Annotated in this window: 51 protein-coding genes, 1 tRNA gene and 1 pseudogene (2 of these 53 only partly in view); 13 read left to right on the forward strand and 40 right to left on the reverse strand. The window is 52.6% G+C overall.

Annotated elements, in window-relative coordinates:
- From O3C79_RS18330 to O3C79_RS18350, 5 genes are all read right to left on the reverse strand, one after another.
- Window positions 1–94 carry the 5' portion of a sigma-54 dependent transcriptional regulator gene (locus O3C79_RS18330; RefSeq protein ID WP_494384253.1) on the reverse strand. The gene continues 1,385 nt to the left of window position 1, outside the view, so only the first 94 of its 1,479 coding nucleotides appear in the window; its start codon is at window positions 92–94; its stop codon lies beyond the left edge, outside the window.
- 140 nt (window positions 95–234) lie between these two features.
- Window positions 235–645 carry a flagellar export chaperone FliS gene (fliS, locus tag O3C79_RS18335; RefSeq protein ID WP_417534275.1) on the reverse strand — a complete coding sequence of 137 codons (411 nt, stop codon included), beginning with the start codon at window positions 643–645 and terminating at the stop codon, window positions 235–237.
- 23 nt (window positions 646–668) lie between these two features.
- Window positions 669–2,741 carry a flagellar filament capping protein FliD gene (gene fliD / locus O3C79_RS18340; RefSeq protein WP_494384254.1) on the reverse strand — a complete coding sequence of 691 codons (2,073 nt, stop codon included), beginning with the start codon at window positions 2,739–2,741 and terminating at the stop codon, window positions 669–671.
- A gap of 28 nt (window positions 2,742–2,769) precedes the next feature.
- A complete protein-coding gene (locus O3C79_RS18345; RefSeq protein ID WP_417534277.1) occupies window positions 2,770–3,180 on the reverse strand; it encodes a flagellar protein FlaG in 411 nt (136 codons plus the stop codon).
- 78 nt (window positions 3,181–3,258) lie between these two features.
- A complete protein-coding gene (locus tag O3C79_RS18350) occupies window positions 3,259–5,025 on the reverse strand; it encodes a flagellin N-terminal helical domain-containing protein (protein WP_494384255.1) in 1,767 nt (588 codons plus the stop codon).
- Window positions 5,026–5,241: 216 nt separating this feature from the next.
- On the opposite strand from O3C79_RS18350, the gene O3C79_RS18355 reads away from it, so the two are divergent.
- Window positions 5,242–8,733, forward strand: a complete 3,492-nt coding sequence (locus tag O3C79_RS18355) for an O-linked N-acetylglucosamine transferase, SPINDLY family protein (protein WP_494384256.1) — start codon at window positions 5,242–5,244, stop codon at window positions 8,731–8,733.
- Window positions 8,734–8,748: 15 nt separating this feature from the next.
- Window positions 8,749–9,069, forward strand: coding sequence for a flagellar protein FliT (locus tag O3C79_RS18360; protein ID WP_494384257.1), 321 nt, complete (start codon window positions 8,749–8,751; stop codon window positions 9,067–9,069).
- 38 nt (window positions 9,070–9,107) lie between these two features.
- Here O3C79_RS18360 and flgL read toward each other — a convergent pair whose 3' ends face one another.
- From flgL to O3C79_RS18425, 13 genes are all read right to left on the reverse strand, one after another.
- Complete coding sequence (gene flgL, locus O3C79_RS18365; RefSeq protein WP_494384258.1) at window positions 9,108–10,352, reverse strand: flagellar hook-associated protein FlgL; 1,245 nt, start codon at window positions 10,350–10,352, stop codon at window positions 9,108–9,110.
- 11 nt (window positions 10,353–10,363) lie between these two features.
- Window positions 10,364–12,436, reverse strand: coding sequence for a flagellar hook-associated protein FlgK (gene flgK, locus O3C79_RS18370; protein WP_494384259.1), 2,073 nt, complete (start codon window positions 12,434–12,436; stop codon window positions 10,364–10,366).
- 57 nt (window positions 12,437–12,493) lie between these two features.
- Window positions 12,494–13,558 (reverse strand): flagellar assembly peptidoglycan hydrolase FlgJ, encoded by a 1,065-nt coding sequence (flgJ, locus tag O3C79_RS18375; protein ID WP_494384260.1) that lies wholly within the window; start codon window positions 13,556–13,558, stop codon window positions 12,494–12,496.
- Entirely contained in the window at window positions 13,558–14,658 is a 1,101-nt protein-coding gene (locus O3C79_RS18380) for a flagellar basal body P-ring protein FlgI (RefSeq protein WP_494384261.1), read from the reverse strand. Before O3C79_RS18380 ends, flgJ begins: the two co-directional genes overlap by 1 nt.
- 10 nt (window positions 14,659–14,668) lie before the next feature.
- Complete coding sequence (gene flgH, locus O3C79_RS18385) at window positions 14,669–15,346, reverse strand: flagellar basal body L-ring protein FlgH (RefSeq protein WP_494384262.1); 678 nt, start codon at window positions 15,344–15,346, stop codon at window positions 14,669–14,671.
- Window positions 15,347–15,370: 24 nt separating this feature from the next.
- Window positions 15,371–16,156, reverse strand: coding sequence for a flagellar basal-body rod protein FlgG (flgG, locus tag O3C79_RS18390; protein ID WP_494384263.1), 786 nt, complete (start codon window positions 16,154–16,156; stop codon window positions 15,371–15,373).
- A 15-nt stretch (window positions 16,157–16,171) separates the two neighbouring features.
- A complete protein-coding gene (flgF, locus tag O3C79_RS18395; protein WP_494384264.1) occupies window positions 16,172–16,915 on the reverse strand; it encodes a flagellar basal-body rod protein FlgF in 744 nt (247 codons plus the stop codon).
- Window positions 16,916–17,033: 118 nt separating this feature from the next.
- Complete coding sequence (locus O3C79_RS18400) at window positions 17,034–18,995, reverse strand: flagellar hook protein FlgE (RefSeq protein ID WP_494384265.1); 1,962 nt, start codon at window positions 18,993–18,995, stop codon at window positions 17,034–17,036.
- 14 nt (window positions 18,996–19,009) lie between these two features.
- Complete coding sequence (locus O3C79_RS18405) at window positions 19,010–19,693, reverse strand: flagellar hook assembly protein FlgD (RefSeq protein WP_494384266.1); 684 nt, start codon at window positions 19,691–19,693, stop codon at window positions 19,010–19,012.
- 20 nt (window positions 19,694–19,713) lie between these two features.
- The gene (flgC, locus tag O3C79_RS18410; protein WP_010325252.1) at window positions 19,714–20,148 is read right to left on the reverse strand and encodes a flagellar basal body rod protein FlgC; all 435 of its coding nucleotides are present in this window, start codon (window positions 20,146–20,148) and stop codon (window positions 19,714–19,716) included.
- 2 nt (window positions 20,149–20,150) lie between these two features.
- Window positions 20,151–20,549, reverse strand: coding sequence for a flagellar basal body rod protein FlgB (flgB, locus tag O3C79_RS18415; RefSeq protein ID WP_494384267.1), 399 nt, complete (start codon window positions 20,547–20,549; stop codon window positions 20,151–20,153).
- A 192-nt stretch (window positions 20,550–20,741) separates the two neighbouring features.
- The gene (locus O3C79_RS18420) at window positions 20,742–21,581 is read right to left on the reverse strand and encodes a CheR family methyltransferase (RefSeq protein WP_494384268.1); all 840 of its coding nucleotides are present in this window, start codon (window positions 21,579–21,581) and stop codon (window positions 20,742–20,744) included.
- A 21-nt stretch (window positions 21,582–21,602) separates the two neighbouring features.
- On the reverse strand, window positions 21,603–22,544 hold the full coding sequence (locus tag O3C79_RS18425) for a chemotaxis protein CheV (RefSeq protein ID WP_494384269.1): 942 nt from the start codon (window positions 22,542–22,544) through the stop codon (window positions 21,603–21,605).
- A 177-nt stretch (window positions 22,545–22,721) separates the two neighbouring features.
- On the opposite strand from O3C79_RS18425, the gene flgA reads away from it, so the two are divergent.
- The 5 genes from flgA to O3C79_RS18450 all read left to right on the forward strand — a co-directional run bounded on the left by flgA (window position 22,722) and on the right by O3C79_RS18450 (window position 25,524).
- Window positions 22,722–23,315 carry a flagellar basal body P-ring formation chaperone FlgA gene (gene flgA, locus O3C79_RS18430; protein WP_494384270.1) on the forward strand — a complete coding sequence of 198 codons (594 nt, stop codon included), beginning with the start codon at window positions 22,722–22,724 and terminating at the stop codon, window positions 23,313–23,315.
- A 149-nt stretch (window positions 23,316–23,464) separates the two neighbouring features.
- Window positions 23,465–23,788 (forward strand): flagellar biosynthesis anti-sigma factor FlgM, encoded by a 324-nt coding sequence (flgM, locus tag O3C79_RS18435; RefSeq protein WP_076465900.1) that lies wholly within the window; start codon window positions 23,465–23,467, stop codon window positions 23,786–23,788.
- 5 nt (window positions 23,789–23,793) lie between these two features.
- Window positions 23,794–24,294, forward strand: a complete 501-nt coding sequence (gene flgN, locus O3C79_RS18440) for a flagellar export chaperone FlgN (protein WP_494384271.1) — start codon at window positions 23,794–23,796, stop codon at window positions 24,292–24,294.
- 35 nt (window positions 24,295–24,329) lie between these two features.
- Window positions 24,330–24,406, forward strand: a tRNA-Arg gene (locus O3C79_RS18445).
- A 1,007-nt stretch (window positions 24,407–25,413) separates the two neighbouring features.
- The gene (locus O3C79_RS18450) at window positions 25,414–25,524 is read left to right on the forward strand and encodes a hypothetical protein (RefSeq protein ID WP_494385809.1); all 111 of its coding nucleotides are present in this window, start codon (window positions 25,414–25,416) and stop codon (window positions 25,522–25,524) included.
- A gap of 173 nt (window positions 25,525–25,697) precedes the next feature.
- Here the strand turns inward: O3C79_RS18450 and O3C79_RS18455 are convergent, their stop codons facing one another.
- Window positions 25,698–27,203 carry a malonate--CoA ligase gene (locus O3C79_RS18455; RefSeq protein ID WP_494384272.1) on the reverse strand — a complete coding sequence of 502 codons (1,506 nt, stop codon included), beginning with the start codon at window positions 27,201–27,203 and terminating at the stop codon, window positions 25,698–25,700.
- Between the two features lie 88 nt (window positions 27,204–27,291).
- On the opposite strand from O3C79_RS18455, the gene O3C79_RS18460 reads away from it, so the two are divergent.
- The 4 genes from O3C79_RS18460 (at window position 27,292) to O3C79_RS18475 (ending at window position 31,118) form a co-directional block, all read left to right on the forward strand.
- On the forward strand, window positions 27,292–27,975 hold the full coding sequence (locus tag O3C79_RS18460) for a GntR family transcriptional regulator (RefSeq protein WP_494384273.1): 684 nt from the start codon (window positions 27,292–27,294) through the stop codon (window positions 27,973–27,975).
- Window positions 27,950–29,317, forward strand: a complete 1,368-nt coding sequence (locus O3C79_RS18465) for a malonyl-CoA decarboxylase domain-containing protein (RefSeq protein ID WP_494384274.1) — start codon at window positions 27,950–27,952, stop codon at window positions 29,315–29,317. Before O3C79_RS18460 ends, O3C79_RS18465 begins: the two co-directional genes overlap by 26 nt.
- Window positions 29,304–30,344, forward strand: coding sequence for a hypothetical protein (locus O3C79_RS18470; protein ID WP_494384275.1), 1,041 nt, complete (start codon window positions 29,304–29,306; stop codon window positions 30,342–30,344). Before O3C79_RS18465 ends, O3C79_RS18470 begins: the two co-directional genes overlap by 14 nt.
- 231 nt (window positions 30,345–30,575) lie before the next feature.
- The gene (locus O3C79_RS18475) at window positions 30,576–31,118 is read left to right on the forward strand and encodes a winged helix DNA-binding protein (RefSeq protein WP_494384276.1); all 543 of its coding nucleotides are present in this window, start codon (window positions 30,576–30,578) and stop codon (window positions 31,116–31,118) included.
- On the opposite strand, the gene O3C79_RS18480 is transcribed toward O3C79_RS18475, so the two are convergent.
- From O3C79_RS18480 to O3C79_RS18555, 16 genes and pseudogenes are all read right to left on the reverse strand, one after another.
- Complete coding sequence (locus tag O3C79_RS18480) at window positions 31,119–31,730, reverse strand: FMN-dependent NADH-azoreductase (RefSeq protein WP_494384277.1); 612 nt, start codon at window positions 31,728–31,730, stop codon at window positions 31,119–31,121.
- A gap of 18 nt (window positions 31,731–31,748) precedes the next feature.
- Window positions 31,749–32,495 carry an SDR family NAD(P)-dependent oxidoreductase gene (locus O3C79_RS18485; RefSeq protein WP_494384278.1) on the reverse strand — a complete coding sequence of 249 codons (747 nt, stop codon included), beginning with the start codon at window positions 32,493–32,495 and terminating at the stop codon, window positions 31,749–31,751.
- Between the two features lie 37 nt (window positions 32,496–32,532).
- Window positions 32,533–33,561 (reverse strand): 4-hydroxy-2-oxovalerate aldolase, encoded by a 1,029-nt coding sequence (gene dmpG, locus O3C79_RS18490; RefSeq protein ID WP_494384279.1) that lies wholly within the window; start codon window positions 33,559–33,561, stop codon window positions 32,533–32,535.
- 14 nt (window positions 33,562–33,575) lie between these two features.
- The gene (locus O3C79_RS18495; protein WP_494384280.1) at window positions 33,576–34,487 is read right to left on the reverse strand and encodes an acetaldehyde dehydrogenase (acetylating); all 912 of its coding nucleotides are present in this window, start codon (window positions 34,485–34,487) and stop codon (window positions 33,576–33,578) included.
- A 24-nt stretch (window positions 34,488–34,511) separates the two neighbouring features.
- Entirely contained in the window at window positions 34,512–35,303 is a 792-nt protein-coding gene (locus tag O3C79_RS18500; RefSeq protein WP_494384281.1) for a fumarylacetoacetate hydrolase family protein, read from the reverse strand.
- A 59-nt stretch (window positions 35,304–35,362) separates the two neighbouring features.
- On the reverse strand, window positions 35,363–36,241 hold the full coding sequence (locus O3C79_RS18505) for a VOC family protein (RefSeq protein WP_494384282.1): 879 nt from the start codon (window positions 36,239–36,241) through the stop codon (window positions 35,363–35,365).
- Window positions 36,242–36,301: 60 nt separating this feature from the next.
- Window positions 36,302–37,354: a 2Fe-2S iron-sulfur cluster binding domain-containing protein gene (locus O3C79_RS18510; protein WP_494384283.1), complete on the reverse strand. Its 1,053-nt coding sequence runs from the start codon at window positions 37,352–37,354 to the stop codon at window positions 36,302–36,304.
- Window positions 37,355–37,439: 85 nt separating this feature from the next.
- Window positions 37,440–38,348: an SRPBCC family protein gene (locus tag O3C79_RS18515; RefSeq protein WP_494385810.1), complete on the reverse strand. Its 909-nt coding sequence runs from the start codon at window positions 38,346–38,348 to the stop codon at window positions 37,440–37,442.
- A 78-nt stretch (window positions 38,349–38,426) separates the two neighbouring features.
- Window positions 38,427–38,750: pseudogene (locus O3C79_RS18520) on the reverse strand (Rieske 2Fe-2S domain-containing protein); the annotation flags it as partial.
- Between the two features lie 118 nt (window positions 38,751–38,868).
- Window positions 38,869–39,423, reverse strand: coding sequence for a NifU family protein (locus O3C79_RS18525; RefSeq protein WP_494384284.1), 555 nt, complete (start codon window positions 39,421–39,423; stop codon window positions 38,869–38,871).
- A gap of 19 nt (window positions 39,424–39,442) precedes the next feature.
- Window positions 39,443–40,273, reverse strand: coding sequence for an alpha/beta fold hydrolase (locus O3C79_RS18530; RefSeq protein ID WP_494384285.1), 831 nt, complete (start codon window positions 40,271–40,273; stop codon window positions 39,443–39,445).
- Between the two features lie 4 nt (window positions 40,274–40,277).
- Window positions 40,278–41,123 (reverse strand): alpha/beta fold hydrolase, encoded by an 846-nt coding sequence (locus O3C79_RS18535; RefSeq protein ID WP_494384286.1) that lies wholly within the window; start codon window positions 41,121–41,123, stop codon window positions 40,278–40,280.
- 62 nt (window positions 41,124–41,185) lie between these two features.
- Complete coding sequence (locus O3C79_RS18540; RefSeq protein ID WP_494384287.1) at window positions 41,186–42,451, reverse strand: DUF1329 domain-containing protein; 1,266 nt, start codon at window positions 42,449–42,451, stop codon at window positions 41,186–41,188.
- Between the two features lie 14 nt (window positions 42,452–42,465).
- Window positions 42,466–44,016: a DUF1302 family protein gene (locus O3C79_RS18545; protein WP_494384288.1), complete on the reverse strand. Its 1,551-nt coding sequence runs from the start codon at window positions 44,014–44,016 to the stop codon at window positions 42,466–42,468.
- Window positions 43,997–46,381 (reverse strand): efflux RND transporter permease subunit, encoded by a 2,385-nt coding sequence (locus O3C79_RS18550; RefSeq protein ID WP_010325227.1) that lies wholly within the window; start codon window positions 46,379–46,381, stop codon window positions 43,997–43,999. The genes O3C79_RS18545 and O3C79_RS18550 overlap by 20 nt, the downstream gene beginning before the upstream one ends.
- 36 nt (window positions 46,382–46,417) lie before the next feature.
- Window positions 46,418–47,476 carry a WD40/YVTN/BNR-like repeat-containing protein gene (locus O3C79_RS18555; RefSeq protein WP_010325226.1) on the reverse strand — a complete coding sequence of 353 codons (1,059 nt, stop codon included), beginning with the start codon at window positions 47,474–47,476 and terminating at the stop codon, window positions 46,418–46,420.
- A 331-nt stretch (window positions 47,477–47,807) separates the two neighbouring features.
- On the opposite strand from O3C79_RS18555, the gene O3C79_RS18560 reads away from it, so the two are divergent.
- Together O3C79_RS18560 and O3C79_RS18565 are read left to right on the forward strand one after the other, a co-directional pair.
- A complete protein-coding gene (locus O3C79_RS18560) occupies window positions 47,808–49,076 on the forward strand; it encodes an amidase (RefSeq protein WP_494384289.1) in 1,269 nt (422 codons plus the stop codon).
- 1 nt (window position 49,077) lies between these two features.
- A complete protein-coding gene (locus O3C79_RS18565; protein WP_010325224.1) occupies window positions 49,078–50,403 on the forward strand; it encodes a M20 family metallopeptidase in 1,326 nt (441 codons plus the stop codon).
- Between the two features lie 265 nt (window positions 50,404–50,668).
- Here the strand turns inward: O3C79_RS18565 and O3C79_RS18570 are convergent, their stop codons facing one another.
- The 5 genes in view from O3C79_RS18570 to O3C79_RS18590 are tightly spaced (at most 49 nt apart) and all read right to left on the reverse strand, a layout consistent with a single transcriptional unit that may run on beyond the window.
- The gene (locus O3C79_RS18570) at window positions 50,669–51,559 is read right to left on the reverse strand and encodes a LysR family transcriptional regulator (RefSeq protein ID WP_494384290.1); all 891 of its coding nucleotides are present in this window, start codon (window positions 51,557–51,559) and stop codon (window positions 50,669–50,671) included.
- A gap of 7 nt (window positions 51,560–51,566) precedes the next feature.
- On the reverse strand, window positions 51,567–53,264 hold the full coding sequence (locus O3C79_RS18575; RefSeq protein ID WP_010325222.1) for a dipeptide ABC transporter ATP-binding protein: 1,698 nt from the start codon (window positions 53,262–53,264) through the stop codon (window positions 51,567–51,569).
- On the reverse strand, window positions 53,261–54,502 hold the full coding sequence (locus tag O3C79_RS18580) for an ABC transporter permease (protein WP_494384291.1): 1,242 nt from the start codon (window positions 54,500–54,502) through the stop codon (window positions 53,261–53,263). Before O3C79_RS18580 ends, O3C79_RS18575 begins: the two co-directional genes overlap by 4 nt.
- 1 nt (window position 54,503) lies before the next feature.
- Window positions 54,504–55,694, reverse strand: coding sequence for an ABC transporter permease (locus O3C79_RS18585; RefSeq protein WP_494384292.1), 1,191 nt, complete (start codon window positions 55,692–55,694; stop codon window positions 54,504–54,506).
- Between the two features lie 49 nt (window positions 55,695–55,743).
- Window positions 55,744–57,671, reverse strand: partial view of an ABC transporter substrate-binding protein gene (locus O3C79_RS18590; RefSeq protein WP_494384293.1) — the 3' portion only. Its footprint extends 115 nt past the window's final position; only the last 1,928 of its 2,043 coding nucleotides appear in the window; its start codon lies beyond the right edge, outside the window; its stop codon occupies window positions 55,744–55,746.

Below are 57,671 nucleotides of genomic sequence, written 5' to 3' on the forward strand. Positions count from 1 at the left end.
GCAACTCGAACACAGCCCTGAGGCTGTCACGTCGCTTGGCGTCATCATCCAGAATAATAATATCTAAGGCGGTAGGCCGGCCCTGTCCATGCATGGTCGAATCCGAGACTTGTCAGGATTCTGTCAAGTTACCCGAAGCAGCAGCCATGTCAATAGATTGACATCTGTGGAAAGCAGACAAAAGAAAGCCGGGGCATGCCCGGCTTGATGTGTAGTTAACTGGCTGAGCGGATATCAGCCTTCCTTGTAGGAAGTGGTCTGATGCTCTTCTGCCGGAATCTGTGACCAGCCTTCAGAGATGGTAACGATCAGCTCGCTGACTTCCTTCACCTTGGCAACATCATTTTTGCTGTTTGCTTCCATCAAAGCACCCAGCATGTAGCTGTAGAGGTTATCCAGGTTAGTTGCAATTTCTTCGCCCTGCTCAAAGTTCAAGCTACCTTTAAGCGCAACAATGATTTCACAGGCCTTGTTGATTTGACGAGCACGCTCCTGAACTTCATTACGCTCAATATGGCCCGTTGCTTTAGCCAAGGACTCCAAAGCACCTCGAAATAACATGCTGATCAACTGATGAGGGCTGGCAGCTTCTACCGCCGTATTCAGGTCAACACTCTTGTACTGGTTAAGCGCTTTGTTAATCATTCAACTTCTCTCAAAACGAAACATTATTTTTGCGCGGTAAACGGCAAGCGATCCATCAAACCATCAAGGGAATCCCCTGTTGCATTGAGGCTACCGATAATTCTTTCCATCGCCAAGAACTCAGCACTCAGACGTGCTTCATATTTCTCCATTCGGCGATCCAACTCCTCACGGTCTTCATCCAAACCTTCAAGGCGATTGGTCATGTTTTCTTCCCGCAGGGCGATTGTCCCTTCATTGGAGAGAAAACGGCTCATGAGGTTATCCAGCTTGCCAGCTACACCTCTGGAGTAGTTGATCTCAAACGCCCCACTTCCGGCAGCTCCGGGGTTCACCGTCAGGTTAAGGCCATAAGCATCAGATGCCAGGTCTGGGAGCAAAACATTTCCTGCACCAAAACCAGCTACCCCGTTAATGGTCCCTTTCACGTCCAGGCCTTGCTCTTGGGTCATCACGGAAGCAGCACCCAAACCGATATTCGCCATATCAGCACCCTGTAGACTCAAGGTTACTTTGGAATTTTTACCGAACTCACGTGACTCCAAAGTAAACTGGCCGCTCACATCATCATAAATGACATCAATTGCGGCATTAACACCTTTGATTTTGGAGTCGCCGTTAATCTGGGACTGCAAATCACTGCGCAGCTCTTCCACATTGGCGTAGGTGCCACTCAGTTCGATGATGTTGGAGATAGTTCCGTTCACGTTAACACGGAAGCTGTAATCACCTGCACTGGCATCGATATCACCGCCACTGAATAGCGCAGCGGCATCGAAGGCTTCACCGGTCAGGTACCCTTTGGCAGCATCCTGAGTAATCTCAACGTCATAGCTACCCGGCTGCGCCGCACCGATACGCGTACCCATGCCAACTTCAACATAACCATTCTCAGATGAAGCCTTGCGGGCAAGAAGGTCCGCAACTTCATCAAAGTTATTATTGATAGCTGAACTGAACTCGCTTTCCTCAATGGACAGAGAACCATCACGTTCAGTACGAATTCCCAAGTTGGTCAGCGCAGTGAAGCCAGACTCAATACCCTCTACCTCAGAGCTGATTGAACTGCGCAGCTGGCTGATCAAGGATTTTGCAGAGCTATCGGAAGCCAAATCCCCTCGAACGGGCATATTGTTCTCGTCGCGGCTGTACCCGGTCAGAGTTTCGGCTACTTCCTGAAACGCATTGTAGGCATCTACAAAATCCCGAATTGCCTGCTCTGCAACGGACGAATCGGCATCAATGGAGAAATTGATTTTTTCGCCTGCGGCGGCCTTGTTCACCGTGAACTCAAAACCTTCAATCACATCAGTCATCTGATTGCTTTCGCGGCGAATTTCCAACCCGTTCACGGTCAATACTGCATCACTGGCCTGCTGGGTTTCAGTGACGCCCGCTGACTGAGATGACTGATTGAAGTTGAAGCCCTGTAACAGCGCTGGTGCCGTCCCGGTGCCATCATCATTACCTGTGATAGACAGGGCATTGGCCTCGCCGGAAGGAGAGGTGACCATCAGCTGGTACTGATCACCCACGCGCATAACACTGGCCTGAATCCCGGAGTCAGTGTCGTTGATTTTCTCGGCGATATCTTTCAGAGAGTCCGAAGCTTCAATATCAATACTGAGGGCAGGCTCGTCCGCATTGGCAGCAAAGGTGTCTGGAGTCGTTCCCGCATAGGTCCAGGTGCCAAATTGAATATCCAGTGTGCCACTGCCACCCAGAGCAGCATTTTCGTCATTATTACTGCCCATCACCAGCGTCTGCGCACTGGCAACGTCATTGACCTCTATCTGGTAGCTACCGGTCTGAGCACCAGGTTTAAGAGCCTCGGGCGAAATCAGATCTGTTTCGGGAAAAGCCGCCGAACGGGCATTAAAGGTATCCGGGCTAGCCAGTGGAGACAGCATACCCTGGAAATCAGACAGCGCGCTTTTCAAGGTACCGTAGGCAGAAATTTGCGCCTGCAGTTCCTCTTGCTTGCGCTCGATGCGCTGGTCCTGAGGTGCCCGCTCCGCTTGCACCAGTGAAGATACCAGGTTGCTGGTATCAATGCCGGAACCACCTCCCAGAGAGGAAATGATGTTATTGGCCATGCGGGACCTCCTTCAATGCCTTTTAAAGTCAGGCACGTTCGTCAAATATAAGGCCGACCATACCTTCGAGAAACTCGGAAAATTTGAGCTGCTCTTCAGTAGGGATCTGGCGGACAACTTCATCCGTGTCGATATCCACAACCTTAACAACCATTTCATCCGTTGTATCATCCACGGAGAAACGTAAAGCACGGTTGCTGCTATCCATCAGTTTGTTCATCTTTTCGACAGCTGCCTGCAACTCCTGCGCCGACGGACCAGGACGCTCAGCCGCTTCGTTCTGCTGTACTGCATCAGTCGTTGCATTCAGCGTTCTAACCGGTGACAGCCCTTGTTTAGGCAGATCGGCATTTTCAGGCAGCTGGCGGGAAGATGAATTACTCGACTGCTGCAAAAGCTGAGTATTGTTACTGTTGAAACCGGAGGAATCGATACTCATCACTTTTACCTCTTGATTCAGAAAGGCCACCCCCATTCGGGAGCAGCCTTCGTTACATCAAAGTATAGACTCTGATGATTACTGGAGCAGTGACAGGACCTGCTGCGGTGCAGCGTTGGCCTGGGCCAGCATTGAAGTACCTGCCTGCTGCAGCACCTGCGCACGAGACAGGTTGGCAGATTCTTTAGCGAAGTCCGCATCTTCGATTCGTGAACGGGCCGCTGCCTGGTTCTCGGAGATATTGGACAAGTTGCTCATAGTAGAGTCAAGACGGTTACTCACCGCACCGAGGTCACCACGGATGGAGCTGACCTGCTCAAGGGCATCATCTAGTATTCCGATCGCTTTTTGTGCGCCGTTCACAGTCGAGATGTCTATATCGGCGACCGAGCTCCCTGCTGTTTCAGAGCTGTTTGTTTCCAAGAAACCAATAGCTTTTACGCTAGCTTCCGCAGTGCTCGCTGGGCCGTAAGACACACTAATTTCATCACCGCTGACTGAGTTCAGGGTAATCGATTCATCAGCTGCCACAGATGCAACCACCCCGGTTTCAGCCGACTTGGCATTGATTGCAGCAACGTTGTTGGCCGCAATTGTAGAAACACCAGTTCCACTTTCAGCAGCGCCGATTGCTACACCGTTGATCACCAACTCCTGATCCAACAAGAGCTCGGCGCCACCTGTTGAGAAACCGGTAATATCTGATCCATCGCGATTCTGAATACCGATCCCCGCGCCAAGTGTGGCTGCTGATACCGGTCCTGTACCAACTTCGATGTTAACATTTTCAATATTTGAATCAGTGATATTGAAAGTCAGCTGCGCGTTTTGGGTTACGTTACCAGACCCATCTGTCAGGCCTGCAGCTTGGGCAGCGGCATCGTCAGTAACGGTAATCTGTGCGCCTGTTTCACTAGCAAGTACCAGCGCGCCTTCATCATTCAGGCTCGCTTGAACCATCCCTGCTCCCTGCTCATTAATTTTATCAACCAAGTCATCCATACTGGTTGTATCAGTAATCTGCAGGCTGTTATTTTCAGCGCCAGGGCCAACAAGAGTCAGCTTCAGAGTATCACCGTCTGCAATCACACCTGTCGCTGTATCAGCGAACTGGCCTTCAAGTTCAGTGAAAGCACCGACTTCGACACCGGAAATTTTGGAATTAATCGCATCCAGTTTGTCCTGAAGGGTAGAGCCAACGTCTCCATTTGTAAGACCACCAACTTCTTGGCCGTTAATTTTCAGAATATCGGTTCCGCCACCAGTAATCGCTGCCAAACCTGCAGCCAGAGTTGTAGCACCTGTATCAGTGCCAATGACATCAGCAGAGCTTCCGCCCAACCCTTTAGCATCCAGCTTGCCGATTTCGGTAGAGATAGTCTGGTTAGCTTCGGAGCCGACCTGCAGTACCAACTCACCCAAGCTGCCATCCAGCAGGTTCTGGCCGTTAAAGCTGGTAGTTTCTGCGATACGGGTCAACTCATCCTGCAACTGCACCACTTCAGCGTTTAGCGTTGAGCGGTTACCAGAATCGTAAGTACCGTTTGCTGACTGAATAGAAAGCTCACGCATACGCTGCAGGATATTGGTGGTTTCATCCAGCGCACCTTCTGCTGTCTGAATCAACGCCTGACCATCGTTGGCGTTACGTACGGCTTGGTCGAGGCCACGAATCTGAGAGGTCATGCGGTTGGCTATAGCCAAACCTGCAGCATCATCTGCAGCCGAGTTTATGCGCTTACCGCTGGTCAAACGCTCCATGGATGTATTCAGATCGTTCTGACTTTTAGTCAGCTGGTTCTGCGCGTTGAGCGACATGATGTTGGAATTGATTACCATTGCCATGAGTCTATCTCCTCAATACGTGGTCACTCTGACCATCTGTAAGCAAATCTGTGTCGAATATTCTATGCGGCTAGCCGCCTGTACTACTTTTATCGTCCTCGTTCAGAAAAGCTTGAGTATTTTTTACTGACAATGTGCTGCCGGGCTATCAGTGACAAGCCCGCAAGGGAGCTTTAGGATGACACTTATATTTGTTACAACAGGATGTTCGCCGATATGAGCAAGCGCCGCACCCGAAAAAGTCAATCCTCGCCCGCTAAAACAATCGCTCAGACAAGCGAGCGAGAGAATCAGCCCGATCGTTTTTCGGCTTTCCTGGAGCAATTACGCAACCTTTTCAAGGCCAATAATTTCGCTGCCGCTGATGAGCTAGTCAAAGAGCATGCGTCGCTACTCAATAGCCAGCGAGACTTAACCTTGGAGCTAATGCTGGCACAGCTGTCATTGAACCTGGGACGTTACAAGGCAACATTGATCCATACTACCAAAGCCTTAATGCTCTGCGATGACAGCGAGGTGGCACATTATTACGCCTCACATGCCCATTTCGCGCTCAAACAGCCAGAGTCAGCGTTGGAAGAAATTGAACGCGCATTGGCACTCAATCCGGTGGATCAGTACTACCGTTTTCACAAGGCGACTATTTTGGTCGAGCTATTTCGCCATTCAGAGGCTATCCCTATCTACGACCAATTACTGAAGCAATTCCCCAACAACCCCAAGGTACTTAACAATGCCGGCAACTTATACAGGGACTTGGGTAACCTTAAGCGAGCTCAAGCACTGTACAAACAGGCAATACCGCTGGCGGGCAATGATAGCCTTCCCTATTCCAACTATTTGACCTGCCTACACTACGACCCTGATGCCAAAGCAGATTTTATTTTCCAGGCGTGCCAAGAATGGGAGCATTACTTTCCTTTCAAGCGCGAAAAGGCTCGCCCTGCTCCCTGTTCCACTGTGTTCGCATCCAAACGCTTGCGCGTTGGCATGATTTCCAGTGGTTTTAACGGGCACCCTGTAGGCCGTATGGTGACATCGGCACTCGAGAAACTCCCACCTCATGCATTCGAGCTGTTCTTCTACAGTGGCAACAGCAAATCAGATGAAATAAACCAGCGCTTTCAAGAAATGGGGCATTACTCTTTGGTCACCCACTTGTCAGACGAAGAGCTTGAGCTGCGTATACGGCAGGATCAGATAGACATCCTGATTGACCTGGCTGGCCATAACAGCGGTAACCGCATGCGAGTAATGGCCATGACCCCCTCCCCTATACAGGTCAAGTGGGTGGGAGGTCTGATTAATACAACAGGTTTGAACAGCATCGACTATCTAATCAGTGACAACATTGAAACACCTGAAGGTGTAGATTCGATGTACTGTGAGAAACTAATACGAATGCCGGCTGACTATATCTGCTATGAGATGCCCGATTACATGCCAGACGTTGCATCATTACCGGCAAATCGCAACGGATATATCACTCTCGGTTGCTTTAACAACCCAACCAAGACGAACCCTACTGTCCTAGAGCAGTGGGCGAAGTTAATGCATACGCTGCCTGATTCTCGCCTCTACCTTAAAGGTCACTACTATACATCCGATGAATTGCGCCGGCGTATTCTTGAACAACTGCAGGGATACGGTATTGAATCCGAACGTGTTTTAATCGAAGGCCCTTCAGTTCACCAGGAGCTTCTGTCCTGTTACAACCAGGTCGATATCGCACTGGATCCTTGGCCCTATTCCGGCGGCCTAACCACCTGCGAGGCTTTCGCCATGGGTGTCCCTGTGGTCACCATGCCCGGCCCTACTTTTGCCGGTCGCCACTCGGCAACACACCTTGTCAACGCTGGCATGCCGGAACTGGTCACCCATAGCTGGGATGAGTACCGCGAACGGGTCATCGAGCTGGCCTCGGACCTTGATAGCCTGGCCACGATTCGCTCACACCTTCGCACTATCCTCCTGCAGTCGCCTGTATGTGATGCCGAGACTTTCGCCGGTCACCTGAATAATGCATTACGGGCAATCTGGCAGCGATACACCGAAGGAAAAGAGCCGGCCGCATTAAGTTTCACTAAACAAGGAGAGGTACTCTTTGAAGGCGACTCTGCTCCCATGCAGCTGCAACATCCAGAGGCTCCTGCTGCAGCGGAAGACGAAACCTTCAAGTGGGAGTTTGAAGGCAAGGTTATAGCGATTGATCATGGCGCCCAGCTATTTGATGTGCCGGTCATCAAACAAATGCTTGAGCAGGGTACCCTTGAACTCATTGCTTTTGACCCAGCCAGTAATAGATTAAAACACCCTTTAAGACATGCTGGGGGAGTTCATTATTATCCAAATATTCTCTTGGGCAACGGGCAGGAAAATACTCTCTATGCTTGCCAAGACCCTAAGCTCAGCGGAACACTCAAACCACTGGATGAAGAATATTTCACACAAAAATTGCAACAGGGGCTTTCTCCCCTGGCCGAGTTACCCGTCAACTCTCTTGCACTGGACAAAGTCAGCGAGCTACCAAGCATTGACTGGCTCATACTGGATAACCTGAACAATAGCGTCGATGTACTTGAACATGGCTCTGAGGCCCTTAAAGATACCCTTCTGATCCATGCTGATATTGCTTTCCAGCCAACTCATGAGCGTCAGCCAAACTTTGCTGAAGTTTCACATTGGGCCGCTCGGCACGGCTTCAGGTTCTACTGTTTTTGCAGTGAAGAAAACCGGACACAAGTGCCACAAACGGTTATTGGTGCCAACCATTATGCAAACGAGCTTACCAACGCAACAGCCATCTTCATTCCTACCCATGAGCGACTCAAAGAGTTCAGTGCCGGTCAGCGCCGAAAGCTAGCCTTTATTGCAGATACAGCATACTCGTTGGAAGGACTATGTTTTGAAGTACTCGAACATAATCCGGATAAAGAAGCCGAACACTATATTCAGTACAAAACAAATAAAAGGGTTGCTGATCAACAACCTCACGTGCCCACAACTGGTATACGCACCAAGCCCAGAGTACTAGAAACTCACAGCCGTCAACCGGATCTTTCACAAACAGATACAGATACAGATACAGATACAGATACAAAGAGGATTTCAAAACCGGAAATAACACTTCCGGATAACGTGGCCCAACACCTGAAAAGAGTATACAAGGATTCAGCTGTCATTCTTGAATATGGTAGCGGAGGCTCCACAGTGCTGGCTTCTGAGCTTCAAGGTAAACAGGTATTCACCGTAGAGAATGACCTGAGCTGGGCGGATAATATTATCAGTTATATCAGCCAAGCTGACTTACCATCGCCCGCAGTAATCCATACTGTTAATATCGGAAAGACGGGGCCCTGGGCACGTCCTATTAATGATGCCAATTGGCGTAGTTTCCACCAGTACCCTCTAAGCGTCTGGGACAGAAACGATTTTGTTCATCCTGATGTCATTCTCATCGATGGTCGATTTCGAGTCGCATGTTTTGTCGCGGCCGCAATGAGAATAACCAAACCCACCATCGTTCTGTTCGACGACTATGGCGACCGGGATTATTATCATGAGGTGGAGCGTTTGGCCAAACCGGTCAAGATGATAGGACGAATGGCACATTTTGAACTAAAGCCTGGAGACATTCCGGCAGATGAACTGACTTGGATGATTGCCAGCTTTAATCAAGTCACCTACGCAAATAACACCCGACGATAAAGGGAGCACAACCTCATGTTAAAGCTCACCGGACTTGCACTGGAACTGTTGCAAACAACCCAGCTCCTCCACGACAAGGCACAAGCCGGTGAGCTGGAGGCCATCGCGGAACTTCAACAGCAACGCGCTACGATTGTCTCAGAGCTTGATCAAGCCAGCCGGCAGGAATGGCCTGCCGACGTTAAAGCTGAGTGCCGTAAACTGTTGGAGCAATCACGTAAGCTTGAGAATGAGGTAGTCAAAATTCTCAATGAGAAGCGCGACGCCATTAGCCAGGAACATCAACAGCTCAAACGGGGCCGCAGCGCCGCCAAAGCGTATGGCAAATTCGGCTAGATTATCGAGCTAATCCGGGCCTTGGCCCGCCTGCCCTGCTAGCGAATATAATTAAACAGGCTAAGTTCTTTTATCTGCGAAAAGCTCTGATATGCCGCCTGCAGCACTGTTTGCTGCAGTGCGAAGCGGCTCAGACCTTCTGCATAGTCCAGATCTTCGAACGAAGAAAGGGCTTCCTTGGTAAACAATTGGTAGTCGGTGTTAACCGACTCCTGCTGATCCAGAGCGTTCATTCGTGCCCCTAGCGATGTACGGCCGCGAATATTGCTTTCTTCTGCCTGTTTCAAGCTATCCAGAGTGCCGGCGATTAGTTGCTTGAATTCCTCTTTTTGCTCAGGATCATTCAGATCCAGCTCTTTCAGGCCTTTGCTAAGGTTCAATGCTACATTCAAGGGGTTTGTCTTCTCAGCGCGCATATCAACTTCGGCATTGTAGGTGCCATCATTGGCTGTCGTGGCAGGGTTTACTTCAACACTGATACCCCAGGTTGTTTCAAGATCAGCAGCGGTTCCGGTAAAGCTCATTGGCGGAGTACCAGAATCGGTTACGTTTAATGATACCGTTGCGGGAGGGGTTGCAGCCCCTGAAACAGTCACTTCAAACGCTAACGGCATGGTGCCCTTCTCACCTAATTCTTCTTCAAACAGTGCCAAGTCAGTAATTTCAGCCCCCAGCAGCACACCATCAGGATTGTTGCTCACAAAAGGCTGCTCCGGCCCATCGATCTGCTCAAATAGCATTTCACCGGAGTCGGTAGAGGCGATGCGGTTATCGGCGCCGATCTGGATCATGCGCTGGCCGCTATCACCCTGATAAACATATTGCTGTGCATCCTCATCATAGCTGTAGGCTGCACTGTCGCCCTGAAAACCAGCAAACAGGTATTCTCCCTGAGCATCTTTGGTATTCATGAGCCCCAGCATCTGCTGGGTCATTTCATCGACTTCAGCAGCAAGGGTTTCACGGTCAGCAGCACCCAACGTGGTACTACCGGCCTGAATACTGATTTCACGCAGACGAATATTGATGTTGTTGAGCTGCCCGAGGGCAATCTCTTCCAGCTCCAAGCGACGTCGTGACACATCAATGTTGCCCTGGAACTGGTCGTTACGCGCCACTTCCTTTTTCAACTTGATGATCTGAGCGGCCGCAAGAGGGTCATCCGAGGGCTGAAGGACTTTTTTGCCAGTCGATAACTGCTGCTGGGTCTTAAACAGATCTGCGTTGGTGCGGCTCAGGTTATCCAAATTGGATAGAAAGACCTGTGATGTTGAGATGCGCATAAGTCCCTCCGTTAAACCGCACCGATCAGTGCGTCAAAAATGGTTTGGGATGCCCGGATCAACTGCGCGGAAGCCGAGTAGGCCTGCTGAAACTGAATCAGCTTGGTGGCTTCCTCATCCAGGTTAACGCCGCTGACACTGTCACGTGCATTCAGGTTGCTGTCGAGTACAGACTTACTGGCCTGGGCGTTGATTTGTGCGACCGCCGTCTGGGTCCCCACACGCTCGATCAGTTGACCGTAGCGATCCTGATAGGAGGCGTTATCCACCGTCGATTTATCAAACTGAAGGTCTGACATAGCCAAGGCATTTCGGTTGTCTGAAACGCCGCCTTCATTGAATGTCACATCGAAGGTATCTCCGGGTGCGGGCTGGTTCTTGATGATAACTTCGTAGCCATAGGAATCGCTACCGTCCGCATTTTTCGGCAGTGCCAAAGGTTCACCCGGTACAAATGGAGTTGCTTCTATAGGGACAGTACCGGTATCACTAAGATCAATTTCTACAGGGCTGGATGGAGTAGAAATATCATACACTCGGTAAACCGTTGTGCCGCTGCTGTCCTCACTGAATTCCACCCTTATTGGTGGCTGAAGGGCTGATCCGTCGAGGTTGGTTTCAAAGTTTTCACGGTCCGTCACTGTTACTGAAGCTACGCCTGTGCCCTCATTACCACCATCAGCTTCAACTTCTACAGGAGAGGCCAATGCCAGGTCACGCCCGTCCTGAATCACGGTATCAATATCTGAGGCGGCGGTGCGCACGGGCTGAATCAGAAACTGATCGCCTGCCACAAGACCATTCCCTTGCGGCTCTAATTCGACGGTAAAACCATCCACACGCATTGTCATTTTGCCACTTGAATCGACAAAATATTCACCATCCGTATCAACTTCATTGGCTGAAGTTGGAACAGGCGCCGATGTATTAAAGTCTGTCGTATCCCAACGCTTACCATCACTTTCGCGAATTAGGGTAAAGCTGTCGTCAGCGCTCATCACCAGCTGGTACTCACTGGGTTTCAAAGCACTGGTATCGTTGATATAGACGTTTGAGCTCGCCAGAGTACCGCTGTTGCGACCATCGCTGAGAACCTTATTGCCTCTTACGTTCGGGTCATTAATGTCTGTGAACAACCGACCACCCAGCTCGCCATCCAAATCCATGCCTTTCATATGCTGCTGGTTCATGGTGTCGGCAAACGCCACAGTGATTACACCTACCTGATCCCTGGCAGTGTCGAGAATATTGTCTCGGTATTCCAGCAATCCACCCACCTGACCGCCACCGATTTGCTCGGTGATATCATTTACTTTTCCACCAATACGCAACGAAATATTCAACTTGCTGGCATCAGCCGGATCAACGGTCGTAACCAGCTCGTTAGCATCCTTACCAACAACCAGAGGTTCACCATTTCCGATGAAAATATCCATTTCACCGGTATTCGGTGTTTCTATCGAGGTAAAGTTTACGAACTCGGCCAGTTGATCCATGGCCGCATCACGTTTATCCAGCAACTCATTTACTTCACTGCCAGCAGCAGTAGCTATGCGGAGTTTGTCATTGATTTCTGCAATATTGCGTGCAATGGCATTTATTTGGGAGGTAGAGCTTTCAAGTCGTCCATTCAGGCTAGCGTTCTGGCGCTCCAGGTTAGCGTCCATATCATTGAGCCGCTGAACCAGTGCCTGGGCTTCAGCCACAAAGAGTTCACGGTTAGGAATACTGGTCGGGTCATCCACTGCCGTCTGCAACGCGCCAAAGTAATTATCCATGGCCGTGGAAATACTTGTGGCTTCTGAAGCGAGCAGGTTATCCAGCTCTTCCGCGTAGGTTTTGTAGATATCCGAGCTGTTATAGGATGCGGTGTCAGCCCAGATCTGTTTATTGAGAAACTGATCAGCGATGCGTGCAATGTCGTAGACCTCCACGCCACCGATGTTTTCACGTGAAGCAAACTCCGGGCGTTGGCGGCTGTAGCCATCCGTGTTGACGTTGGCAATGTTTTGACCGACGACATTCAGTGCTGTTTGATTGGATGTAAGCGCCTGACTACCCAGGTTCAGCAAACCGTAACTCATAGTTCCTCCGGTGACCGGCTCCACTGCCGATCAGGTATGTATCTTATCGGCCAGATATCAGCTTTCTTGAGCGTTCTGGCCCAGTGCTGCCAGCACATCACCGTTAAAAATTCGCTCGATTTTATTGGCATATTCCGGGTCAGTCGCATAGCCAGCAGCATGCAGCTCACGCACAAAACCACTTGGATCTTCAGCCTGTTCTAGAGCTTGCTGATAGCGCGGGTTGCTTTGCAGGAAATCCACGTAATCATTGAAGCTGTCTGCATAGCCCTCATAGGCACGAAAACGTGCCTGTTCTTTTTCAGGAACACCGCCACGGTATTCCAGTGTTTGCACCTGAACGGCATCACCTTGCCACCGACTGTCGGCCTTGATGTTGAACAGGTTAAAACTGCTCTTGCCGCTTCCAGTGTCGCGGGTAACGAACTTGCCCCAGCCGGTTTCCAAAGCCGCTTGCGCCAGCAGGACTGTAGGTGCAACACCCAATGTATTGGCGGCTTTTTCGGCCAGCGGCATTAATGCCTGCACAAACTCAGAGGGGGTTTCAAAACGCAGAGGCTGTGTTTGCTGTTCACTCTCTGATTGAGCTGAGGCGACTTCCTGCTTTGACTCATCATCAACCGGATCACCAGTTTCATTCCCATTGGCGCTGGTTTCAGCAACCGGCGCAGTATAGGCAAAACCGGCTGGCTGGCTGACCGGCCCCGTATTAAGGGCACGGTTCAACATCTGCTCTGTCAGGTTCTGCTTGGATGCATCTTCGTCTTCGTGGTCTGAAGAGGGGCTGACCACCCCATCAGCGCGCTGACTCAGCTGCTTAACGATAATATCGGCCAAGCCAATGCTATCTTTGCGCGCCAGGTCCAGCGTCATCTGCTGGTCAAACATTTCCTGATAAAACTTCACATCACCCGAGTTGAACGGGCTGTCTGAGGCCAGCACATCACTGGCCTGACGCATGCTCTTGAGCATCATGTTCATGAACAGCTGCTCAAACTCTTTAGCCACGCCTTTAAGCGCAGCCTGCTCATCACTGTTCGCCTGATTCTTCAGCTGACTCAGCTGGTTCAGGTCGGTATAGAGCCCGGCTGTGGATGGGTCAAAGCCACTTTTAATCGCCATCAGATCACCACCAGTTCAGCCTTGAGCGCGCCGGCTTGCTTAAGTGCTTCAAGAATCGCCATCAAATCACCCGGTGCTGCGCCTACCTGGTTCACCGCTTCTACGATGTCACTCAGGGTTGCGCCCGGTGCAAACTCGAACATGCGCCCAGAGCCTTCGTCGATTTCAATTTCACTGCGCGGAGTCACTACAGTCTGACCGCCGCCCAGTACATTGGGCTGGTTCACATCCAGGTTTTCGCTGATTGCTACCGTCAGCCCACCATGAGTAATAGCAACGGGTGATACACGTACATTCTGACCAATGATGATGGTTCCAGTACGGGAGTTGATGATGACCTTGGCGGTTTCTTGGCCCGGGTCCACTTCCAGGTTTTCCAGCACTGAAAGGAAAGATACCCGTTGCGAGGGGTCGCGAGGGGCTCGGACACGAATAGACGCCGCATCCAGCGCCTGCGCCATATCCGGGCCCAGCAAGCCATTGATCTGTTCCGCCACACGACGTGCGGTGGTGAAATCTGGATGATTAAGGTTGAACATCAGGCTGTCACCACGGGCAAAGGCATTGGGTACGGTGCGTTCGACCGTGGCGCCATTTGGGATTCGGCCGACACTGGGCACATTCACAGACAGACGCGAACCGTCATTGCCTTCAGCACCAAAGCCCGACACTACCAGGTTCCCTTGTGCCATCGCGTAAATGTTGCCGTCAGCACCTTTCAAGGGCGCCATCAGCAGACTGCCACCCCTGAGGCTATCTGCATCTCCGATGGTTGATACCGTGATATCAATGGTCTGGCCCGGTTTCGCAAATGGCGGAAGCTGAGCATGAATCGCCACGGCGGCGATATTATCGGAGTCCGGATCTACCCCATCCGGAATCGCAACGCCAAAGTTGTTAAGCATGTTACGGAAGGTCTGTGACGTGAAGTTGGTACCATCCCCTGTGCCATCCAGACCCACAACCAGGCCATAGCCTACTAACTGGTTACTTCGTACCCCGGCCACACTGGTAATATCTTTTAAGCGCTCTGCCTGTACTGAAAATGCGGCTAATGTCAGGACCAAAACGGCTGTAAATGACTTTAATAGAATACGCATATCAGGCTCCTCAGAACGGCCAAAGCGGGCTGATAAAGAAACGTGACATCCAGCCCATCACATTGGCGTCATGTGCAGCACCCGTGCCGCTGTAGGAAATGCGCGCATCGGCCAAGCGGGTAGATTCTACGCTGTTGTTTGGCCCTATATCCTGACGTCTAACCAATCCGCTGATGCGAATGTACTCATCGCCCTGGTTCAACGTCAGCCACTTTTCACCGCGTACAAGCATGGTGCCATTGGGTAATACCTGGTGAACCGTAACGGTAATATTGCCACTCAGGCTATTACTCATATCCGAACTACCATCGCCATCGAAGCTGCTGCTGGACTCGGCCGAGGCGCTGAGCGGATTACCAAAGACACTCAGATCACGGCCCAGCACATTAGGTGCACCAATTGAAAGGCTGTTGTCTTTACCCACTGAAGTCGACGCACTCTTGGACGACTGGGTATTTTCGGTTAGCTCAACCGTCAGAATATCGCCCACACGATAGGCCCGGCCGTCACTGTACAGATCCATACCGGCACCGGCCTGATAAATGGCCCCATCAATTGCCTTGGGTTGCTGCATCTGTGCAGGCTGGATCGGCGCATAATAGGGGTTATCCGGCTCAGGCGGCTTATTCACACACCCAGCCATTCCTGAAACGGCCAACAAAACACCTACCCGCATCAACGCTTTCATTCTCACACCCCAGGACTTAATACGTTAGAGCTGCTGGCTTACGTAACCAAGCATTTCATCCGCTGTCGAAATGACTTTGGAGTTCATTTCATAGGCGCGCTGAGTGGTAATCATATCCACCAGCTCTTCCACTGCATTTACATTGGAACCTTCCAGCATGCCCTGTTTCATAATGCCCCGACCGTCTTCACCCGGCACACCAATAATGGGCGCGCCACTGGCGCCGGTTTCCGTAAACAGGTTTTGGCCTATTGCCAGCAACCCCTGCGGGTTGACAAAGTCTGCGGTTTCAAGCTGCCCCAGAACGGTAGGCTCAGGGTCTCCGGCCACTGATGCACTCACAGTGCCATCACCACCCACCGAGAAGTTGGTCACTTCTCCTGGCAGTGTAATCTCTGGCTCAATCGGATACCCCTCTGCCGTCACCAGGCGGTTTTCGCTATCCAAGTGCAGCTCACCGTTGCGGGTATAACCAATTTCGCCGTTAGGCATCTGCACCTGCAGAAAACCACGGCCATTAATCGCCAGATCAAACGGCTGGTCGGTGATCTGCATATCGCCGGTAAAGAAGAGCTTCTGAGTACCAACAGTGCGTACCCCGCTACCAACTTGCAAACCTGACGGGAGCTGAGAGTCAGCCCCAGTCTCCGCACCTGGCTGGCGGCGCACCTGATACAGCAGATCTTCAAACCCCAGGCGATCCTTTTTGAAGCCAACGGTACTGACGTTTGCCAGGTTATTGGAGATGACCTTGAGCTGAGTATCCTGAGCGCTCAGGCCTGTTTTTGCGACGTGCAATGCACCATGCATGTTGTTAACTCCTTATCAGCTCATTCTCAGCACTTCGGCTGCCTTGGATGAATTCTCTTCGGCGGTTTTCATCATTTTCACCTGCATTTCGAACTGACGAGACAAGCTGATCATCGATGTCAGGTCATCCACCGCATTCACGTTACTGGCTTCCAGATAACCGGAACGTACTTGCACATTCAGTCCGGCCGGCAAGGGCACATCGTTATCAGTATGCATAAAGCCATCCTGCCCCTTGTACAAGGCACCTTCCTCAGGCTGAACCAGCTTTAGCTGGTCAATCAACGCAATATCAACCGCATTCTCACCCAGGGGACGAATGGAAATGCTGCCGTCCGTGGAAATCTCAATCTTTTCAGAGGGAGGGATCACGATAGGCGCACCGCCGGTACCCATGACCGGCAAGCCACTGCCCGTTACCAGCTGGTTGGCGGCATTGATCTGCAGAGCGCCATTCCGGGTGTAAACTTCATTGCCGTCTGGACCAATGACTGCCAGCCAGCCATCACCATCTACAGCAATATCCAGATCACGCCCCGTTTGCATCAGGGTGCCAGATTCCATATTGCTGCCTGGGCGCTCGCTCATGGAATACACGCGCGACTCATAGCCATCGCCCAGTACACGCATGGAACGGGCCTGTTCAAGATCACTCTTGAAGGCAGTGGTAGTGGCATTGGCCAGATTGTTGGCATGTGCCTGCTGGGCTCGCATGTTTTCGCGTGCGCCCGTCATGGCAACGTAAAGTACCTTGTCCATCAACTGCTCCGGTAAAGGATTGCCGTTTTGGTGGCTTTAGCAGATATAAAGCAAAGTACATGCCATAAACGAAAAAACCGGGCCAAAGCCCGGTTTAGAATTCAATTCTGGCGGATTACTAGATCTGCAGAATCGCCTGGGTCACGGTATTCATGGTTTCCAGTGTCTTGGAGTTAGCCTGATAGTTACGCTGACCTTCAATCAGTTTCACCAGTTCTTCAGACAAATCCACATTGGAGGCCTCCAGTGCAGCTGAACGTAGCGTACCGTTAAGTCCCGTACCAGGAGGGTTAACAATCGCATCACCCGACTCAAGTGTTGCAATCCATTCGGTATCACCACTGGGCTGAAGACCATCCTGGTTTTCAAAGGTTGCCAACGCCACTACACCCAGCGACTGGTTTTCACCATTACTATACGAGGCGATCATTTCCCCTGATCCGGCAAAAGTAACACCAATCAAATCACCTTTTGTATAGCCGTCCTGCTGCGAGGCCTTAACTATTGAGGCAGATGCAAACTGAGTTGTACCAGTCAGATCAAGCTCAATCTCAGTGCCTGGATTTGCCGGATCAGCCCCCGAAATGGTAATGCTCGGCACTGCTGAGCCCGACGAGAAAAAGTCCCCGTCCTCTGTTACATTCACACCTCTCAGAAGACCATTTGTCGGATTAAAGCTCAACAAAATAGAGCCAGGCTCCGTTCCACTTGGTTCACCAGGGTCCGTAGCCTTACCGAGGTCAAGGAGCTCTTCGCCATTCAAATATGCGTAAGCTCGATAGTAACCTTGATATGAGTTATCACCTTGCTGCACAACAGCCGGGCCAACATTTTGAGCACCGGCAGCTGCGGTAGCATCTCCAAAATCAAAGTTATTCAAGTCATTGACTTGAACCAAGTCCAAATCACCGTTATTAACATCACCTTCATCTGCTTTGAAGGTAACCTTTATCGAAGGAGGGTTGCTGCTACTGTCAAACTGTACTGATTGAATATTTGGATTAGAGTCTAATATTTGAGGCTCAAACTCGGCAATTCTTCGCCCAATCGAAGAGGCATCAACCGCGTTCTCAATACCAATATCAACACCGCCAATCGTAACAACACCTGAAGCAGGGCTTGTTACATTCGCAAGCTCATAGGCCCAAACTTCATTTGCATCCCTGTAATGAGCCGAACCAGTTAGGTTATTTGGCACAACATCTGTACCATCAGTCACAACCAAATCCCCTTGGTCTGTGGCCCAAGCATAAGTTTCAAAAGTTAGTGAGGGCGTCGCCGCACCATCATAATTTATACTATATATATCGACACGCGGATCTGCTGCTTGCAAATCTATTGCCCATTGAGGCAAAGCGTTTGGATCCAGAGCCCCACCAAAAGGCCCCGCTGTTACATCTACTCCAGATATAGTAGTACCCGTGTCATAGGCAAAAGTGTTGCGCTCAGGTGATTGCTCCCGCATATTGAGCTTTACCGTATGTTCATTACCCAAGCTATCAAACGTACGGACAGTTGTTGTATACGTAAAAGATGCAGGTTCATCTTTATCGTAAGTTTGTAGTAGCTGTGTAGCATCTTCACGCGAGTCAATATTAAATGACAGATCAATGTTCTCAGTTGCTTTAGGAGGGCTCTCCTTCTCAGTAACCTTCATATTTTCGATCGGTAAGCGGTTACCATCCGCATCCAGACCATACCCTTGCAGGAACTTTCCAGTTTTAGAAACGATGTTACCTTCTTTATCTAGCTCAAAAGCACCTGCTCGAGTGTAGGTCACACCACCTTGACCATCATTCAGCTGAAAAAAACCTGACCCATTGATCGCCAGATCCAGATTGTTGTTAGTAAACTCAATCGTACCGGCACTAAAGTCCTGAGCGATATCTGTCACCGTTACACCAGATCCTGGTGTATTGGATGAACCAGCACCTACAACCGCCGTTGAGTAAATATCACCAAACTCAGTGCGGGATGATTTAAAGCCAACAGTACTAGAGTTGGCGATGTTATTACCGGCCACATCCAACATGGTAGTAGATGCTTTCAGGCCTGTAACTGCTGTACTGAAACCTGCCATTATTCTATCCTCGCTTAACCGAGCTGTTTCACTTCACTCATTTCAATTGAGCCGATATTAGTATTCACTTTCATACCAATACCGTTCTGTCCTAGAGTGACGCTGTTAATGTTAAATCCCATATAGGTGCCAACTTCTTCGTAACTTCCATCAGCACCTGTGGCCGCCTCAGCAATGATTTTGTAGTTACCTGCTGGGACATCCTCGTGAGCCTGCCATACAAAGTTGTGATCCCCAGCGGGCATGGCCCCCATACTGACCTGATCAACCAAGTTGTTACTGCCATCCATAATGGAAATCCGGATATCACTGGCGCTGATATCGGTGGAAACCAGGCCATCGACTGTACCGCCCTGCTGCGGTAACTGGGCAATATTGGTATTTACATAGGCTCGCTGCCCCACCATGGAAGAGGCCTGTAACGCAGCCTGACTACTGAGCATGGTGCTACTCATGTTTTCCATAGTGCTGGCCAGGTTCTGGATACTTTCCACGTTGCTGAGGGTTGAAATCTGCTGCATGAAATCAGCCGGATCAGCAGGGCTGGTCGGGTCCTGGTTCTGAAGCTGTGCAATCAGCAGCTTCATGAACATCTGACTGTCTTCAGACTGACTGTCCAAGGCCTTTGATTGGCTCTGGTTTGTCTGGTTGATCTGGTCGTAAATATTGTTATTGCCGACGCCGTTTACATTACTCATGGCGCAATCCTCTTACTGCCTTACTGGCCCAGCGTCAGCGTACGCTGCAGCATCTGTTTGGCCGTATTCATAATATCGGCGTTAATCTGGAAAGAGCGGGACGCCGATATCATGTCCGCCATCTCTTCAACCACATTCACATTGGGGTAGTACACGTAGCCGCGCTCGTCCGCCATTGGGTGGTTGGGTTCGTACGCCATGCGCAGCGGCGCTTCACTTTCCACGATTTCGTCAATCTGAACACCCTGCCCCGGCACCAGTGACTGATAGTCTTCCGGCATCTGCTCCTGGGTAATTTCCTTGAGCGAGAACACCGGCTTGCGGGCACGGTAGGTCTCTTCTTCGCTGGAGCTGACACTTTCGGCATTGGCCATGTTGCTGGCCGTGGTGTTCAGGCGCACCGTCTGGGCAGTCATGGCGGAGCCGGCGATGTCGAATACGTTACTCAGTGACATGATTATTCACCCTTGATCGCAGATGTCAGTCCCTTGAACTTGCTGTTCAGGAACTGGAAAGAAGCCTGGTAGCGGATGGCGTTATCGGTGTAACGCGCCATCTCTTCCTGCAACTCGACCGTATTGCCATCCACCGATGGCTGAACCGCTGTACGGAACATCAAGTCCGCTGCGGTATCCGGCGACAGGAAAGCATCCTGGTGCCCGGTTGAGGTCTGCTCCAAGGACAACTCATAGCTATCGGTCTCACCAGCCAGTACGGCGGCAAAATCGATATCACGTGCCTTAAAGTTAGGTGTATCCGCATTGGCAATGTTGTTGGCCAGCACTTCTGCACGGCGACCACGCAATGCCAGCGCATCATCATGTACACCCAGTGCTGAATCGAAGTTGATCGCCATTCACATGCCTCCAGAAGATTGCCGCTACCCGTTTTGCTATTAAACAAAGCAAGCAGCATGCCAATAGAGGAGAATCACGTGATTACTGGGCTATGGCGAGACCGTAGGAGTTAATGACGGCAAATGGAGGTAAAAAGCGGCAAGGTCGGGCCGGCAAGGCGGCAAGAGCGGCACATGCCGCTCTGAATGAGGTCAGATCGCCTGGTAAATAATACCCGGGCGGCAGTGGATCATTTTGTAGAGGTCGTTCAGTCCAGACAGGGACTCGGAAGCGCCAAGCAAAAGATAACCACCAGGGCGCAACTGCTTGTGCATCTTGCGCAGGATTTCCAGCTTCACATCGGAAGAGAAGTAAATCAGGACGTTGCGGCAAAAGATCAAGTCAAACTGCCCCAGAGTACTGTACTGACCAAGCAGGTTAAGGCTCTGGAAGCGTACGCGGCTTTTGATGTTCGGTTTCACCGTCCAGCTGCCCTGAGGTGAAGACTGGAAGAATTTATGCAGACGGTCCTGCGACAGGCCACGCCCCAGCGCCAGCATTTCGTACTCGCCTCGGCGCGCCTGCTCAAGCACGGTCGAGGAGATATCAGTCGCCAGAATTTCTTCGCCAGACGAAAACGAGCCCGGGTTACTCTGCTTGAACTCGTCAATCACCATACTGATCGAATAGGGCTCTTGCCCCGTCGAACAGGCTGCAGACCAGATCCGCAGCTTCTGAAAACGGTTCTCAGTCTTCAGCTCTGGCAGCAGCTTGTTACGCAGGATTTCATAGGGGTGAATATCGCGGAACCACAGCGTCTCGTTGGTGGTCATCGCATCGATGACCTGTTCCTTGAGCGTGTTGCCGCCGGGCCGGTTCAGGCGCATCACCAAGTCGCTGAGACCGCCGCAGCCCTGCTGCTGCATAATCTTGCTCAAGCGGCTCTGCACCAGGTATTGCTTGTGTTCCGCCAACAGAATACCGCAGCTTTTCTCCAGAAAAGCGCTGAATTCCTTGAACTCTGTCGGCGTAATGCTGAAGCCAGTGCTCACAGGCCGGGTCCCTTTGTGTACTTACTGTGCGGATTCAACCTGACGGATACGGTTTACGACCACACCTGCCAGATCGTTGGGGTTGAACTTGGCCAGGAAGCCATCGGCACCGACCTTTTTCACCATGGAGACGTTGAAGCCGCCACTGAGTGATGTATGCAACACGACGTGCAATTTGGCCATACGCGAGTCGTCCCGAATCATGGACGTCAAGGTGTAGCCATCCATCTCAGGCATTTCGATGTCGGAAATCACCATCAAGAACAGCTTTTCCACATCGACCTGACGGTCCAGCAGTTCATGCAGCATCTCCAGCGCCTGGCGACCATTATTGGCCACTGACACTTTCACACCCAAGTCTTCAAGACTCCGTTGCATCTGGTTCCGCGCAACAGCCGAGTCATCGACAATGAGTACGTGATGCTCGCGGGCGCGCTCACGTACATCATGAGTCGCCACTTCGTCACTCACATCAGTGGACATTGGATAAAGATCGGCCAGGATCTGCTCTACGTCCAGAATTTCAACCAGCTTCTTCTCATATTCAAACACGGCGGTCAGGTAGTTTTCGTTACCGATCTCCTTCGGCGGCGCCATGATCTGATCCCACTGGGTGTTCAGGATACGGTCGACCTTACGCACCATGAACGCGAGGGTACGACGGTTGTATTCGGCCACGATGAGAAAGCACTTGGCCTGGTCTTCCTTGGGGATAGGCGCTCGGCCGATGGCCTCCGACAGGTCCAGTACAGGGATGGTCTCGCCACGGATATGGGCCATCCCCTTGATGGAGGAGGTTTGTCGCGGCACTTCCGTCAAATCGGGGCATTGCAGCACTTCACGCACCTTGAATACGTTAATGCCGTATCTTTGACTGGTTTCCAGGCCAAAGAGCAACAGCTCCAGGCGGTTTTGGCCCACCATCTGCGTGCGCAGGTTTACAGTATCCAGGATCCCTGACATGATCTAACCAACCCCGAGGTCGTTGATAAAAAGTTTAGCCCGGCTTCGCTCAGCCAGGACACCCGCGTGAGTACTTTCAATTTAACACCAGTTACCGCTGCATTGGCCATAGTCTTATCGTGGCTATTCGCCGAATCAGCCTCTGCTAATACTATCTCAGAACAGATCAACGTTCAGGTGTCTGAAGCCATTAAACAACACTTTCTCACCAAAGTACCAGATAGCCGACTGCAGATTCACCTCAATCCCATCCCTTCTCAGCTTCGCCTGTCACCCTGCCAAAATCCTTTGCAGGTCAAGCTGCCCTTTCATAGCGGTCAGCGCATCACTGCAAAAGTCAGCTGTGGCCAGCCGCGCTGGAGCCTGTTTGTAACCGGTACGGTCAAGCACTATAAAACGATTGTGGTCGCCACAAGTCCGATCGTCAAAGGCAGCCGCCTGTCTGCTGGCAAGCTGGCACTGCGAGAACGCGAGATCAGCAACCTCAGAGGTGACTATTTTCAACGTCAGCAGGATGTTGTTGGACGTGTTGCCCGCATCAGCATCGGTACCGATGCCGCCATAACCCCTCGCATGCTGGCACAGGCACAAGCAATCCAGCGAGGCGACCCGGTGATCATAGAAGCAAGGCGCGGCAGTGTGGTGATCCGCACTGAGGGGATTGCTCAGGAAAATGGCAAGGAAGGCGAGGTGATATCGGTGCTCAACAGCCGCTCCAATATCGAGATACGTGCACGTATAACCGGCCCCGGCAGAGTGCAGGTACCCTGATCAACTCGCGAGGCAGCTATCATTTCGCTATACTCGGTGCAGTCTTCAAGTGCCTTCGAATGCACTTATTGACCAGCAACAAAAAATATTAAAGTTTTCTTCAAGGCGACCGATACCCTTGCACAGAACAGATTGCGAGGAAATTTAAAATGGCTATCGATTTTCCCGGCCTGTCCCCGGCTTCGTCGGCTGGCAACCGTGGCAAAGTCAGCGACCAGCAGAGCAGCACCCCGTCAGGCGCCGCCGGCCAGCCTGCGACAACGCCAGAGCGAGGCGAGCGTGCGGATACCGTGCGAATCAGTGATACCGCTCAGGCTCTGCAGCGCTCGTCTGTAGACAGCTCCGATAACGGTGGTGTCGACAGTGACCGTGTTGCCCGTATTCGTGCCGCGATTGAAGACGGCTCATACCAGATCAATAACGAGCGTATTGCCGATAGTATGCTTGAGCTCGACAGCCTTTTAGGTGAATAACGCTGATGTCAGCCAACGTGCCCGATGCCAATTTCAGTGCCCAGCTGGGAAGCCTGCTGGACCAGAGTACCAAGCTGCTCGAACAGCTTGAGCCACTGCTGGAAACAGAGCTACAGGCACTGCAGGATCGGGATACAGAAGCGCTGACTAAGAACAACGAGCGAAAGATAACCTGCCTGTCCGAACTCGACCGTGTCATCAAGGCGCGTGATGAGATGCTGCGCCAGTATCAGGTAGCGTCCACTTCAGAATCTGTCCTTGCCTTCTTCGCCAGCCTGCCGGCACCAGCCGATAAGCTGTTGGCACAGGCCTGGGAGAAACTGGAGCAACAATTTGACGCGATCAAGAAGCTCAACCTGCGCAACGAGCAGGTTTTGTTGCGCAGCAAACAAAATACCGACCAGCTTCTGGCTTTGCTCCAGGGCCATGCCCGCAGCAATACCGTCTACAACAACCAGGGTGACGAGGGCCGCTACGAAGGCCAGCGAAGCTTGGGTAAAGCCTAGTAAAAACACCTGCTTAGCGTTAGAATCCTGTGCGTGCCTCAGTAGCTCAGTTGTATAGAGCAGCCCCCTCCTAAGGGGCAGGTCGCAGGTTAGAGTCCTGCCTGGGGCGCCATTATTTTCAAAGAATTACGCAAATATTGGGTTCAATTTGCACCGCAAAAATGGCTTAAAACCCAAAGTGCACCAAGATGTGCACCAAGGTTTGCCCTTTGCTTGCTCTTGCATACATTTCACCTACCCACTCACTTTTCAGCTCAGAAAGCGCTTTTGGGCAGTAAGAATAACTACTCACGACTACACGAAGCAGACCTGCCCGTCGGTTACAGCTACTCTAAATACTTCAGAGTACGCTGATCATGACACCCGCAGTGCCTCTATGCATACACCCTTTACTTGACCAGCCCTCGAGCCTTCTGCAGCCTAAGCCTTACTGCCAGCAAAACGATCAGGATGTGGAGTGAAAGCATGGATTTGTCAGACCCAAAGCAAAAAGCTATTTACGAAGAGGGGCACCGAAGTTTCATCACTTACAAAGGAATTCTCCACTGCCCTTACCCCAAGGACTCTGACGCTGCTTGGTTATTTGAGTACGGTTGGTCACAAGCACTCAGAGCCAGCGATGATAGTGAGCTTTTTCAAAGCCACAGAGAGCTGCCCCTTTCTGAAAAATACTGTGATATCGTGACCGGCTCTCGGCGAACAGATAGGCACGTAAATTCATACGCTGCAGCGAAAGGTGACTACGAGTAGTCCGCCCCAGCTGCCTCCACTGGTACCTCACGGTGCCCAAAGGGAGAAGCAGGCACTGCCAGATCTGATACTGAGCACAACAAATTTTCAAAAAGGGCTTTTCTGCACTGAGTGCAATTCCATACTCGCCATGCCAACCAAAAAGGTGATAAGGCATGAGCAAGAAAAGCACCAAGCAATCAAACGACCAACGTTCAACTGATCGCAACCCGAACAGTAGCAGCTACAAACGCGGCCAGGACAATCGCTCCCGTCATCTGAATCCAGAGCATCCAACCAATCACACTAGCAGGAAGAAAGGCTGAGCCCGGAGCTCGGGGTCGTAGTGATCTTGAACCCAGCCGCGCTGATCGGCAGATTACTGACAGGCTGCAGCAAGCACTCAATACCGTGGAGATACGGCTCTTGGACCATGTCATTGTGGGCTTTGAGGGGGACAGTTTCATTTGCGGAGAGAGGGCTGGTTTGAAGAAGCAGTAACTCATAGCACCTGCCTTATGGCTGGTGCTATGGGTAGCATTTACTTTTTCTTTTGGAATTAGCTGGTCATCTATGTGTAGCCCTCAGCTTGCAATCATCATATACAGAGGACCTTCTCACCGGGTTCCTGATATCCACCCGAAAGAGGCGGCTTTAGTCTCTGATACTAGAAATTAAGATCCATATTTGTCACGCAAGATATTCTTTTGTACCTTTCCCATCGTGTTGCGAGGCAGGTCATCAAGAAATATTACTCGACGGGGTATCTTGTAAGCCGCCAAACGATCACGGCAATACGCCTGAATCATAGCTTCAGTTGGAGCCTGGTCTTGAATGGTTACCACTGCTACAGCGACACCTTCTCCAAAGTCGGTGTGCTTGTAGGCAAACACTGCAGTTTCGATAACACCAGGCATTTCATTCAGAACAAGCTCGACTTCTTTCGGATAAATATTGTAACCGCCACTGATTATCAGGTCCTTTTCACGACCAACGATTGCCACATATCCATCAGAATCGATCTTGCCAAGATCGCCAGTAATAAAATAACCATCTTCAGTAAAGTCAGCAGCTGTCTTCTCCGGCATCCGCCAGTATCCCTTAAAGACATTAGGCCCTCGGACTTGTAGGCTACCAACTTCTTCTGGCTTAAGAAGCTTACCGGACTCAGACATGACACGAACTTCTGTCCCAGGTAGCGGTAAGCCTACGGTACCCGGAAGCCGCTCACCACTAAGGGGATTAGAGGTGTTCATTCCCGTTTCTGTCATGCCATAGCGCTCAAGGATTCGATGTCCAGTACGCTCCTCAAAAGCTTCAAAGGTTTCTTCAAGTAGAGGCGCTGAGCCTGAGATGAACAAACGCATCCTGGCAGACAGTTCATGAGTAAAGTCACCTTCTTGCAATAGTCGCGTGTAGAAGGTTGGTACACCCATCATGACAGAACAGGAGGGCAATTCCGTAAGAACACTCTGAACGTCAAACTTGGATAAAAAGACCATTTCAGTCGCATTTAGAAATGAAATATTACAAGCGACAAACAGACCATGAACGTGAAATATTGGAAGGGCATGTAGCAAGACGTCATCTGACTTCCATCCCCAAACCTCAGACAGAGCGCGTGCGTTACTAGCTAGGTTGGCATGACTGATCATCGCTCCTTTAGGGCGCCCGGTTGTTCCGGATGTATAAAGTATTGCTGCAATATCATCATCTGCACGCTCAATCGTTTCAAAAGAACTGCTAAAGCTACTCAAGTCATCCATCAGACTACCGCTTCCATCACTCTCGAGAGTAACACAGCAGAATGAAATGCCGCTCTCCTGGCAAATGGAATCAAAAACCTCAACCTGCTCCCCCTTGCTGACCACCACGCGCGGCTCGGCGTTGGAAACGAAATAGGCGAGTTCTTCTGGCATATAAGCCGTATTGAGCGGCAGATAGATTGCCCCCATTCTCATTACCGCCAAATAAAGGGCTAAAGCCTCGACACTCTTATCCACCTGAACGGCAACACGGTCCCCGGGCTTGACCTCCAATGAAACCAGTCGATTAGCCATTTGTGCTGACATTGTATCCAGGCCAGCAAAAGATACCTGCCTGTTTTGCTCCGGTACTCTCAATGCAACTTTGTCTTTATGTTCTTGAAAAGCTTGCTGAAATGACTTGAACAGATTCATGTAACACCCCCATTTATTATTTTTTCTTCACTTTCATCATAATTACTAATTATAATGTGATCAACTTTCAATTGAAGATCTATTGAATATGAAGAAAATTTCCCGGAAGGTCCTCTTTGAAGAGGTAGCTGATGCACTTGCTCACATGATCTATTCCTCTGAGCTGTCTCCCGGGGAGTGGATCGACGAACTAAAGCTGTGCAAGCAGATGGACATAAGCAGAACCCCCCTGCGTGAGGCTCTGAAAGTTCTCGCTTCGGATGGATTGGTTGAACTAGTCCCCCGTAAAGGTGCATTCGTAAAAACCATCAGCCTTCAAGACTTGGATGAAATTTTCCCAATCATGGCAATGCTTGAAGGGTACTGTGCACAGCTATCCGCAGAAAAAGCGACACGTGAAGACCTTCATTGCCTTCAAGAGTTGCACAGCAACCTAGAACACCATGCCGCCAGTGCTGATATCCCTCACTATTATGAAGTGAATACCCAATTTCATGATGCGTTAAAGCGAATAGCCAGAAATGGGTGGCTAGAGCAAATCACTCTTGATCTTTCACGAGTTGTTCACCTGGCACGCCACCAACAATTGATCGTAAAAGGTCGGCTTAATGAGTCGATCGCAGAACACCGCAGGATTATCGAAGCTATTGAGGCTGGAGATGCGGACCAGGCACGACAAGTTATGCATGTCCATTTGATGAATCAGTATCGCGCCCTCAAAGAATCCATAACCAAGGAGCTCCAACATGGGCTGGATCAGCAAGTTATTTGACTCAGTATCTGAACGTGGTAGAGAGATTTGGCAACAGGAAAGTCGTGACGACAAAACCTCGTCTGGCAGCCTAGCAGATGCCTGCAGGAACCTGTTAAGTCGTCAAGGTGACGCGGTTGCTCTAGCAATTGCAAAGGAAATATTGCAGCGTTATCAACATGCATCTAATGATGAGAAACTGTCTTTCTTTCATTTTTTGCAGACGCTGCAACCGGACTTCAACCAGATTTCCCAACTGTCTCATGCTTGTGCTGAGCTGAAGTCACCCCAGAGCTATCAGGAACTGTGTACGGCATTCAGCGGTGGCAGAAAAGACTTGTTCGAGCTATTGAATGTTCCAGGGCTTGGTACCGCTTCTCTGGTGTCCTTGCGCGAAGATCTACTCAAAGCAATGCGAACTCACCCTGATCTGAAAGTGGTTGACGTTGATCTGCAATCAACACTACAGAGCTGGTTCAATCGCGGCTTCCTAGAATTTCGTTCTATCACATGGGAAACGCCTGCTTACATTCTAGAAAAACTAATCGAATACGAAGCGGTGCACGAAATACAGGATTGGGACGAGTTAAAAAGACGGCTTGAGGTTGATCGTGACTGCTTTGCTTTTTTTCATCCGGCACTACCGGGAGAACCTCTCATTTTCGTCCAGGTGGCATACACCCGAGGCATTAGCGGAGACGTGTCCCCTTTCCTGAACAAGGACACTCCAATTGAAGAGGCTGACGCTGCCGATTCGGCTATTTTCTATTCGATCTCCAATTGCCAGAAAGGATTAAAAGGCATTTCGTTCGGTAACTTTTTGATCAAGCAAGTCGTACAAGAAATTCTGCAGAAGCGCCCAACCATTCAGCAGTTCTCTACTCTTTCACCAATGCCGGCCCTGACACTTGCGCTCAGTAGAGGACTAATTGATGAGGAGGCACTCGTAACAATTGCCGGTAAAAAAACGACTCTGCTCAAGCAGCAATATGATGTTGACTCACTGACAGAGCTGCTAACCGAAAAGGCGGGCCTACTTGAACACAATGACGACCAAACTTCAGCATGGCTAGAAGAAGTCGGTCTTTATTACCTTGCTCAGATCAAAAAAGGCTCCGAGCCATTTGACCCCGTCGCTCGGTTTCACCTCAGTAATGGTGCATCTATCTACCGAATTAATCCGTTTGCCAATACTCGTCCTTATGGGCTCAAAAGCTCTGCAGGCTTGATGGTGAACTACATCTATGAACTGGACCAAGTAGAAATTAACCACGAGCACTTCAAGCAAAATGGCACCATCGCAATTCACCGTCTCAATAACAAAAAAAATAAAATCAAGAGGATAGAGAATGTTTGCGCATGAATTCGGTAACAAAAGCCGGTACTTGGAAATGCTTGGTCAGCTTGATGTAATGCATGAAACCCACTTGAGCAACTCCAGCCAGGCAGCTTTCGGCACTAGGGATGGCGTCAAGTACGCGCTGTGGTGCAACAACCCCCACATCAGCGCAGGTAGTTTTGATACTCAAACAGCGTCTGAGCTAAACCATTTTCTAGAGTTCTGCCTCGAGCATGACGTGGAAACTATAATTTTATTTATTGACTCAGCCGGTGTCTCGCTGAAGGATCCACAGAGTGGTATGGCCGGTGTCGCTCAGTCGATTAAGCAGATTCATCGCCTCAATATACGACAAGGCTGCAAGACAGTATCTATTTTAGGAGAAAGACGCGGCTGCTTTGGTGGTGCCCTCCTAATTGCCGGTGCATGCCAATATCAGATTGCTCACCCTGATGCCCTTATAGGTGTCTCAGGGCCTCAGGTAATCGAGTCCATTACCGGAGTGCCTCGACAAGAATATATGACCGTCTATTCCGCCGACTACCGACTTGGTACAGGAGAAATCAGCCACCTGCTTACAGAGCAAAATTTGCTGAATCGAGTATCGGCCCTCCCTCCGCGTCGGTTAGACTTATCTTTCTTATATTCCCTTATCAACTCCCTTGCCGGGAAAAGCGTCTGCAACCAGCGCCCCTCGGGATTCGAAAATAAACCAATCAGTCTCGCTGACCTCAAAGAAGCATCGGCTGGACTCCTACATTCACACGCTAACATACTGAACCTAAAGGGAAATGCCGAGCAGCCCTTTTCATTCGAGAACGAGCGTAACGGTTTCTCCTTATACTTGAAAGCACTGGCTGCAACCCTCCGTTACCGGGTTGAAACCGGCTTGCAAGTCAATATTAACGTGACCTCACAGGGGTCCGGAGCGACCTTTATTGCTTTTTCAATGATGGGAAGTCAACTCAAAATAGCACCTGAAGCAAAGGTGAGCGCGCTACCTCAAGTGGCCGTAGAGCGTATTGTGCAAACCCGACCTTTTATTCAATAACATACTGAAAAAAAAGAAAATACGGAAATAAAGTCGCGTACAGATGCTGCACAAAAGCAGCGCATTTTGCTTCAAAGATGAGTCATCTTGGTGCTATTATGGAAAGCAATTCAACTATTTCTCTCTTGAACTTCAATAGAACCTATAGCAAGATCAGTGCATGGCATAGAACTTGCTGTCTGATAAAAATAATAAAGCCAAAGGCCTATTGATATGAATGCGAAAACGCTAATGTCTGATACCACTCTTTACCGTAACTGGCATCTTGCTGCGACCGAGCATGATGTAGCCACCACAGAGTTTGAATGGGCGCTGCTGCGTTTCCATGAAGCCTTTCAACGCTTCTGCCTACAGTTGGGCAGTACATGCGGACTAGGTTCCCTCACCTACCAGGAATTGATCATTCTCCATGTAATCCGCATGCAAGACCGTCCCAAGCCAGTCACTATCATTGCCCGTCTTTTGAACCGTGATGACATTCCGAACATCCAATACAGCCTTCGGAAACTAGTGAGCCAAGACTTGATCACAAAGATTAAGGAGCCACAGGGCAAAATTTATACCTACGCGATGACAGAAGATGGCAAAAGCAAGGTAGACAAGTATGCCACCCTCCGCGCTACCTTGTTGACTGAGCAGACAGCTAGCATCGACAAGATCGACGAGAAGTTGGTTGTTGCCGCCCGTCTAATCAGCCTGCTAACAGGTATCTATGACGAAGCAGGCCGCATTTCTGCGACCTACTCTCTGCCGGAAGATATGCAGGATTCCTGATCAGGAATCCTGCAAAAAACGCTCGATATCCTGCTCAACCCGGCACAAGGAAGCTTCCTCATCAAACGAAGCCTGTGCCGTGCCTTCCATGTAAGCAAACTGCATGTTTTCGAGTCCGATAAAGTCGGCAATGATTTTCAGGTAGGGTTCAACCAGGTTAGTGTGGTGCTCAGCAAAACACCCTCCCATGGAACAAAGCACCATGGCACTTTTGCCACGACACAACCCTCTCAGGTTTCCATCCGCCACCTTCTCGAAGGTGACCCCGGGACGCACCACTAGGTCAATCCAGGCCTTCAGAGAGGCGGGAACGTTGAAGTTGTACATCGGCGTAGCAATCACGACCAGGTCGGCAGCCAGCAACTCCTGACTGAGTCGATTGGATAGGCTCAACGAGGCCTTCACGCGCTCCGGCAAAGCGTCTGTTTTGGCGAAAAATCCAGACAGCATCTCTTCCGACACGGCGGGTAAGGGTTCAGCCGTCAGGTCACGCTCTATGATCACGGCCTCAGGGAATAGCGCCTTGGTTTTCTCGATAAACAGCCGCGACATAGCACGACTATGGGCTCCTTCATAGCGGGCACTAGCCGTCACCACAAGAATCGTTTTCATTGTTTTTTCCTTCAGCGGTCAGGCAGCATTCATGCCACCATCTATGGAAAGCGTTTCACCGGTAACATAGGACGACTGGTCCGACAACAGCCAGAGAACAGCGTCTGTCACCTCTGTCGGCATGGCAATGCGGTGCATGGGCACACCCTCGTCATACATGTGATCATCGCCCCCCGTTACCTTGTCATAACTGGGCGTTTTTACCGGACCAGGACATATCGCGTTGATACGGATGCCATCACGGGCGTAGTCCAGCGCTGCCGCCTTGGTGGCGCCGACAACACCAAACTTGCTAGCCACGTAATAGGCCAGTTCCGGCATCGCCTTGAGACCAAAAATGGAGCTGTTGTTGACGATCGCACCTTTGCCATTGTCCAGCAGCAACGGTAGCTGATATTTCATGCTATACAGGACTCCCTTGAGATTGGTCGCCACCACTGCATCGATCAGTTCGTCTGGGGTGTCATGTAAACGGGCGAACTGCTCCTGAAAACCGGCATTATTGAATGCGCCATCAAGTCCACCAAAAGCCTCACGGGCCACTTCAGCAACTTGCCTGCAGGCGGCTGGGTCGGATACATCTGCCGCATGAAAAATGGCATGACCTGGAAGTGAACGAGCGGCTTCGATCAGAGCTTTACCTTTGGCTGCACTGCGACCGACCATCAGCACCTGAGCCCCTTCATGCAACAGGGCTAGCGCCACATCACGCCCCATGCCTGAACCGGCACCGGTAACAATGAAACGTTTATCGCTAAACTGCATGATTGAACCTCCGTTCCATCCAGAGACAGCGGGCTGATCAGATCAGCCCCTTTTCTTTCGCCATGGTCAGTGCCAGGTCTTCAATCATGTCTTCCTGACCACCCACGGTACCGCGGCGACCAAGCTCTACCAGAATGTCACGGGCCTGAATGCCGTACTTCTTCTCCGCACGCTGAGCAAACAGCAGGAAGGAGGAGTAAACACCGGCGTAGCCCAGCGTCAGTGCATCACGGTCAACGCGGATCGGCTGATCCATAATCGGGAATACGCGGTCTTCGGCCACATCCATGATCTTGTAGAGATCGATACCGGTCTCGACGCCCATGCGATCCAGTACGGCGCAGAATACTTCCAGCGGCGTGTTACCGGCGCCAGCACCCAGGCCGGCAACCGAGCCATCGATGCGCGACGCACCCGCTTCAATGGCCACCAGGGAGTTGGCGATGGCCATACCCATGTTGTGGTGACCGTGGAAACCGATTTCAACGCTGCTTGGCAGTTCAGCACGCAGCAGGCCGATCTTGGCGGTCACTTCGTCGGGCAGCATGTAGCCGGCAGAGTCGGTGGCGTAGATGCAGTTGGCACCGTAGTTGACCATCAATTTGGCCTGTTCCAGGATTTTCTCCGGGCTGACCATGTGGGCCATCATCAGGAAGCCAACGGTGTCCATTTCCATTTTGGCGGCCATGCCGATGTGCTGCTCGGATACGTCAGCTTCGGTGCAGTGAGTGGCCACACGGATGGTGGATACGCCGCAGTCTTTCGCCATTTTCAAGTGATCGACGGTGCCGATACCCGGTAACAGCAGCGCGGAGACCTTGGCGTTTTTCATTTTCGGCACGACGGCGTTGAGGTATTCCTCATCACTATGGGCCGGGAAACCGTAGTTCACGGATGCACCGCCCAGACCGTCACCGTGGGTGACTTCGATCAGCGGCATACCCGCTTCGTCCATACCGGTTGCGATGTTGACCATCTCGTCCAGGCTGATCTGATGACGCTTGGCATGCATGCCGTCACGCAGAGACATATCGTGCAGCGTGACTTTCTTACCGTTCAGGTTCATATCGTAATCCTCCGTTAGCCACGCTCAGGCAGGGTGATGGCGCCGTTAGCCGCTTCTTCAGCAAACATTTCGGCCGTGCGCAGACCGGCTGCGGTCATGATGTCCAGGTTGCCGGCGTATTTGGGCAGGAAATCACCCAGGCCTTCGACTTCCATGAAGCAGGATACGCGGTTGCCGTCGAACACCGGGCCGTTGACCAGGCGGTAACCCGGTACGTATTTCTGCACTTCCTTCACCATGGCATGCACGGATTCGGTGATGGCAGCCTGATCCGGCTCGCCTTCTGTCAGGCAGTGGATGGTGTCACGCATGATCAACGGCGGCTCGGCCGGGTTGATGATGATGATCGCCTTGCCCTGCTTGGCACCACCTACCTTCTCCACTGCACCGGCGGTAGTACGGGTGAATTCATCGATGTTCTGACGGGTGCCCGGACCAACGGAGCGAGACGATACAGTGGCGATGATTTCGCCGTACTCAACCGGCTGTACGCGGGAGACAGCAGCGACCATCGGTATCGTCGCCTGGCCACCACAGGTCACCATGTTGACGTTCATTTCCAGGTTCTTGGCATGATCAGCCAGGTTCACCGGGGGTACGCAGTAAGGACCGATGGCAGCAGGCGTCAGGTCGATCATGATCACGCCAAGCTCGTTCAGCTTACGGCTGTTCTCGGCGTGTACGTAGGCGGAGGTCGCATCGAAGGCCACGCGGATGTCGTCTTCGATCACGTGGGGCAGCAAACCGTCCACGCCAGTGGCGCAGGTTTTGATGCCCATCTGTTCGGCACGCTTGAGGCCTTCGGAGGTCGGATCGATACCCACCATCCAGACCGGCTCGATCCACTCGGAACGTTTCATCTTCATCAGCAGGTCGGTGCCGATGTTACCCGGGCCGATGATGGCCGCTTTCAGTTTCTTGGACATATCGAGGACTCGTGATGGAAGGTTTTATTCAGAAAAGTAGACAGACACAGCCCCGAGGCCAGGGGCGGTCAATTGCATTCGGTCTCCGACCTGTACTGGCTCGAGAGGCACTAGCGAACCTGACAGGATGATCTCCCCTGCTTCCAGAGCAATGCCAAAACGCCCCAGAGTGTTAGCCAGCCAGGCAACCGCATTAGCGGGATGCCCCTGAACTGCAGCCCCCTTTCCGCGACTGATCTCTTGTCCATTCTTGCTGACCGTCATTTCCAGCGCCGCCAGGTCCAGCGAACAGGGGTCTATCTGCTCAGTCCCAAGAACGAAGACACCACAGGATGCATTATCCGCAACCGTATCCTCGATTTTGATTTGCCAGTTTTCGATACGGGAATCGACCACCTCGAAACAGGGCATCACATACTCTGTAGCTTCAAGCACCTGCCGAGCGGTGACACCAGGCCCCTCCAGTCGACTCTTCAACTTGAAGGCAATCTCGCCTTCTGCACGCGGCTGAATCAGGTTATTATCCCGCAGTGAAATAGTATCCCCATGCCCGAAACACATGGCATCGGTCAGAAAACCGAAGTCAGGCTGATCAACTCCGAGTGCCTCTTGAACGGCTCTGGACGTTACTCCAATTTTCTTACCAACAACCCGCTCACCAGATTCAATGCGATGCGACATCATACGCAGTGAAATGTAGTAGGCATCCTCAAGGCTGAGGTTGATAAAGCGTTCGGACAATGGTTTTACCGGCGTACCGGTTGTAAGTGCACGATACAGTTCATCACCACAGTTATTGACTATTTGTCCCTGCATTACTTCTCTCGCTAAAAAGCTATCCTGTATTGGCCGCCAGATGTTCTGATCTGGCAATCTTACTCAACCAGATGATGACCCCAGACCTTAGGTGCGTTATAAAGCGCGACGTCCCATGCCTCATCGTCGTGAATTTCAGCGCCACCATAACCATACTCAATGGCAAAACCGGACGGGGTGACCATGTAGAAAGAGGTCATCTGATCGTTGGTGTGTTTACCAAGCGTCAATACCAGCGGCACATCCATCGCAGTGACACGATCATAGGCCTGACCCACATCGTCGATGTTGTCGGCCTGGATCATGAAATGGTTCAGCTCACCAGCCCCGGTGCCAAAGCAAGGGTTACAAATCGCCAGGCTATGATGACGTGGATTACAGTGGAGGAAGGTGGCACGTGCCTCATCCCAATGAATGTAATCTGAAATACGCATCCCTAGCACATCACGATAGAAGGTCAGCGCAGCTTCAGTGTCGGAATGACAGTAGAGAATATGACCAAGCCCCTGGTCACCAGTGACATACTGCCCAAAGCGTGAGCAGCTGGGCTCATAGGGCTGGTTATCATGGAAAGGGGCAAAACAGACCTCCATCGCAACATTATCGGGGCCACGGAATTTCATCAGCTCCAGTACCTGGCGAGCCTCTTTATCCTGAGGCGACCCCATCTCGACCCCCACCCCCATCTGCTGTAGATGCTGATAGAGCAAATGAAACTGATCGATGCTATCCACTTCCCAGCCTACAAAAGCAGTACTGTCAGTATCGCTCTCGTAAAAGGTAAAACGATGATGATGGGAGTCCATTCGCAACTGGATCTGCCCCTGAGGACTATCCTGGCGCATTTCCAGGCCAAGAATATCGAACAGGATTGTGTGCCACTGACTGAAGTCGGAAACGTTGAACCCCAGGTACGAAAGTTTGGTTACAGCCGGCATGATTATCACCTTTATTGTTGTTAATGTCGGGACGACGCAGGTGCCTGAAAAGATTTATGTTTAGAGGCTTTCAAACAGTTCAACATGGATATTCTCAGCCTTAACTCCAAGAGAAAGCAGACGAGCCTTGGCATCTTCCGTCATGGCTGGAGGCCCGCAGAGATAGGCCTGAGTATCTTCATGGGTGATATCGTCAGCTGTTATTGCGAACTGAGCTCGGCAATGGTTCCCGTCCCATTCACCTTCGGGGCGTGAGACGCAGGTACGCACATCAAGGTTTGGCATCCAGTCAGAACGCATCGACAATTCATCCAGCGCGAATAGATCTTTCTCATGAGAGCAGCCAAATGCCAGAATGACGGGCTTACGACGAAAGTTATTTTGGCGCAAGGTATCAATCATGCTCATCATCGGCGCAAGTCCTGTACCACCGGCGATCATGATTTGAGGCACTTTTTCTTCACGCAGATAGAAAACACCGTATGCGCCGTCGACCGGAATCTGATCCCCCACCTGGCAGCGTTCGCGAAGGTAATCAGACATGACACCGGACTCCAGCACCCGGATATAGAAGGTCATTTCAGGGAGTTCCTTGACCGTGCTGGACATGGAATAAGAACGCCACTCCTCGGTACCCGGTACTTGCAACTGGACATACTGCCCCGCTTCGAAGTCCTCAAACTCCGTATCTTCAGGTAACTCCATTACCAGCCGGACAGTGTTGTAATTCACCCACTCCAGCTCGGTAACCGTACCCGTATCCTGGTGCGCTTCATGGTCTTCGGAAAAGGTGCTGGGGTAATCCAGTTGCACCACACAGTCGGTGTCGGCCAGGGCTGCGCAGGAGAGCCTCAACCCCTCCTTGGCTTCGCTGGGCAACAGTGACAGCAGGCGACCGGTATCGGAGCTGACCTCTCCTTCCTCCACTTTGCAGATGCAGGAACCACAGCTGCCGGTCAGGCACTGCCAGGTTACCGGGACATCGTTCTTGCGAGCGACATCTAGCAAGAGCTCACCGGGTTTACTGATGGCGTAATACTCGACGCCATCTGAAAATCTAAAAGTGACCTGAGACTCAGTTTCAAGCATGTGAGCCGCTTCTGATGCAGACATGGCGTATTCTCCTTGTTATTGGATGACCGCAGGGGCTAAGCCCCACGCGGTCGGTACTGCAACATAGATCTGTGGAACTCGACTATTAGCTCTTGTCGTATTTTTGTCCGGTTTCGAACGCTTGGGTGCCCGGCCACTTGCCGGTTGCCGCAGCCGCGAAGTGCTGACTCTGAGCCTTGGTCGCACCGTAAACACCTTTCGGTACCGGCGCGATTCCACGATTGAACCGGGAGGCACACTTGCGCCAGACAATGACGGAAGCATCCATGTCGGCCAACTGTTCGTCATCCCAGCCAGTACCATCGGCATAGAAATTCTGCATCGCGTCACGGGCCATCAGGTCACAATCATTGAACCCTTCCAAACACATTGGCTTGTACAGATTTTCATAGCGGTACTCGAACTCTTTACGCTCTTTCTCGGTATCGCACTTGCGAACAAGTACTTCCCAGTACTCATAGGTGTCGTTAGTGATTGGCACATACCACTCGTACTGAACCACGTGCTCTTCAGGCCAGTTTTCCACCATCAGCACGCCGGGCATGTACATTGAAGTCCGGAAATATTTAGGATTCTGACCATAGGCTTTGATGTCCAGGATCGGGTTGTCCAGAACCGGCTCGTAGTGATCAGTGAAGTAGCGGTTAAGGAAGCCACGAGGACCGTTCTCATCATCGATGATGGCGATCGCTTCCTCAGACAGCGGCTTGATGCCCAGCGGGACCGCCCACTCCTTGGCCTGCACGATGGCGTTGTCACGATGGATCAACAGGTGACCGGCATCGAAGCCGTTTTCACAGGCCAGGCGCCAGTTGGCATTACCGGTACGATGCATGCCCAGTACGACAACATTTTCATCCATGATGGACGGTGTATCCGGCCACAGCGGGTGCGGGAAGCGTTCGTTGTTTTCCGGGAAGCGCAGCGGCAGGTCGTTCGCCAGCGGCGGGATTTCCTCGTCCCAGTCCGCTTCGCAGACGAACACAAAGACCATGCCGGCCACTTCCTCAACGGCAAAGGTCTGGATACCGGTGGTACCAATCAACTTGTCTTCCGGCGCAGCCACGATGGTGCTCAGCTCACCGTCATCCAGGTTGAAGGTAAAACCGTGGTACCAGCAGGTGATGGTTTCATCATTCAGACACATCGGCTTTGCTGAAAATCGGACGCCACGGTGCAAGCACTGGTCCAGCAGTGCATGGACCTTGCCCTTAGCGCGGCGGAGCACGATGGGGACGCCAGCAATCTGAATTCCCTTCACTTCACCTTCGGCCAACTCATCGCTGAAAGCGGCGGGATACCAATGGTTAATGAAGCCCCATTCGGCTTCCATGTAGGGCTGGTATTGTTTCTTGGTGCTTTTGTCGTTCGCGACACGGGCATTTTTCTTAGACATTGTTTTGTTCCCTCACGTTTTTCTAAGCAACTCACCAGATTCTCTGTAATCACAAGTTACGTATAATTAAATATAAATACAACTTCAATTGAAATTCAATTTAAAAGACCAAAAAAATTTAGTGCATTGTCACTTCACTGATGGCTTCGATCTCGGGCAAGTGCTCCAGCAGCGTCTTTTCAACAAACTCGACCAGGGTTTTCTCGGCATTGCCGCAGCCAAGACAGTTACCACCAAACTTAAGCCACACCTTCTCTCCTTCCACACGATCCACAATCACGCTTCCTTGATGCTCAGCCAATGATGGGTTCACATGCTGATTCAGCACCCAGTTTGCCCGCAGTTCCAGATCAGCATCCTCAGGAGGTTGTTGCAGGTTGTGTAAGTTCGGTGCTTTGAGTCTGACCTCGCTGCCCATACGGTTCTGGCGGTACTCGACGCTCAGCCCCTCAATAAAGCCGGCCAGGGCGCGCTTGTAACGCAGGCGGAAGCCTTCAAACTCCACCACCTCATCATCGCTCGATCGTTCCTGACTGAAGCTCAGATAGCACTGGGAAATGGGAGTCCCCGGGTACTGCACCCCAAGGCGCAACTCCCGACAGTTCTCGCGTGCGGCCATTTCTGCGAGGTACTGGCCAGCCTGCTCAGTGACATGAATGTTGGCTTTGCTCATAAGGCCTCCATCTCAAAGATCAACCTTCCTGTAGGAAGGACATCACCAGGTTGTTGAAGCGCTGCGCCTGTTCGATTTGGGTCCAGTGACCGCAGCAACCGAACATGTGGAACTGGGAATGTTTGATCTTGCGCGCCAGGTTTTCCGAGACAGTTACCGGTACTACAGCATCATCACGGCCATGGATGATCAGCACCTCCTGCTTGATGGCGGCCAGCTCCTGATCACTGACAACCTGGGCATCGGCCCAGCGCTGATAGGGCTCGGGGAAGACTCGCTCAAAACGTTCCTGAAAGCCGGGACGGATAGTGGCGCGATAACGCATTTCAGCCAACTCATCGGTGGCGATGCTCTGGTCATAGGCCATGATCTGCAGGATCTCCTTCATCGCCTCGATTGACGGCTTATAGCCCCAGAGTTTCTTCAGATTGGCACTGACCTCAAACGGCTGACCGCCGCTTCCCATCAACACCATACGGCCGATACGCCCAGGATGGCGCACTGCCAATGCTAGTGTCAGCGAGCCACCAAAGGAGTTACCGATGAAGTCAGCTTGCTGGATATCCAGCGCATCCATGAAACGGATAATCTGGTCGACCCAGGTATCCATATGCACGAACTCGAAGTCATCCGGTGTTTCGGTGTAACCAAAGCCGACCAGATCGGGCGCAAGTACACGACGTGACGGTGAGAACATTGGGATGGTATTGCGCCAGTTAGCCCAAGCAGTGACACCGGCACCGGAGCCATGCAGCAGAATGAGCGCACGCCCCTCACCTTCATCATGATAGTTGACACGGATATCACCCAGATCCAGTTGACGACCGATTTCAGGGGTTTCATTCGACATCTTGTTATCCTTCTTTTTCAGTATCGGCTTCACGCAGAAAGTCATGGACCAACTGGTTGAAACGTGAGGCCTGTTCGATTTGTGTCCAGTGACCACAGCAGCCGAAGATATGCAGCTGTGCATGCGGGATTTTCATGGCCAGCTGCTCCGAAACCTCGACCGGTACCACCCGATCATCTCGGCCATGCAACAGTAGGGTTTGATGTGGCAGCGCCGCCAGCTGTTCATCCGAGATGACCAGCACATCGGCCCAGCGCTGATATGGAGGCGGGAATACTTTCTCAAAACGCTCCTGCACACCCGGCCGTATGGTCGAGCGATAACGCAGTTCAGCCAGTTCGTCAGTCGCGATACTCTGGTCATAGGCCATGATCTGCAGGATCTCGCGCATCGACTCGATGGACGGCTTGTAGCCCCAAAGCTTTTTCAAGCATGCGTTCACTTCGAACGGTTGGCCGCCACTGCCCATCAGCACCATGCGTCCCACTCGCTCCGGGAAACGCACAACCAGCGCCAGCGTCAAAGAACCGCCAAAAGAGTTGCCCACGAAGTCGGCCTGTTCGATTCCCAATGCATCCATAAAACGGATGATCTGATCGACCCAGCTGTCCATGTGGACAAACTCATAATTATCAGGCGTTTCTGTGTAGCCAAAACCGGCCAAATCCGGTGCAAGCACACGCCTGAATTTGGCTAATTCCGGAATAGTATTACGCCAGTTGGCCCAAGCACTGACACCTGCACCGGAGCCGTGCAGTAACAGGACAGGTTGTCCTTCACCAGCATCGTGATAATTGACCTTCATGGTGCCGATATCGAGCATCCGGCCAATCTCAGGGGTATTGGTCATGTTCAGGATTCCTAAAAAGGCTGCAGGTCCCCGAAGGGGTAGGGACCTACAGGTGTTACGACTTAACGAGCGGTTGCCCGCAACACGGAAAGACTCACATCATCAGCCTCAAGCCCTGGTGTGTTAGTGCTCCAAGTATTGGTATCCGGGAAGAACACGGTAGCGTGGTTTCGCTTGAAATCGATGGTGGCGCCGGAGGTAGTCCGCACATCGACACTGCCGTCTTCAGCCACATTGGGATAGGAGTGAAACTGGAACATTTTCCAGAAGTCACCTTTTTTATCGTAGGCCTCACCCATATGGATACGTGGATACTCGGTATCGATATAAAGCACCTTTTTGCTGTACGGGTGCTCTTCCGGCGGAATCGCCTCAATTACATACACTTCACGCGGTTCGTAGCGGTCTTGGTTGAAGTTCCAGTAGGGCGCCTTTGACAGATCCAGTGTCGGGAAGGACTCCGCATCATTGCCACCGTCTGGATTCCAGGCGCTATTAACGCCATGAGCAGCCGTCAAGATGTGACGTTTGCCCAGCATCCTATATTCCTTGTACCAAGTCGGGTTAGCATTGAAGACTTCGATATCATCCTGCAGCTGATCAGTCCCACCGACCGGGTCCATCCAAGCACCACCAGATAGGCGACGGGTACGACGTACAGCACGGATATAGGCCCAAACATCCTCCACCTCTTCGTTATCTTTGCGTACGGTGTAGGTGCCCAGTCCCTTGATATCTCGGGGCCCAGTGGCAACGAAGATGGTACGGCTAAGTTCACTTCCATCACCTTCGACTTGCTCCCCAGTCAGCCGGCCTTTCATCGTATAACGCACGAACTTCCAGTTCTGAACTCGTTCAATCCCGCTATCACCATCAATCAACACATAAGCGACGTTTGGCACGTTCATTACGTCACCGCGTGGGTTACCGTAATACCAGTTCCAGATCACTTTTTTGGCCGCTTCCGGGTCACTCATATCGATATTCGGGAAAGGAGCTCCCCCCACCCAGCCATCGATCCGGCCCTTCTCTTCATTAATAGTGACCTTGCCCACATTTTGCTGGGAACGTGCGACCCAGTCCTTTCCCAGCGTGACCGACTGGGAGGGCACTAATTTCATTTCAAAACCATTTTCGCGGATACGCCATTCGACTTTCTCGGTCAAAAGGTCCTTGATTTTGTGACCCTCGAAAGTGTCGTCATACAGCTGGTCGATATTGGACGATGATAGGACCGTTCCCGGCTGCACTTCCGCAATCAGGGGGGCGCTAGCGAGGGTGCAGGCAAGCGTAAGGAAGGAGGGAAAAAAGGCTTTTTTATAATTCATGATTCACCTCGATATCAGAACTGATAGGTCACAGTCATAGCAAACTGATTGTTGTCTTCGAACCAACCGAACAGGCTGGAATCCGTGTTGCTGGCCACCGGGGCACCGTTTTTACGCGTTCCGTCCGACCAGAACAGGTCGAGCTCACCCTTCACTTTCCAGTGGTTACCAATGGTGTAGGTAAGACTCGGAACAGCAAAACCGCCGCCATAGGTCAAGTCGAAGCCGGCTACCAGTTCCGGTGTCAGGCGACCATTCATGTAAGAGAGGCCAAAGATGGTGGTCAGCAGAGTGGAGTGCTCCTTGCGAAGCTCTGGCTGGCCGACGAGGACTTTCAAACGATCGCTCTTATCGAAGTCCATGATCCAAGTATCAAAAAGCTGCATACTGAAGAACGCCGGTTTTTCTGCCCCAAGCAAGGACTGAGCAAACCCTAGGTTCTTGTCGACACGGACCATAGAGCGCAGAACGTCTTTTTCTTCGATGCCACAGAAACCGTGCTCAAGGGAATTACACGCAGCCGCACCTTCACCTAAACCTCCATAGTTGAAGGGTGCGTCCTTGATGTACGCGAACTCGGTACTCCAGACAAAGTCACCAGTGCTGGAATAGCCGTTCAGGGTGAAGCCAAGCATATCGATCATCGGATAAATCACTTCACCGATGGTGCTAGCTTGATCACTACCGTATTCCGCCTTATAAGCCCGACCGCCGAATGACGGGTTGGCATTCATCACCGGATCGGGGTTAAAGGTTTTCAAATACGCAAATGAATAACCCAGATCATCCCACATACCGTTCCAACGGATGCCATAGGTGGGATCATCCATATCCCCTTCACTATGCTCATAGTTGTAGGGATCAACTGTGGGGAAATGCACCCCTTTCCAGGGGTTTGACGCCCAGCGACCGCCTTCAATGTCATAGCTATTACCGATGTCTTCCTCATCATCCCAACCGGGTCGGAACAGCAGTTGCAAGGAGCCGTCGGCTTCCGGCACATCGATGATGGCGTTAGCCATGATCAAAGGCTTGCGCAGATCGGCGTTGGCCGGCTCCAAAAAGGAGCGCCAGGTATAATCAAAACCATGCACCATATCCATGGCCTGGAAGAAGTCCGTTTCGCCCCAAGCAACCTGCTGCTTGCCAAGTTTGAGCAGAGTCCGATCCCCAATGGGGATATCTAGGTAAGCTTCCCGAATATCAGCATCGTCGTAGTAATCGCCTACGCCTTCATTACCATAAGCACCCAGGTCTTCCAGGTCTTTCAAGTAACCCAATCGCTGTTCCCAGTTGGCTCGGGCAACCCCCACAAAGGCAATATCCCGGGGCAAGTCCGCGACCCACTCCAGCTGAAGCGTGGTACGGTTCATAGACATGTCGCCACTGGCACCAGCCGGGCCAGCTGCTGTAATGGGATCATCCAAGTTCCAAGACATATGTTGACGGATAAAGCCGTCGATTCTGACCGGACCCAGCTCGACCGCCTGGGCCGGTTGCATGGCCGCACTCACGGCAAGTGCCGCCAGTGTCAAGGCCAGTGGATTATGCCGCTGCTTTTTCATTGACCACCTCGATTTTTTCTTCTGTTGTAGAGGACGAGATCTTGCGATCGCCATAGATGAAGGACGGTTTAAAGATGTGAGCCAGTGCAGGCATCACGAAAAGTGCAGTGAAGGCGGATACGGTCAGCCACAGCGCGACCAATAGCCCCATCTCTGCCTGAAATTTCAGTGAGCTCTGGTACACCAGCAACACTGAAACGATCAGTACAAAAGCAGTCACGATCACGCCCTTACCGGCACTGTGAAGCGCACGCTCGATCGCTTCCAGATCACCGGCACCGGCATTCAATTCCTGCTTGATCCTGTCACAGATATAGAGCGCATAGTCGACGCCCAGACCGATGCCCAGAGCCGCAACCGGTACCGTATTGATGTTCATGCCAATACCCATGTAGGCCATGAAGCTGAAGGTGACGGTGTTGGACAGAACGACTGGTACCATGAAGAACATCCCAGCCACCGACGAGCGATATACGACGGTACAAAGAATCACCAAAATCAGCAGTGCCAGGGCAATCGACTGCAGCTGACCGGACAAGATTACTTCGTTGACTGCCGCAATCACGCCAATAAGCCCACCGGCAAGTTTGAACTCTCCCTCCTCCAGCGGGTGGCTGGCGATGAACTCCTTAATCCGGGATACTGCCGTGCGCACGGTTTCGCCCTGGCGGTCACGGAAAAACAAGGTTACGGAGCCATTGGCACGTTCGGTATCGACATAACGGTCCATGTCTCCAGGTTCGGCGCCGGCCTCGAACATGTAGAGCAGCTCACCATTGATATCCTGGGTTTCACCCAGCTCTTCATAGCGAGGATTGCCTTCACGCAGGGTGCGGTTCACCGCCGGCAACACATCCGCTATCGACAGGGTGCCGCCTACCTCGGGCTGAACCTCGATGAATCGCTGGAAATCCTGCATTGCGTTGAGGATCTCAGGCTTCTTAACCAAGTCAGATTCATCGCCCCCGATGACCACAAACATCCGGTCAGCGCCCTGGAACTTGTCATTGATCGCGGCCGAGTCGGTGTTGTATTGCGAATCCGGCCAGAGGATCGGTGAGCCCGGATTGGCATCACCCACTTTCAGGGACAGTGCGTAGTAGCCGCAAACCATCAGCACGATGGCGGTCCAGACCACAACCACATAGCGGGTCTTGCTGACCACAATTAGGTGGCATAGATTGAGCACCCAATGCAGCAGACGACCGACGTTGAACGGATGTGCATAACCACGTGGATGTTTCACCCAGGAGAGCATCACCGGCGTCAGGATAATGGCGCTGACCGCCACTGTGCCCACCCACACGACAGCCAGCAAAGCCAGTTTCTGCAGCAGCGGAATCGGGCTTAATGCCACTACAGCTACGCAGCAGGCATCAGTCGCAATGCCCAGGATGCCAGGACGCAACAGCTCTTTAAGCGTGGTTAGGGCCGCCGCGCCCGAGCTCTCTCCACCGGCCTCGATCTGCTCTACTTCCTCGTTGTAGCGGGTAATGATCTGAACCGAATGCGAGATGGCGCGTGCTGTAATCAGCATAGCGATGACGATGACCAGTGGATCGAAATGAATCCCAATCAGGTTGGAAATGCCCAGCGCCCAAGTCGCACTGACCAGGCCGGACAGCAATGGCAGGAAAGTACCGCGCCAGGTGCGGTTGAGGATGAACAGCAGAGCAACAACCGCCAATAGTGCCATCAGTACCAGGTTGACGGTTTCTGGTAGATAGTAGTTGACCCAACCATAAAGGATGGGGTCGCCAACCAGACGCACCACAACGCCTGGTTCGTCTATGCTATTGACCAATGTGGTAATTTCGTTGAAAGCAGTCTCGTAATCGAGTAGGCGATCAATAAAGTCCACGGTGATAAGAGTCGAAGATAGATCAGCTGACACATACGGACCATAGATCAGCGAGTTACGCAGTACCTTTTCTTCCAGCTCCTGCAGCTCCGCTTCCGTCTGCGGCAGATCCGGCCACATAATCGGACGGGTCTCGATGCCACTGGTCGAGGCCTTGACCTCCTTCAGCTTCTTGGACGCGATCGAGACCACCTGAAAGGGGTTGACCGCTGACACTTTCTGCAGCTCCCGTGTCAGGTGGTCCACTACCTTGAGAACCCGAGGCTGAAAAATGTCGTCATCCTCGACCTCCACCATAATGGTCACCAGATTGGAGCCACCGAAGGTATCCTTGAAGGCGTTATGTGTTTTGACGTATTCGTGATCGCTGGGCAGCAGATCCTGAAAGACGGTTTTAACCTCTATGTCCTGTGCGGCGTAGCCAAATCCCAGGGTTATCAGAGCGATCAGAGAGACCACCCAAACCCTGAACCGGATCAACCAGTTAGCGAAATTCTCGGTCATACAATTCTCCTGTAGGAGCCAGCCTTCTTCTTATAATTAACGGTCACTCAACACGCGCCACTGCTGGTCGGCCCAGACACCCAAGTTCCGACCCGCCAATAACACCCCCTGCTGAAAGGGAGCCAACGCGGTGTGCCAAGCCATCTCGCGTGCGGCAAGACGCCCCGAAGCCCACTGGTCCAGCTCTCGGTTACCCGTGACCCAGACACCCTTCGCACCAGCACCAACCCAGCGTTCCAGGGCCTCGACCCAGCGCACGGTGAAAATATGCTCGGTGGTCATGTCCTCCCAGGAGTCGCTGCGCGCGGTACCCGGCTCCGTCATGGCTGGCGGGGCCTGTAGGTCATCCATGGCAGCCACCCAGCTGCGACCGGCATCGCGAGTGGCCAAAATGATGCCCTCCAACCCAACGGCAAGACCGTTGCGCTCGTCTCGGAACGCAACTGACATTAGGCTGTTCTCAGCGCCGGTATCGGCAAATTGCCAGCTGCGGCCGCCATTATCCGAGCGCAGAACCGTACCGAACTCACCCACGGCAACCAGCACATCCAGGCTGACCCGCACCACTTCGTTCAGAATGAAATCCTCGGCCTCACGCATCTGCTGCCAGCTGCGACCGTAATCGGTACTCCGGAGAATCATGCCGAAGGCCCCTACCGCCCAGGCTTCACCACCGGGATACACCTTGACGTCCATCAGCTTATTAACCACATCACTGACCGGCGCCTCGACTCGCTGCCAGGAGCTCCCTCCGTCCTCGGTACGCAGCACCACGCCATCGTTACCCACTACGACAGCGTGCAACTCATCCCAGGCCGCAATATCCTGCAAATGCAGCGAGACAGGCGTTGTCTGCACGTCCCATATTTCGCCCTGATCCCGGCTGATGATGACCTTGCCATCAGCCCCTACCGCCCAGATCACACGGTCATCGATCACGGCAACACCATAGAAGCGATCACGGGATTCAATGGCCGCGGGTGTGACCGTCTTACCAACAGGTTTGGGCTTGACGAACAACCCCACATAGAGGAGTGCCGCGATGACCACCCATGGCATCGCGGCAGTTATGAGACGAGATAACAACTTGAGCATTACGGCTGCCCTCCACCCGAAAACAACGATTGAATATCAATTGATTTTTAATCGAGTATTGGCTTTAGAGAGATTGAATGTCAACTGTTAATTAATAATTACAGGCGTGAATTGAGGTGGATAGTTGGACTAGATGGCTACTCATGTCAGCGGACGAAAAAGAAAACTTTAAAATTATATTTTTAAATCAATACGTTACCTACAAATCCTCACTCATGCTTTTGCTCTTCATCATGAACGATCCCTCATAAAAGCCTTGACCTTGCGGTAATTATTAATTAATCATCGATACATACCAATTGAATTTCAATAGAAAGTATCGGTAAAAATAATGAAAAACCTCTCTGTTGGACAAGCATCTGTAGCCCTGGCATCAGGCAAGATGAGTAGTGAAGCGTTAACAGGCCGCTGCCTGGAGCAGATTCGCAAGCGTGAGTCGGAGACCCATGCCTGGGCTTTCATTGATCCGGAGCGAGCACTGGATCAGGCCAGACAAAGGGATCGTGAAGAACGCCGCTCTCCTCTGCACGGCATCCCCGTCGGCATCAAGGACATCATCGATACTGCCGACATGCCGACCGCCTATGGCAATGAGCGTTATGCCGGCCACTTTCCGTCGCAAGATGCCGAGATCGTTTCCCTGCTGAAAAAAGCCGGTGCTGTAATTCTGGGCAAAACCGTGACCACCGAATTTGCCTACTTCACGCCCGGGCCTACGCGCAATCCCAACAACCTGTCACATACTCCGGGCGGCTCCTCCAGCGGCTCGGCCGCCGCAGTGGCCGACCAGCATGTTCCCTTCGCTCTAGGCACCCAGACAGCCGGCTCCATGATCAGGCCCGCCAGCTTCAACGGTATCGTCGGCCTCAAGCCCAGCTTCGGCACCCTGCCTTATAAAGGTACCCATACTCTTGCAGGCTCCCTCGACACCCTGGGTCTATTCTCACGCACCATTGCCGACCAGCGCCTGCTGCTGACGGCACTGGCACCGCATCTGCAGATTGCCAATGGCCCTGAAACCCCCGTCGTCGCAGTCTGCAGAACGGCCTATTGGAACCAGATCGACAGGGAAATGCAGGAGGCCTTCGAAAGCCATGTCAGGGCACTGAAGGAGAAGGGTATCGCCTGTGTCGAATATGAACTGCCTGTTATGTTCACCGAACTAGCCGATGCACAGCGTGAGATCATGGCAGTTGAAGCCTCGCGGGCACTGCATGAGGAATATCAGCATCACCGGGCATCGCTGGGTACCTTCACGATCGAGCTCATTGAAGAAGGCCTGGCCGTGACACCTGAGCAGGAAGCCGCCGCCCGTAATCTGGCTGCCCGCTGCCGCTATCGTCTCGAGCGTATTTTCGACGCTCACGACCTGATCTTGACACCTGCTGCACTGGGTGTGGCCCCTGCCGGTATCGAACGCACCGGCGATCCCATCCTGCAGCGTATCTGGACCTTCCTGGGCAACCCGTCACTGACCTACCCCATCGCCAGAACGGCTCAAAACCTGCCACTGGGAGTCCAGCTGGTCAGTGCTTTTGGACAGGATCATGCCCTGATCGACATGGCCGATCGGCTCAACACCCTCGCGACAGGAGACTGAGATGAACAACACGCACGCGTTTGACCCTCAGCAGCAGGCCTGGTTTGAAGCTGCCTGCAAACATATCGATACAGAGCGGTTACGACGCCTGAATGCCGACCTGGTTAATATCCACAGCCCCACTGGGGCAGAGCAGGAAGCCAGTGAATTCATGACGGCACACATGGAAAGTATCGGTCTCAAAGCTCGCTACCAAGCGGTCAACGACGCCAGCGGCAACGCCATTGGTGAGTTGTGCGGAGACGGTACAGGACCAAACCTGCTGCTCTATGCCCCGATCGACACCCACCTTGAAGGCAATGAAGCGGACCTGCCGATGGTTGGCGATCGACTGCGAGATGACATGAAGCCCGAAGCCATTCTGAGGGATGATCTGGTCATCGGGCTGGGCGCCTCCAACCCCAAGGCCATGGTGTCGTCTCTCACCGAAGCAGTGAACGCTGTTATCGATGCTGGTGTCGAGTTGAAGGGTAAAGTCACTCTGGCATTTGCCGGTGGTGGTATGCCACTTTATGTTCCTGAACGTAACAATTACGGCCTTTCGTCCGGGGTCACCCATATGCTCACTCATGGTGTCACCGCCGATTTCGGCATCATCATGAAGCCCTGGTACGAGATTTACCACGAACACCCAGGCATGTGCTGGTTCAAGGTGTCGGTCAAGGGATCACTCGGTTACGCCGGTATTCCTCGAGGCACCCCCGGCTTCCGCAGCTCGATCATCCCGGCCACTACGGTGATCAATGAGATCGAGCATTGGCTGGCTGAATTTCCTACTCGCCATAGTTCGGATCAAATCGCACCGGAAGGCTGGATCGCCTCGGTACGCTCAGGATGGCCGGAACGTCCCGCCTTCCCGGCAGCGACCACCGAGATCTTTATCGATGTGCGCACCAACCCAAACCAGACCATGGCCGGCATCCGTCACGAATTCGATCAGCTGATGGCCGAAATTTTGAGGCGCCATCCCGACATTGAAGCGGACTGGGACATGTACGGTTCCTGCCCGGGATCGGCCACGGCACCGGACCACTGGATCGTGCAGTCGGCTCACGCGGCCTGGGAACACCAAGAAGGAAAACCCTATCCGGGAGCCCCCATGCTGAGCGGTCAGACTGATGCCGCCATGATCAACAAACTGGGGATTCCACTTGTACGTGTTGGCTACCCTTGGATCGGTGATGCCAGCGTACCCGAAGAGTTTGCTGACGGACTGGGGGGCATGGGGGTCAGCAATATCCAGGATCTGGTCAAGCCAATTGAGAACATTATCTATTCCATCATCGACTGCTGTTCCAGAGCCAGGCAGGACGTAGGTTTAGAATAAAGAATCATCAGCATTTATCCATGCAGTTGTTGGGAGCTTAGGGGGTGTTTTTAGCCCCCTTTTTTTGGTTCTTCGCGTCTCAGTGGGAAGAATAGATGGACAGGCAGAGAAGAAGGTGCACTTGTAGTCGCCAAACTTCCTCAAAATCAAAGCAGCCTTCCCCAGTAAAACGGAATGAACAATGTAATGAATATGACAACAAGTACTTAAGGACCATGCTCCAACTAAGGCACAAGATGGCACCTGTCAATATTCTTGATCTAGATTATTTGAAACAAGACGATGGTGACTCCCCAAGTATTTGCATAGTCAAATCAACAAAGCAGCGCACCTCCGGTAGATCCGAACGTGCTTTTAGCCACACTACATGTTCTGTCACGGCTGCGGATGCTTCCCGAATCGGCACCACGGCATAAGGCCCCTGCGCCGGAATATCACCGCGAAAGGCAAAACCGATTCCCAAATCATGTGCGACTGCCTCACAAATATCGGTACGCGAGTCGATAAGAATAGTCGAGTTAAGGGCCAAGCCCGCCTGTTGCACCAAACTATCCAGCAGCTGCTGGGTGTAGGAGTAACGGCGCGAAAAAATAAGCGATTCGCCCTCAAGCTGATGCAGAGAGAGAGACTGCAACCCGGCAAGCGGGTGGTTAAGGGGCACAATGGTGATCAGGTCATGATCCCGATACGCCAGCCTCGACAAACGACGGTCCTCCCAGTGCATGGGAAAGAGGCCGACATCCACCTCTCTGTTTGCCAGTACCTGATGACATTCATCTGTAGTCGCCGTGTGCAGGTTTAATGCAACCTCCGGGTAAGACTGAGCAAAACGAGCAATCAACGGCATGAAAACCAGTGGCGAAGCCGTTGCTATGCGAATTTCTTCAAGACGTGAGCCTTTGCCCGGATTGATCAGCGCCTGGACGCCTTGATCCAGCTCTGAAAATTGGGCCGTGAGTCGGTACAGCCGCTGGCCCAGCTCGGTCAACCGCGTGCCATTCCCAACGCGTTCCAATAAGGGGCCCTCAAAGCGCGATTCAAGCTTGCGCATCTGTGCCGTTACTGCCGGTTGGCTAACCGACAGGCGCTGGGCCGCACGAGTGAAAGTTCCCTCTAAAACCACGGCATTAAAGGTACGTATTTCCGGCAACGACAAATTTGACTCAGCCATGCGCTACCACGGAATCAAGCGGTGCGGTGTCTTCAAGTAGTCCATTTTCTGGACGCTTCAGGGTCGGAATAGCCGCAATCAGGGCCTGAGTATAGGGCTGTCGTGGCTGCAGGAAAATCTGGCGCACGCTACCCTGCTCCACCAGCCTGCCGTGCTGCATTACGCAGACATGATCACAGAGGTTGGCGACCACACTGAGATCATGGGAAATAAACAGGATGGTCAGGCCCATCTCATCACGCAGCTCCTTGAGAAGCTTTAGGATCTCAGCCTGGATCGATACGTCCAACGCCGCTACAGCTTCGTCTGCTACCAAAAACCTAGGGTTGGCCACCAACGCCCTTGCAATACTGATGCGCTGACGCTGACCTCCTGAAAAGGCGTGTGGGAAACGGCGCAGATGGCTCACTTCTATATGACAACGCCTGGACACTTCAAGTACACGACGGTCTATCTCCTCACGGTTGCGACACAGCCCCAGCGCCTGTAAAGGCTCGGCGATAATATCCCGGATAGTCATGCGCGGATTGAGCGAGCTGTACGGATCCTGAAACACCAGCTGAGCTACCTGGGCCAACCGCTTGCGCTTTACTTTTTGCCCCGCCTTCAGTTGTAACGGAGTATCAAGGCGATATTCCACGCTGCCGGCCGAAATCGGCGCCGCGCCCAGCAATGCCTTGCCCAGGGAGGTCTTGCCGGAGCCACTTTCCCCTACCAGGCCAATGATTTGCCCGGCCGGCAGGTCCAGGTTCATGTTCGGGACCGCCTGAAAGGGTGCCTGCCCCGGCCCGCTTGCGGGATAGGTTATCGATAGGTCACGCACACTCACCAGAGGTTCTGGCGTTGTGACAGGTGGCTGTGGCAGTTGCTCAAGGTGGGGGAGCGCATCCAGCAGGCGACGCGTGTAGACATGCCGGGGCGCGAACAGTACCCGGTCGGTGCTGCCCGCTTCCACAGTCTGCCCTTTTTTCATCACCGTCAGGTTATCAGCGATGCGGGAAATCACCCCAAGATCATGGGTGATGAACAGCATGGCCATGCCGAACTGCTCTCGCAATTCCAGCATCAATTCCAGCACTTGCGCCTGCACGGTCACATCGAGTGCCGTGGTCGGCTCATCGGCAATCAACAGGCGGGGCTGCGTGGAGAGAGCCATCGCAATCATGGCACGCTGGCGCATGCCGCCCGAGAGTTCAAACACATACTGATCAAATCGGCGCGCCGGCTCTCGAATCCCCACTCGCTCGAACAGTTCAATCCCCTGCCGCCTTGCACTTGCATAGTCCGCGCCCGTATGTAGCTGAATCGTTTCGGTAATCTGTTCCCCCACCCGGATCGCAGGGGCAAAGCTGGCCATGGGTTCCTGAAAAATCATGGATACCTGCCCTCCACGCACCAGTCGCAGATCCCGACCGTGCAGCCCCATTACATCGACTTTCCGCTGTCCATCGTAAAAATGAATACGGCTGTGCGCAGCAATATCCGCATTGCCGGGCAGCATGCGCATGATGCTCTTGGCGGTAATGGACTTGCCGGATCCGCTTTCCCCTACTAACCCCATTACTTCGCCCGGCTGAACACTCAGGTTCAGATGATCCACGGCCCGCTGGGGCCCTTCTGGGGTATGGAAGTCAATACACAGGTCCCGTATATCCAGCAGCGGCTCAGACATCAATTGATTGCTACTCATCGTTTTCGCTCCGAATAGGGGTCTGCCGCATCACGCAACGCATCACCGACAAACACAAACGCCATAATCAACAGTACAAACACGCCCACCGGTGCAAACTGCCACACCATGTTTTGTTGGATATCCGGATCCTGCGCTTTCTGCAGCAGCACTCCCAGACTATTGACCGGTTCGGTCAGCCCTAGCCCTAGAAAGCTCAGGCTGGTTTCTGCCAGGATCACGTAGGGGAAGTTGATCAGGGTATCCACGATGATGTAGCTAGAAAAGCTGGGCACCAGATGGCGCCAGATAATACGGCTGCTGCTGGCACCGGATAGCCGGGCCGCCAGCACATAGTCCTGGTTACGTTCGGTCAGAATATGGGTGCGCAAACGGCGGCCCAGTGCGGCGAAATCCAGCGCACCGATCACCACGGCAATGGCGAAGTAGCGCTGTACCGGCGTCAGGTCAATCTGTGACAGGGCCACCGCACAGGCCAGATACACCGGAATGGGCGGGATCACGCGCACGGCTTCCGTGATCGACATCAGCACCGCATCGACCTTGCCGCCGCAATAACCACTGATACCCCCGACCAACAACGACACGAACAGTTTCACCGCCAGCGCCACCAGCGCAATGCTGATAGTGACCCAGATGGCATGCAGCGTTCGACTGAACACATCCTTGCCGTCCTCATCGGTACCAAACAGGTGGATCTGTCCCTGATCAACACCGAACAGGTGCCGGTTAGAGCGAATATCGATGCCCAGCCATTCAACCTTGAACAGGCTGTATTCCCAGCCTTGTACCCAGAACTGCAGGTACCGACGCTGGTCCGTCTGCTCGATAAAGCGGTTCTGGCTGGATGCACTCAGGCTGTCACCGGAAGTCAGCGCATCCAGCGCATTCAAGTCGCCCCCTGCCAGGCTGCTCAAGTCCAGCTTGGGTACCTCCTTTACATAGGTATAGGTAAACGGGCGCATGGAGCAGCCGCTGGCATCGCAGAACTGAATGCTCTGTGGTGCACCGCGGCGATAGTCCGGATTCGCCCCCTCGATTCCGGGCGCATTGGGCGAAAAGAAAGGCGCAAAAAAGCCCATCAAAACCAGTAAGCCCAGCAGCCCTCCAGCCACTACACCTGTGGTATTGCGCAGAAAACGGGTCTTGATCAATGCCAATTGCCCGGCCGTGTAATATGACTCCTCAGCCTTGAATGCAGTGCGCTGGCCACGCCAGCGGGCGATCAATCCGGCCATTTCAATGTCCTCCCCCATTCATCACGCTGTTGCGCACCCGAGGATCTACCACGGCCAGTACCACATCGGTGATAAAGTTCATGCTGATCACCACCAGTGCCACCAGAAACAAAATACCGGCCGCCAGCTCCTGATCGTTGGTCATGGCCAGGGCTTCGATCAGCAGTGCAGCCGCATCGGTCAACCCGATCACCACCGCCACAATCGGCAGATCGTTGAAGATCCTCTGATAGTCAAATCCCACCGAGTTGAACAGTGGGCTGATAGAGTGGCGTACCGGATAACGCGTCCAGAGACGCATGCCGTCGATGCCCCTTGCGCGCGCGGCTTCCACATACAGCTTGTTGGACTCATCCACTACCAGGGCGCGAACGGTCTGAAGCTGGAGCGCTGTGGCCGCCCAGCCAATCACCAGAATCGGCAACCAGATGTGGCCCAGAAAGTCCTGCAACTTGCCCCACTGAAAACCGGTCTCGGCAAACCAGGGTTCACTCCGCCAGGCATCCGAGAACAGGCCGGTCGGCGTGGGTTCACCGGCAAAGACATAGAGCAGGATAATGCTCAGCGCGAGCAGGAAGTTGGGCAACGCCAGCCCCAGATAGCTGATCAGTCGCAGCTGAAGGTCAACCAGCTTTGCCAGTATCAGCCCCAGGCTATTGCGTACACGGCGCAGTGGGCTGTGATGAGCCTTGCGGTCAAGCCAGGGCTTGTTCAATGACCAGGCCGATACGATGCCGAACGGCACAGCAATCAGGTAGGCGAATATCAGGCCGGCAATACAGAATCCGAAGCTGAGCCAAAACCGATCCCCCAGTGCCGCATTCACGGACTGACGCTTGGAGCAGCTGAAGCCCAGGTCTCCCTTGGTGCCCAGATCAAACACCCAATTCGCCCAGCGTACCGGCAGCGGCTTGTCCAGACCCATACGAGCACGTTCGGCCGCCAGCTGAGCCTCGGTAATCACCTCACCCTGGGTGTTTTTGTAGGCGATCATCTTTTCGGCACAATCACCCGGAAGTACTTCCATTAGACTGAACACGATGGCACTCACCAGCAACAACGTGCCCAGGGCAAGCAGGTAACGGTTGAAAATGTAGTGAAACAGTTGGCTGCGTCGACTGCGCGACCAGAGCAACGCTGCCGTGGCCAATAACAGCCACAGCAGCCAAGTATCAGACAAAAATGCTAGCATGGTTTTTTCCGCTCAAGACAGCGCCCCGGCCGAAGCAGGGGCGGTCATATCAGTCTTCCAGGTACCACTGCGTCGGCAGGTAGGGATACATGCGGTAATAGTCGTAAGAGGAGGTTTTGGGCACCTCAAAATTTTTCAGCTTCTTACTGAAGTAGACCGGTGCCACCGCCTTGGCTGTACCGATGATGAACAGGTCATCGACGGTCAGCTGGGCAATCTTACGGCCAATTTCAGCCGACTCATCCGACCCCAGAGCCTTCTGGGTGAACGCCTCTGCCAATGGCAGCATATCCATCACCGACTGCGGTGGCTGACTGCCTTCGGCCCCCTCGGTCTGCAGATAGCGTGCCCACTCCATGCCCGTACGCAGGTCGAAGAAGGTGCCATAGGGCGGAATCAACCAGGAGGAATCGCTGGCAACGACCGACTGCGGACGCCCCATGGTCCAGGTCAGAACGCTCAGATCATTGGCGGTCTGTGAATTTCGGTATTCGTCAGAGGTCACCTCTTTCATCGACGTGCGCACACCCAGATCACGCCAGTTGGCACTGATGATTTCCACCACCTTGGTGGCAATACCCTGAGTAGCGTAACGAATATCCAGATCCAGGCGTTCGCCAGACGGCAGATCCCGCCAGCCATCACCGTCACGGTCTGTCAGGCCGGTGGCGTCCAGCAGACTCTTGGCCTGTTCCGGGTTGTATTCGATGAAGGCATTTTTCTGTGTATCGGTAACAAAAGGAGCCGTATCCGGGTCAAAGGCGGTGTACTGCATCGGCTTGCCCAGACCGAAGTACGCGACTTCGTTGATACGCTCGCGGTCGATGCCCAGCGACATCGCCTGACGGAACTCGACCTTGTTGAACAGCGCACGCTTTTCGGCGTCCTTATCAGTCAGGTTGAATGCGATGGTCGACAACCCGATGGTCGGGCGCAGTGCAATCTCATAGTTGCCCTGCTGACGGTTTTCCAGCAGCACCGGCGCAGACGGCAGGTTCACCGCCTGAGCCTTGTAGTCCACCTCACCGGCGATCATCTTGGCGGTCTGAATATCTTCATCACCGATATAGACTTCGCTGATCTCGTTGATGTAAGGCAGCTGCTGACCGGCGGTATCAACCTGGAAGAAATAGGGGTTGGCCACCAGACGTCGCCCTTCCAGGGTGTCTTCTATAACGATGTGCGATTCAAGCGTGGGCGCAACGGCTGGAAGGCCGGCACCCTGCAAGCGTTTGACCGCGTCCTTGTCTTTCAACAGTGGTGTTGGAATATCTTTCCAATCGGACTGACCGTAATAAAATGTCAGCGCCGCATAGCCATCTTCAAAACCCAGTGACTGTGCCAGTGCATCGGCTTCCGAATTGATCGCCGGGTGGAAACGGCCCAGCAAATGTTTGGGCTGAAACGGCTGCGCATAGTCATTGGCAAACATGGCGGTCAGACCGGGGCGCGGCGCATTCAGTGTGAAGCGTACTTGGGTCGGACTGAGCGCTTCCACGGTCATCGGCTTGCCTTCGGACAGGAAACGGTCCTTCGGCTTGGCCGTGACTTTCGGATCCATGATCAGGTGGTTGTACCAGAAGGCAATATCCTCAGCCGTGAACGGCTCACCATCGGACCATTTATGACCTTCACGCAGTGTCAGGGTCAATTCGGTGAAACCAGCGTTCCACTCCCAGCTTTTGGCGACGTTGGGCACGATGGTGCTCAAGTCATCGCTGAAACGCAGCAGGTTGACATGACGCACAGAAAGCAGGTCTGAGGTGCCAGACTCCGTCGCCTTGGAGATACCGTCCAGTACCCCACCGTACTGGCCGATCTTGCCGTAGGGTGCAATCACCAGCGGCTCCTTCGTTAGCCGCTGTGCCAACGGCGGCAGTTCAGGATTACCCGAGATGCGCTGGTTCAGTGCAGCAATACCCGGGTTGGCCTTGAAGCTCAGGGTGCAGTTGTTGAGCTGCTCGTAAGCACTACGCT

The organism is Marinobacterium sp. NO-S09 (genome assembly GCF_059179545.1).

Coding starts and splice junctions, on each gene's coding strand:
- fliS (WP_417534275.1), bottom strand. CDS start 645: ATGATTAACAAAGCGCTTAACCAGTACAAGAGTGTTGACCTGAATACG.
- fliD (WP_494384254.1), bottom strand. CDS start 2,741: ATGGCCAATAACATCATTTCCTCTCTGGGAGGTGGTTCCGGCATTGAT.
- O3C79_RS18345 (WP_417534277.1), bottom strand. CDS start 3,180: ATGAGTATCGATTCCTCCGGTTTCAACAGTAACAATACTCAGCTTTTG.
- O3C79_RS18350 (WP_494384255.1), bottom strand. CDS start 5,025: ATGGCAATGGTAATCAATTCCAACATCATGTCGCTCAACGCGCAGAAC.
- O3C79_RS18355 (WP_494384256.1), top strand. CDS start 5,242: ATGAGCAAGCGCCGCACCCGAAAAAGTCAATCCTCGCCCGCTAAAACA.
- O3C79_RS18360 (WP_494384257.1), top strand. CDS start 8,749: ATGTTAAAGCTCACCGGACTTGCACTGGAACTGTTGCAAACAACCCAG.
- flgL (WP_494384258.1), bottom strand. CDS start 10,352: ATGCGCATCTCAACATCACAGGTCTTTCTATCCAATTTGGATAACCTG.
- flgK (WP_494384259.1), bottom strand. CDS start 12,436: ATGAGTTACGGTTTGCTGAACCTGGGTAGTCAGGCGCTTACATCCAAT.
- flgJ (WP_494384260.1), bottom strand. CDS start 13,558: ATGGCGATTAAAAGTGGCTTTGACCCATCCACAGCCGGGCTCTATACC.
- O3C79_RS18380 (WP_494384261.1), bottom strand. CDS start 14,658: ATGCGTATTCTATTAAAGTCATTTACAGCCGTTTTGGTCCTGACATTA.
- flgH (WP_494384262.1), bottom strand. CDS start 15,346: ATGAAAGCGTTGATGCGGGTAGGTGTTTTGTTGGCCGTTTCAGGAATG.
- flgG (WP_494384263.1), bottom strand. CDS start 16,156: ATGCATGGTGCATTGCACGTCGCAAAAACAGGCCTGAGCGCTCAGGAT.
- flgF (WP_494384264.1), bottom strand. CDS start 16,915: ATGGACAAGGTACTTTACGTTGCCATGACGGGCGCACGCGAAAACATG.
- O3C79_RS18400 (WP_494384265.1), bottom strand. CDS start 18,995: ATGGCAGGTTTCAGTACAGCAGTTACAGGCCTGAAAGCATCTACTACC.
- O3C79_RS18405 (WP_494384266.1), bottom strand. CDS start 19,693: ATGAGTAATGTAAACGGCGTCGGCAATAACAATATTTACGACCAGATC.
- flgC (WP_010325252.1), bottom strand. CDS start 20,148: ATGTCACTGAGTAACGTATTCGACATCGCCGGCTCCGCCATGACTGCC.
- flgB (WP_494384267.1), bottom strand. CDS start 20,549: ATGGCGATCAACTTCGATTCAGCACTGGGTGTACATGATGATGCGCTG.
- O3C79_RS18425 (WP_494384269.1), bottom strand. CDS start 22,544: ATGTCAGGGATCCTGGATACTGTAAACCTGCGCACGCAGATGGTGGGC.
- flgM (WP_076465900.1), top strand. CDS start 23,465: ATGGCTATCGATTTTCCCGGCCTGTCCCCGGCTTCGTCGGCTGGCAAC.
- flgN (WP_494384271.1), top strand. CDS start 23,794: ATGTCAGCCAACGTGCCCGATGCCAATTTCAGTGCCCAGCTGGGAAGC.
- O3C79_RS18455 (WP_494384272.1), bottom strand. CDS start 27,203: ATGAATCTGTTCAAGTCATTTCAGCAAGCTTTTCAAGAACATAAAGAC.
- O3C79_RS18460 (WP_494384273.1), top strand. CDS start 27,292: ATGAAGAAAATTTCCCGGAAGGTCCTCTTTGAAGAGGTAGCTGATGCA.
- O3C79_RS18465 (WP_494384274.1), top strand. CDS start 27,950: ATGGGCTGGATCAGCAAGTTATTTGACTCAGTATCTGAACGTGGTAGA.
- O3C79_RS18470 (WP_494384275.1), top strand. CDS start 29,304: ATGTTTGCGCATGAATTCGGTAACAAAAGCCGGTACTTGGAAATGCTT.
- O3C79_RS18475 (WP_494384276.1), top strand. CDS start 30,576: ATGTCTGATACCACTCTTTACCGTAACTGGCATCTTGCTGCGACCGAG.
- O3C79_RS18480 (WP_494384277.1), bottom strand. CDS start 31,730: ATGAAAACGATTCTTGTGGTGACGGCTAGTGCCCGCTATGAAGGAGCC.
- O3C79_RS18485 (WP_494384278.1), bottom strand. CDS start 32,495: ATGCAGTTTAGCGATAAACGTTTCATTGTTACCGGTGCCGGTTCAGGC.
- dmpG (WP_494384279.1), bottom strand. CDS start 33,561: ATGAACCTGAACGGTAAGAAAGTCACGCTGCACGATATGTCTCTGCGT.
- O3C79_RS18495 (WP_494384280.1), bottom strand. CDS start 34,487: ATGTCCAAGAAACTGAAAGCGGCCATCATCGGCCCGGGTAACATCGGC.
- O3C79_RS18500 (WP_494384281.1), bottom strand. CDS start 35,303: ATGCAGGGACAAATAGTCAATAACTGTGGTGATGAACTGTATCGTGCA.
- O3C79_RS18505 (WP_494384282.1), bottom strand. CDS start 36,241: ATGCCGGCTGTAACCAAACTTTCGTACCTGGGGTTCAACGTTTCCGAC.
- O3C79_RS18510 (WP_494384283.1), bottom strand. CDS start 37,354: ATGTCTGCATCAGAAGCGGCTCACATGCTTGAAACTGAGTCTCAGGTC.
- O3C79_RS18515 (WP_494385810.1), bottom strand. CDS start 38,348: ATGGTCTTTGTGTTCGTCTGCGAAGCGGACTGGGACGAGGAAATCCCG.
- O3C79_RS18525 (WP_494384284.1), bottom strand. CDS start 39,423: ATGAGCAAAGCCAACATTCATGTCACTGAGCAGGCTGGCCAGTACCTC.
- O3C79_RS18530 (WP_494384285.1), bottom strand. CDS start 40,273: ATGTCGAATGAAACCCCTGAAATCGGTCGTCAACTGGATCTGGGTGAT.
- O3C79_RS18535 (WP_494384286.1), bottom strand. CDS start 41,123: ATGACCAATACCCCTGAGATTGGCCGGATGCTCGATATCGGCACCATG.
- O3C79_RS18540 (WP_494384287.1), bottom strand. CDS start 42,451: ATGAATTATAAAAAAGCCTTTTTTCCCTCCTTCCTTACGCTTGCCTGC.
- O3C79_RS18545 (WP_494384288.1), bottom strand. CDS start 44,016: ATGAAAAAGCAGCGGCATAATCCACTGGCCTTGACACTGGCGGCACTT.
- O3C79_RS18550 (WP_010325227.1), bottom strand. CDS start 46,381: ATGACCGAGAATTTCGCTAACTGGTTGATCCGGTTCAGGGTTTGGGTG.
- O3C79_RS18555 (WP_010325226.1), bottom strand. CDS start 47,476: ATGCTCAAGTTGTTATCTCGTCTCATAACTGCCGCGATGCCATGGGTG.
- O3C79_RS18560 (WP_494384289.1), top strand. CDS start 47,808: ATGAAAAACCTCTCTGTTGGACAAGCATCTGTAGCCCTGGCATCAGGC.
- O3C79_RS18565 (WP_010325224.1), top strand. CDS start 49,078: ATGAACAACACGCACGCGTTTGACCCTCAGCAGCAGGCCTGGTTTGAA.
- O3C79_RS18575 (WP_010325222.1), bottom strand. CDS start 53,264: ATGAGTAGCAATCAATTGATGTCTGAGCCGCTGCTGGATATACGGGAC.
- O3C79_RS18580 (WP_494384291.1), bottom strand. CDS start 54,502: ATGGCCGGATTGATCGCCCGCTGGCGTGGCCAGCGCACTGCATTCAAG.
- O3C79_RS18585 (WP_494384292.1), bottom strand. CDS start 55,694: ATGCTAGCATTTTTGTCTGATACTTGGCTGCTGTGGCTGTTATTGGCC.